This window comes from Pseudoalteromonas sp. SWXJZ10B (assembly GCF_015864475.1).
GTDB lineage: Bacteria > Pseudomonadota > Gammaproteobacteria > Enterobacterales > Alteromonadaceae > Pseudoalteromonas > Pseudoalteromonas arctica.
Map to the genome: position 1 here is coordinate 57,672 of NZ_JADYXD010000004.1, position 57,671 is coordinate 115,342.

Here is a 57,671-nt window from a genome sequence, read left to right on the forward strand (position 1 = left end):
AAGCGACGCCAATTGCACGTTTAAGTTTTGACGAAGCCGCTGAAATGGCGACCTTTGGCGCAAAAGTATTGCACCCAGCGACTATTTTACCAGCAAGCCGGAGCCACATTAACGTGTTTGTTGGTTCTAGCCGAGAGCCAGAGCGTGGTGGTACATGGATTGAGCGCGAAAAATCGCAGCAACCAGGTATACGCGCAGTAACGCAACGTAAAAACCAAATATTGCTTACGCTTAAAAGCCCCGAAATGCTCCTAGCAAGCGGCTTTTTAGCACGCGTATTTACACTATTAAGTGAATACAATATATCGGTAGATTTGGTAACCACATCAGAAATCAGCGTAGCTATAACCCTTGATAACGCGCAAAACGCATCGCGCCCAGAGCTTGATCAAGAATGCCTCGATAAGCTTGCAGAGTTTTGCCATGTGTCGGTAGAAAACAACCTAACATTGGTGGCACTTATTGGCTCTGAGATTCAATTACGCCAACACGAAATGAACTTAATGAGTGTACTAAAAGACTTTAACATTCGACTAATTTGTCACGGTGCTAGTAAGCACAACCTGTGCTTTTTAGTAGAGCAAACTGAGTCAGATAACGTAGTACAGTCTATTCATAGCCGTTTATTAGAAAACGATTTTGCTGCTTAAATAGCGGTTATTCAGGAAAGCGATTTATTAAAGTTACCTAATAAAGTCACTTAACAAAATCACTTAATAAAATCAGTTAATAAAAAGCATCGCCAGTCGATGCTTTTTTTATGCACCACACTTACATCAAAACAAACATTGCTGTCACTGCTATCAGCTACAGTAATGCTATTACTGCAAGCACTCAGCTTTGCACTATGTAATTCGTCAAACACATTGGGGCTAAGTAATTTTGCAATAGGGCGGCTGGTGGCTTTAGCAAGTGACTCTTTTAATGTCCAAATTCTAAAAAATGTATCTGCTTGGGCTTGGGTATTAGTAGGCTCAGTGATAAGTGTAATTTCATCATTATGATAAAAATGCTTAGCGAGCTTTTCAAACGGGCGCTTTAGGCTTACTTTTTCAATATCAAACCCAAACTCACTTTTATCAAAATTTAGCGCGACCCCAACCAAACCATGCGAATGCGAAATACAGGTGTTAATAATATTACCATTTAAATGTATTTGCAGCTTTGAGCTTGCCTCGTCAAATTCGGTACTCATTTTATTAAGGGCTACGTGCGCATGTTGCGGCTGCGTTACTTTAATAAGGTGTTTTAACAATAACCGCGTCGCTAAATACTCTTGCTTAGCTGGCGGGCTTTTGCGGCGGTTTATAATGGTTAACTCAAATGGGCTTAAGCAATCGGGTAAATTAAAGTCACTAAGATCAAGTGTTTTAGCATTAAATAATAAAATACTGTTACTCGCTAAAGACAAATTTGCCAATTGAGTTGAAGTAATACTCAAGGCGTTTTTAAAATAGTGTTCAGTCATAAAAGCCCTAAAGCAAAAGAAGTCGCTGATATTGTGAGCGGTTAACGCCACTAATAAAGGCTGGGTACAATTTTATTACTCAGCTGGCATGAAATATGGTTTAATTCACAACAATCAAAATAATAACAGATTTGTAGATGTATGGCACAAGTGCGTGATGGGTTTCAAAGCCGACTCGGTTTTGTTTTAGCCGCTGCTGGCGCAGCAGTGGGTTTGGGTAATATTTGGGGTTTTCCTACGCAAGCGGCCAACCATGGCGGCGGTGCTTTTTTACTGGTTTACTTTATTGTTATATTTTTACTTGCGCTTCCTGCGCTGTATACCGAACTTTATTTAGGTCACAAAGCACAAGCTAATCCTGTAAAAGCATTGGGCGATGCATGGCAAAACACTAACCGTAAAGTAGGTGCAGCAGCCGGTTACATAGGCCTTGCGGGCGCAGTTGTTATGCTAAGTTTTTATTCAATAGTGGCAGGGTGGATGCTCTCGTACGCTATTGAACCCATAACCACCTTTTTTGGTTTTACAGGCGCAAGCGAGTTTTTACATAGCGACTCAGTGCTGCGTAATTTTGTATTTACGCCGCTTATGCTTATTTTAACTGCCAGTATTATTTTAAAAGGGGTTAAATCGGGAATCGAAACCTGGTCGCGCCGTTTAATGCCACTGTTACTTGTGCTGCTTGTTGGTTTAATTGCCTACATTGCAACACTTGATGGCGCAAGCGAAGGCTTTGCCGCGTATTTAGTTCCTGATTTTAGCCAAATACTCGACCCTAATTTAATTATTGCCGCAATGGGGCAAGCGTTCTTTTCGCTCTCGTTAGGTGTAGGTTGTATGATGATTTACGGCTCGTATTTACAGCCCGATGCTAATTTACCTAAGCTCACCGCAGGTGTAGCCTTACTTGATACCAGCGTTGCGTTTTTAGCAGGGTTACTTATTATTCCTGCTATTTATGTGGCGCAGCACAACGGTGTCGAGGTATTTAGTGGTGGTAAACTGATTGGCGAAGGCCAACTTATTTTTGCTATTTTACCTGCACTATTTAGCACCATGGGCGAAATTGGCTTATTAGTTGGTTTATTGTTTTTTGTATTAATGTCTATCGCATCGGTTACGTCAACTATATCGACCACCGAAATTCCGGTAGCGTTTTTAGTCGAAAACCATAACGTTAGCCGCACCAAAGCAACATGGGCAGTGAGCGCCGTTGTACTTGTGTGTGCAAGCGCCATTATATTAAATTTTGATTGGTTATTTGGCTTAGTTATTATGCTATTTACCCAATACCAATTACCGCTTATGGGCTTGTTTTACTTTATTACTGTAGGCTGGATGTGGAAACGTGGTAACAAATTACATCAAGCAACAACCGGCTTACATTACTGGTTTGCTCAGTATATTCGTTTTGTTTGCCCAATATTAATGACCTTGGTATTTGCAAACGTTGCCTTTGGTTAATTATAACTAAGCTAAAAAAACAGCTTAAAAAAGCGAAGTGAGTTTAAAACGCACTTCGCTTTTTTGTGCGTGTTGTTTAGGTAAAGCCTAGGTCTTTATAAAACCTCATTAGTTAAAGATTTACCTTCATTTACTTCCAGCGCGTTAAGTAGGGTTGTGTTTGCTATTTCGGTAAGTGCTTCTTGGGTAAAAAAGCCCTGATGCCCCGTTACTAAAACATTTTTAAAGCTCACTAAGCGCGAAAATATATCGTCTTGGTTTATTTCGTCGCTATGATTTTTAAAAAATAGCTCCGACTCTTGCTCGTATACGTCGAGCCCCAAGTAGCCTAGTTTTTTAGTTTTAAGCGCGCTAATACACGCGTTACTATCAAGCAGTGCGCCTCGTGAGGTATTAATAAGCATAACGCCGGTTTTCATTTTGCTAAACGCCTCGTCATTTATTAAATGATGAGTTTGCTCGGTAAGTGGGCAATGCAAAGAAATCACATCGCTTTGGCTAAGCAAGGTGTTTATATCGGTAATAGTATAATTGCCAGGTTGTGCGTATGGGTCGCACACTAATACTTTAGCACCAAAGCCATTTAAAATGTTGCACAGCGCAAGGCCAATTTTACCGCAACCTACAATACCCACGGTTTTATTGTGTAAGTTGAAGCCTAATAAACCGTTTAAATCAAAGTTGTCTTCGCGTACGCGGTTATATGCTTTATGCGTTTTACGACTAAGCGTTAGCATAAGCGCTATACAGTGCTCAGCTACGGCTTCTGGGCTGTAAGCAGGGACGCGTAATACCTTTAATTTATGTGCTTTTGCTGCAGGTAAGTCAACGTTATTAAACCCTGCACAACGCAGCAAAATAGTGTTTATGCCTTGGCTTGCCAGTTGCTCAATAACAGCGGCGTTTACGGTGTCGTTAACAAATACGCATATGGCATCAAACCCATTTGCTAAAATAGCGGTTTGTTCGCTCAAGGCTTGTTCAAAATACGTTATTTTTATATCACGCTGATCGCGTGTACTTTGTTCAAAAAAAGGCAGTTCGTACTTTTGAGTACTAAAAAAAGCAATGTTCATGGTAATAGCCTCGACGCTTAAGGAGTATTATTTATTACTAATACAATAAACTACTTTATAAACCTGTGCTTTAGTAGTGCGCATTTTATTGATTTAAATTAAGCCTTAAGCGGAGCCTTACTTGAGGTAAACAAAGGTATTTTTGAAGATACCTTTTTACCATCTTTAGCTGCGCTTAACTTTACGGCTTGCAGTAAGTTACTTTCGATTACTTGTTTAAGTGTTTCGGGCTTAGTGCGCGGTGCATAACGTGCAACAAGTTGCCCTTGTGAGTTAATTAAAAACTTAGTGAAATTCCACTTAATTGCACGATTTTGCGAAATACCCCGCGTATGCGACTTTAAATAATTAAACAACGGATGTGTTTCTGGCCCATTTACCATTACCTTACCAAATACCTCAAACGAGGTATTAAATTGATCTTGGTAAAAGTCTTTAATGGCTAAATTATCAAGCGGCTCATTTTGGCCAAACTGGTTACAGGGAAACGCAAGTACAGTAAAACCATTGCTTTTGTATTGCTGATAGAGCTTTTCGAGCGCATTTAATTGCACCGAAAAATTACACTTACTCGCTGTATTAACAATAAGGACGGTTTTGCCCTGTAATTGGCTAAGAGAAAAATTTTCGCTGTTAAAAAGTGGTGCATTAAATTGATAAATACTGTCCATAGGTTACCTACTTACCTTTCCCGCTAAGGAAATTTTATAAAGACTTTCATTCGCTTTTTTATCGACCGGTTGACATAATCGAGGTCTAGTTTCTAAGTTATCAGTTAAATAGGTCATTTTTATGTCAATGAAAGTCGCATTTATAGGTTTAGGCGTAATGGGTTACCCAATGGCGGGGCATTTAGCAAAAGCAGGGCACAGCGTATGCGTTTATAACCGTACTCAAGCTAAAGCACAAACGTGGACTGCAGAACATTCAGGAAGCTTTGCACCAACCCCGCGCGAAGCTGCCAACAATGCCGACATCGTATTTATGTGTGTTGGTAACGATGACGATTTACGCTCAGTAGTCTATGGCGACGATGGCGTGTTAGCAGGCATGTTGCCACACACTATTTTGGTTGATCACACCACAACCTCTGCCGAAGTAGCCCGCGAAGTGGCTGCTAAAGCGGTTCTGCAAAATATCGACTTTATAGATGCGCCTGTATCGGGCGGACAAGCTGGCGCCGAAAACGGCGTATTAACGGTAATGGCGGGTGGTAGTGAAGCCGTATTTGCTAAAGTGCAGCCAGTTATGGCGGCGTTTAGTCGTTTTAGCCAACTGTTAGGTGGCGTTGGCTCGGGACAACTTTGTAAAATGGTTAATCAAATTTGTATTGCTGGCGCAGTGCAAGGGTTAGCCGAAGGCTTACATTTTGCCAAGCAAGCTGGGCTTGATGGCGAAAAAGTCATAGAGACCATTTCTAAAGGCGCAGCCGGTTCGTGGCAAATGGAAAACCGCTACAAAACAATGTGGGCAGGGGAATACGAGTTTGGTTTTGCCGTAGATTGGATGCGTAAAGATTTAGGCATTGCACTCGATGAAGCTAAAAACAACGGCGCTACTTTACCAATGACCGCAACGGTCGATCAATACTACGCCGATGTACAAGCACTCGGCGGCGGCAGATACGACACCTCAAGTTTACTAGCACGCATTGAAGCGCTGCATAAAAAGTAACGCTGTAGACGCGAAGCTTGCTTGCGTGACGGGCAAAGCCCGTAAAGTAATTTATTCACAAAGAGGTTTAGAGGCGCTGCGCTTTTAGAGGCAGTAATAAGTCTAAAGCGGTTGTTGTTTTTATGTCTTCTCATTTACTCCTCATTCGCTTCTCTTTGTGAATAGAGTTTTATTTAAGTAATTAAAAGCGGTGCTTTTCACGTGAGCAAGCTCTACGTTTACCCCAAAGTGTAGATTTATGATTGTTTTTGGAGACGCGAAGCTTGCTTGCGTGATGGGCAAAGTCCGTAAAGTGACTTATTCACAAAGAGGTTATGAGGCGCTGCACTTTTAGAAGCAGTAATAAGTCTAAAACGGTTGTTGTGTTTATGTTTACTCATTTACTCCTCTTGCTCTTCTCTTTGTGAATAGAGTTTTATTTAATCAATTAAAGCTGCGCTTTTCACGTGAGCAAGCTCAACGTCTACGCCAAAGTGTAGATATGAGTTTTACTTGTAGACGCGAAGCTTGCTTGCGTGACGGGCAAAGCCCGTAAAGTGATTTATTCACAAAGAGGTTATGAGGCGCTGCGCTTTTAGAAGAAGTAATAGATCTAAAAAATTATTGTTTTTACGTCTTCTCATTTACTCCTCATTCGCTTCTCTTTGTGAATAGTGCTTTATTTAAGCAATTTAAAGCTGTGCTTTTCACGTGAGCAAGCTCAACGTCTACGTCAAAGTGTAGATATCAGTTTTACTTTGTAGACGCGAAGCTTGCTTGCGTGACGGGCAAAGCCCGTAAAGTGACTTATTCACAAAGAGGTTATGAGGCGCTGCGCTTTTAGAAGAAGTAATAGATCTAAAAAATTATTGTTTTTACGTCTTCTCATTTACTCCTCATTCGCTTCTCTTTGTGAAATAGATTTTACTTTGCGTGTAGTGGTACAAATATTTATAAACAAAAAAACGCGACACTTTATTGCTAAAGTGTCGCGTTTTTAATACGTTATACACACAAACTTAAAGCAAATTACATGCTTTGTGCGTAGTTATATAGCGCCTTTAAAATTGTAAGATTTTTTTCGCTGTCGTCATGTTCATGCGCTAGGTTTTCAAGGGTAATCATAAAATCTTGCGCATTAATTGATGGTTGATCTTCCCCGTGCATTAACTTGTTTTGGCAATACTGGCGCCATTGATCAAGCTCTTGCTGGTTTAGCGTTTCTGGCCAGTTACGGGCGCGGTATCTAAACAACAACGTATTAAACTTTTTATCTTCAAAGTCTAACTTCAACCCTGCTAATTCATCTGGTTTTGCATCACGAATAATCGCAAACTTAGCTTTATCGGCATGGCTTGTAAACCCATCGTAAAGTAAGTAGTCAACGTTAGTGGTTGCGCTGTAATCGCCTTGCTCGTTAAACACTTCCGTTACTTTATCGCGAAGGTCGGTATTGGCTTTTAAAATAGCTAAGTTAGCTAAGCACTGCTCGCGGTCAATTCCCAAACGGGCGGCATTTTCAGGCAATAACGTTTTAGCTGGGGCTAAAATAGGGCACTTGTTTAAATGCACCAGCTTTAAGCCAACAGGTAAATCGTCCTCGGCTAAATCTACACGTTTGGTGTATAAGCGTTTGCGTAACTCTTCTACGTTTAAATCAATGAGTACTTGCGGGTTTTGAGTTAAATCAAAACAAATAACCGCATTTTTATTTACCGGATGAAAGCTCATTGGTGCAACCCAGCTTGTACAGCCTTGTGTTGCAGGTATACGCGACGTGGTATGCACCAGCGGCGTCATATTAAAAACATCAACCAATTCAGCAAGGGCTTTTTTATTACGCAGCCCAAAAAAGAAGTTATACAGCTTTGGCTGTTTTTCTTTTATTAGCTTAGCCAGTGCAATAGTGGCGGTTACATCGCTTAGCGCGTCATGCGCTGCAGCGTGTTCAATACCATTGGCTACCGTTAAATGCTCTAGCTTAAAGCTTGGGCTGCCGTCTTCTTTTAACGGCCATTCAATGCCTTCAGGGCGCAGCGCGTAACAAGCACGTACTAAATCAATAATATCCCATCGGCTATTATTGTTTTTATATTCGCGCTCGTACGGGTCGTAAAAGTTACGATAAAAGCTATAACGGCTTACTTCGTCATCAAACCGAATACTGTTATAACCAGCAACACAGGTGTTTGGCACACTAAATTCGGCATGAATTTTTGCTATAAACTCAGCTTCAACTAAGCCTTTTTTCATCGCCACTTGTGGCGTAATACCTGTAATTAAACACGCCTCAGGGTGAGGCAAGTAATCCGCTTGCGGCTTACAATATTCAATAAGCGGCTCGCCAATAATATTTAAATCAAGATCGGTACGAATACCTGCAAACTGGCTCGGCTTATCCTTTTGAGGGCTCGCCCCCCACGTCTCATAGTCGTGCCAATAGATTGTTGCTTGATTTTGCTCTTGATATGCCATACTGAAAACCCTGAGTAGTTAACTTAAAATCGCCTAAATGCGCGCCAAGTTACTAAAATAATGAATTATTTAGATTATGGCATATGGGCGAGGGAGTTTATAGGTTTGGGTGATAAATGATGTTTGTATAATTTGTTTTAAAGAGTGAAGTCAAGGCTTGATAATAATTTAGAAAGCCCTGAAGCTACTTCATAGGCGAACTACTTTAATAATATACAATAAAAAATGAGCACAACTGAAGGCAATGCCATTAGAACAGTTTTAAATAAGTTAGAATGAATGGATGCAGCGATAAGGCATCGTATTTAGAATACTTCAGTCTATTTTTTGTGATCAAGGTTAACTATTTATAATTAATTCATTAGGGAAGATGAATTAGCTCATCTTCAGAAAAATGCATTCGTTGGATATCTAGATAAACTTCATTTATCTCACGCCTAAACTTTTTAAAGTCCTTGTTAATATCTTCCATTTGATAGGTAGCAAGCATCAAAGAAAAATCTTTAACTTTACTCCTATTTACCCTAATGACACTCGCACAAACAAGCATTTTTTCTTTTGCGGTATCTAATTCTAAATAAAAAGCTTCATAATTTTTTTTATGTTTCGCTAGTTCATCTTGCTTTGCATCTAAGGTTAACTGAATACGGTTTAATCCCTCAGCATTAAGCTCGCGCATAAAAAATTTTATTTTTTCAAGTTCAGCCAAAATTTTCAGTTCAATCTTTGTAGGGTTTAAAGCGTTAACTTTCAATAGGAAGTATTGATAAAAAGACTTAGAGAATTCAGCATGGTTCTCTAAGTCTTTTTGATGAAGCCATTGATTTCTAGCCTTAAAAGCAATAATAAAAAGCCCTATTGTGCAAAAAGCTACTATCCAATCAGGGGCCGGTTGTTCCTTAATGCTGATATCAATATTAATTTGAGGAGACGCTGTACCAGCAATAAGACCAGCAATAAATATGAGGCTAATCACTCTAAAGTAAAACCAATTACTTCTTGCTAAAAAAAATTAGATGTATTCATAAATACTCCATTCTAGCTTATTTCTTGAGTGAACTAAGTAGCTTACCAATTTGATCCATGCCGTCAAAGGTGCTTGGTAGGTTTTCAGCATCACTGATAATCCCACTAAAAATAAGATTCTCAAATTTATCAAGGATATTCATATCATCGTTTGCTCTTATTTCTTTTGAATATTCAGCGTATTTTTGAATAAATTGGCAAAGTGTTTTTCTCAACTCAATTTGTAATATTTGCGCTTTTACTGATTTATAATTTTGTAATATTACTCTAAAAAAATATATAAAAATGATTTCTAAAGAAATAATCGGTAGCAGTTTAGCTAAATGAGTTAAGGGTTCTTTACTTTGTGTAATATTTTCAGGTAGCCAGTTAAAAATACTGCAAAGCAGTGGAATTGTAATTAGAACACCCATTCCTAATAACCCTGAAAATAGATTTTTAGCTTCAATACTTTTAGCTTTGGCTAAGTCATTAAAGCCCTTATAAAGACCTACAAAATTAAATGCATCGGCTTGCTGCTCTAAAATATTTTTTAAATCATTTACCTTAGTTTCTCTTTGCTCAAGTAATGAATGGTGCTTAATTAAGTCTTCTTTAACGGATTTTGACTGGTTTTCAAGATCTTGAAGAGTATTTTTTGCTTTATTATGTTCTTCTTGAAATGAGGAAAATAGATTAATTTCCTTAGAATGATAGAGATCTTTAGTTATCTCATAAGCACTCGAATATTTGATATTTCTAAGGTATTTCTTAAGACTTTTGCTAACTTCATTATGGTTGATATATGCATCAATATTATCGACTACTTTATTCAAGCGTTCTTCATTTATCGAAAGGTGTTGCGTATCTGATAGTGAGTTTTTGAAATCTCTTTCACTTAAAAACTTCATCGAATATTTAAAAATTAATTCCAACTTTTCTGAAAGGTCAGGGTCCTTATGGAAAGGAGGTTGTAGCTCTAGTATAGCTTCAACAAATTTCTCCCCAATTTCATTTATACTTAGAATACAATCATTATCCCACTTTTTGGGAGCAGCTTGAAAAATGGAAAGAGTGTCGTTTAAGTATAAATTCACAGAAGAATCTTGATTTTGGATCTCGTTCTTACATGTTATTGCATTTACAACAAAATTCTGCATTGAGAGATTGTTATCCCTTTGTTCAAAAAACATAATTATTCCTTTAATTTATTATTGTTATTAATCGTTCTAAAGTGACTTACCTGTAAATATTATTTTTCCAACCAACGTGCAATCACCATTTATTGGAATTAGTTGAACTGGCCAGTTGGGGTTGGCGGCTTTTAGGAACTTGTAACCGTTTTCGATAATGAACTGCTTAAATGGAGCTTGGTTGTCGTTCAGGCTTATTACTACGTGCAAACCGAGAAAGTACTTTGCTTCAAGATCTACAAAACCCACATCACGCTCATCAAACTTTGGTGCCATATTCACGCATTTTAAACTCTAAAGGCTCTAATTTCATTTGTACGTAATATTACTAGAAACTATACACAAAAGTATCTAACATTGGAGATTATTTTAATAACACTACCCATTTATAACAATGAAATCATTAATAAAAGTTATTATTTATTGCTCACTTTTTATCTCACATAGTGCCTTAGCTGTACTGGCTAAAGTTCAAGTAAATGGCTTTGACGTTGAATACGAGCTAGCTGGTAAAGGTAAACATACTATTTTACTTGAAGCGGGTGGTTCTGCTGGTTTAAGTGATTGGAATCCGGTTTTTGAATCACTTACCAAGTACGCTAAAGTTATACGGTATTCTCGTATTGGTAATGGCGGCTCTGCACAAATAAAGAAAAACTATAGCTCAGAAGAATATGCAGCGGAGGTTGCGTTATTACTCAAAACACTGAAAATAGATGAGCCTGTTGTATATATTGCGCATTCTTATGGTGCTTATATTGCACGTGTATTTGCTGCAACATACCCTAATCAAATTAAAGCGTTGATGTTGATTGAGCCTGCATCAGAGCACGATGTAGATATTATGCGCGCGATTGACTTGCCTCGCGCTGAAAAAGAAATTGCTGCAATAAAGCTTGATGACATGAAAAATGGAATGTCGAATCAGTATTTAGATTTTTGGGCAAAACGTCCACTGCCTGATTATCCACAAATTGCTGATATACCAGTGACTGTTATAGCCTCAGTTAAAAAATATAAAAGTCCATCGGTATTATTTTTTACCAACAAAGCGCGTGAAATGTGGGGCGACTTACATTCAAAGTGGGCTAATGCATTTCCTCAAGGTGAAATAGTAATAACAAATAAAAGCTATCACTACCCGCAAAATGATGAGCCAGAAATGGTTGTAGCCCAAGTAGTTAAGTTACTAGAACGCACTCAATAAGTTTAAGTTTCGTTGGTTGTTTTTATAAATATCAATTGTCGTAAATTAGTAATCTGGCATTAGACTAAAGTCTATAGGTTAGATTTATTCACTTATTAGGTTTGTTTTAATCGTTTGTCGGTTTTGTGTTAATTCTCTAAAGTTCAGTTGTCGGCAACAAGCACGGCTTAACCAACAGGACTACGACCATGAAACTTACTCTTATCAAAACTATCGCTCTTAGCTCACTACTTACATGTTCAGCTGCTGCAATGGCTGAGCAAAGTGATTACAAATTAATGGTTATTGAAACTGCAACAGCGCCACAGCCACTTGAGCAATCATTTAACAGCTGTGCACTGAATGTTAAGTCAAAAAATTACGCACAAGCTGAAGCAATTTGTACACAAGCAATCGCACTTTTAAAAGATGCAGATGGCCCTAAATTTAAAGTACGCCAACTTACGTCATTTGCTTTAAGCAACCGTGGTGTTGCACGTTTAAAAGCGAATAACGACACTGCTGGCCTAGCTGATTTATACGAAGCTAACCAAATGTCTACAAGTACAATGGTATCGCATAACTTAACTCGCGCTAAAGAAGAGCTTTCTTTATAAGTATTTTATAAATGCTTTTATAAAGTGCTTACCAAAAGCATGTTATAAAATAGCGAGAGTAAAAAAGCCCATGTTAGGTTAATTCCTAACATGGGCTTTTTGTTTTATTTAATGCGTGAGTTAATACTTTAAATACGTTAATAGAGTAGGGTGTGTATTTATAATTAATATTTTGGGTATGCTTGTTTAGGCTACACGAATATAATGCGAGATAACCGTATAAAAAATAATAACCCTTCTGCTTTGCTTATTTTGAGCAAGGCATCATTAAATAAATATTGAGATTTAAACCATGGCACCAGGAACCAGCCTAAGCGTACTTGAAATAAGTGCGATATTTTTATCAATTACCGCGTTACTCACCTATGTAAACCATCGCTTTATTGGCTTGCCAACAACCATTGGCGTTATGGTTATTTCGATGCTTTTATCTATCGGCGCTATATTTTTGGGCTTTTTAGGGTTTGATGATCTTATAGATTACGAAGTGAGCTTGCTCGATCAGTTAGATTTTACTGAAGTTTTGCTTGATGGCATGCTTTCAATGTTGCTGTTTGCTGGTGCGTTGCACGTAAATGTAGGTGACTTAAAGCGCTATAAATTGCCGATTGGTATTTTGGCTTGTGTGGGTACGCTGTTATCGACCGTTATTATTGCTGCCGCGCTTTATTTTGTAATGCCTTTACTTGGGTTTAACTTGTCGTTTATTTGGTGTTTATTATTTGGCTCGCTAATATCGCCGACCGATCCGATTGCGGTTATGGGTATTTTACAATCGGCGGGTGCACCAAAAAGTATTGAAACTGTTATAGCGGGTGAGTCGTTATTTAACGATGGTATTGGCGTGGTGATTTTTGTGCTTTTACTGGGTATTTTATCTAGTGGTGATATTCCTACCACGTATTATGTGGCGCATACACTTGCCGTTGAAGCGGGTGGCGGTATTGTTTTTGGTTTGGTGCTGGGCGGTATTTTATATTACTTACTTAAAAGCATTGATAGCTATCAAGAAGAAGTATTACTTACACTAGCCGGTGTTATTGGTGGTTACGCGCTTGCAAGCCATTGGCATTTGTCGGGTCCACTTGCAATGGTAATGATGGGCTTAATGGTGGGTAACCACGGCCGAAGCTGGGCTATGAGCGACAAAACACGCCATTACGTTGATTTATTTTGGGAGCTGATTGACGAAATTTTAAATGCCATTTTATTTGTACTCATAGGGCTTGAAGTCGTCATGATTGCATTTTCGAGTAATTTATTTATTGCTGGTGGCTTAACTATTTTTATAGCGTTAATGGCACGTTTAATTGTTGTGGGTATAACAACCACTACATTTAATAAGCAATTAGAGTTGCCATCTGGCGCATGGAAAGTTTTAACCTGGGGTGGCTTGCGTGGTGGTATTTCGGTTGCATTGGTATTGCAGTTACCTGATGGGAACGAGCGGGATATTTTATTGGCTCTTACTTATGCGGTTGTGGTGTTTTCTATTTTAATTCAGGGTTTGAGTATTGGTAAAGTAGCCAAAACTATCCGTTAAAAATAAATTGGTTAGATCAAACCTGTTAAATGTAATTTTTTAAAAAGCGTGTGAAATAGCTGTATTTCACACGCTTTTTATTTTTCTTATAAAACAAAAGGGCAATTAAAACGTAAAGCTGAGCTGCACACCGCTGTAAATATGTTCTTGTGCTTCCCAGTAGTCGCCATCTATTTGGCGTGCTCGAGTAAATACTTCTATTTTAAATGGCTTAAAGTGATAACCCGCACCTATACCTGCGTAACCGTCTATGTCGTTGTTCGATTTTTCTATTTGGTAGGTGTTATCGCCTCTATCGTTTTTAAAGGCGAGTTCGAACAGATCTAAGCCAAGCTCGGCGTATATAAAAAAGTCATTAAAATAACCAAGCTTCATGCCATTGTCCCACGTTATAAATTCTTCTTGCTCGCCTTGTTTATTATCGATTACTGCCGCGCCAATTGCGCTTGTAAAAACAACACCAAAGTTACTGTAATTTTGCTTAACCATCATTTCTACACCCGCAGATGTAATGCTGCTATCGCCATTAAATTCTGATTTTATAAACATACCGGTGTTAGGCATGTCATTACCGAGCAAAAGCCTTGCGTTAGCATTTTGGCTAAATGATAAAAGCGTGCTTAATAAAACAAAAAGAGGAAGTGTGTGTTTCAAAAAAGTTAACCTATTAATGATGAAAAGTTACCAGAGCCGTAATTATAAATACATAACTTAGTATTGCATGTAATTAAATGTATAAATTTGTTTGATTGTTATTCAGTTATGCCAAAGCAAGGTGCTTAAAATAAAACCGACTAAATAAAAGCATAAATAATTATATGTATTTTAAAATGCAAAGTAGCGATTTTAGGCACGTAAGATAGTGCGTAAGTTATTTAAATATATAGAAAAAGTTTAAGCGTATTAGACTAAGGTCTATAGGTTAATTTTCTTCACTTATTAGGTTTGTTTTAATCGTTTGTCGGGGTTGTGGTAATTCTCTAAAGTTCAGTTGTCGGCAACAAGCACGGCTTAACTAATCAGGAATATGACCATGAAACTTACACTTATCAAAACTATCGCTCTTAGCTCACTATTAACATGTTCAGCTGCTGCAATGGCTGATCAAAGTGATTACAAATTAATGGTTATTGAAACTGCAACAGCGCCACAGCCACTTGAGCAATCATTTAATAGCTGCGCACTGAATGTTAAGTCAAAAAATTATGCACAAGCGGAAGAAATTTGTACTAAAGCAATCGCACTTTTAAAAGACGCAGATGGCCCTAAATTTAAAGTACGCCAACTTACGTCATTCGCATTAAGCAACCGTGGTGTTGCACGTTTAAAAGCGCATAACGATACTGCTGCACTTGCTGATTTATACGAAGCATCAAAATTATCTAACAGCTCAATGGTATCGCACAACTTAACTCGCGCTAAAGAAGAGTTATCGTTATAAAAAACCTTTATAACGTGTTTTATAAAGTGCTTACTAAAGCATGATATAAAATAGCGAGAGTAAAAAAGCCGATGTTGGGTTAAACCCCAACATCGGCTTTTTCGTGTTTATTAACTTTGTATTGTGTTATACCAATCCGCAATAATACTTAATCATTTTGCGGGGCTAAACGTGTCGCTACCTGCGTTAAAAAATTCTCATTTAGAACAACCAAATAGCGATCTTTTTGCCTAGCTATCAACACGTTTTTCCATCCTCAAAATAGATCACTTAATTAAGCGAATTGGTATTATTAAAAATAAAAAAACTGTATTCTGCTATTTATTGTTTAGTGATTTGCATGGTTTTTAACTAATTGTAATTACTAAGTATTTTTATAGATGTTAGACTAAAGTCTATAGGTTAGATTTATTCACTTATTAGGTTTGTTTTTATCGTTTGTGGTAATTGAGCTAACACTCTAAAGTTTATTTGTCGGCAACAAGTACGACTAACAAATACCAATTTTATTAAAACATGATTATTTTAGCGAATTAAATAACTCACTAACGGCGTTAAAAAATTACTTATATAGAACGACTATATTTCATAATTTTTGCCTTGTTATTAAGCTATTTACTTGACGCTAAAAAAGATCACTAGTTTAAACAATTGCCATAACAGGAATATAATCATGAAATTTACACTTTTAAAAACCATCGCTCTTGGCTCATTATTAACTTGCTCAGCTGCTGCAATGGCTAATCAAGGTGATTATAAATTAATGGTTATTGAAGACTCTGTAACTGCAGCCCCAGCATTTGAAAAATCATTTAATAGCTGTGCTTTAACTGTTGAATCAAAAAACTACGAAGAAGCAGAAGCTATTTGTACACAAGCAATTGCTTTACTTAAGCAAAGCCATGGTCCGCGTTTAAAAGTACGTGAACTTACATCGTTTGCATTAAGTAACCGTGGTGTAGCACGTATTAAGGCTCAAAAAGACACTGCGGGTATTTCTGATTTATATGAAGCGGTTCAAATTTCTAAAAACTCACTTGTAACGCATAACTTAACTCGTGCTAAAAAAGAGTTATCTTTATAAGAATGCTTGCATAAAGCACTTATAATTTAGCGAGAGTATAAAAGCCCATATTAGGTAGCACCTAATATGGGCTTTTTTGTATGTTTGCATAACCGTAGTTACTTATAAATACACTCATTTTAATAAAACAGCTTTACTGAATAATAGTGCTCTTAAGAGTGATTTTTAGAGCCTTACGCTACTAATTTATATTGGTAAGTACTTGTTACCTAAAACATAGATCTATAAATATAGAAACATAGGTAAAAACATTATTTTTTGACGTGACTAAACTGTGCAGTAAAACGGGATTGTTTTGTTTAAGTTGTTGTTTTTAATTAATAATAAAGTCTAATGTCTTTGACTTTAATCTATTTTTATTTAAAATCGAAGTAATATATATTTTATAGCATTGACGACACGTGGATGCTAATCACTGTTTTGTGATAAATAGCTAGATATTATCTTGGTTTTAATTTTTAGTCCCACCTCCATATTACTAAAAATTAAACAAGGAATAGAGTAGTTATTAACTTGCGCAATAAAAATAAAAAGCGCAAATAAAGGGATTTAAAAATGCAATTCAAACTAAAAAAAATAGCTGCCTTGTTATTCGGGGTGGGTATTAGCCTTTCTGTATTTGCCGAAGATATAGAGCTATACGTAAACCATAATGTTGAAACCGACGAAAACCCTCGCGTGCTTATTGTGTTTGATACATCAGGAAGTATGAAGACTAAGCTGCCTAATGGGGGCCCTAAAAAAATCGATGCTGGTATAAGCGCGATGACCCAATTAGTAAGTGATAACAGCTCGATTGATTTTGGTTTAATGCGTTTTTATAGTTCATATGGTGGATATGTTTTATCTGATGTTGGGACTGATCACGATACTATCACGGATAAAATCGAAGAATTAAGTGCGGGTGGAAGCACGCCTTTAGCTGAGACTCTGTGGGAGGCTTATCGATACCTAAGAGGTTGGTATGTTGATTATGGTCGAAATAAAGGTGATAGGGATTATTCTGCCGAAACAGGGAATCGATATGACGGCTATGATTCTAAATACATCTCGCCCTTTAAAGCTGTTCAAGGTTCTGATGAGCGCTGTGACAACTCTATTAATGTGATTTTAATGACCGACGGTGATCCCTACAACGATAATCAGTCAGACTCAGATATAAAAGCATTATACAAATCTACTTTTGGCTCAAACCCAGCTAAAACAAGTGGCAGTTATTTAGCCGCTTTAGCTCAGATAATACATGGTACAAGAGATGTAGAGGTGGATTTGTACGACACCACGCCAGAGGTTGCTGATACCGGACGCGTTTTTACTATCGGTTTTGGTAGTGGCATGAGTACAAATGGTAAAAAGTTATTAGAAAAAACCGCTTTATTGGGAGGAGGCGAGTACTTACATGCAGATACATCGACTGAACTTTCTGAAGCACTTAATAATACAATATCGAAAATACGCGAAGTTAACGATAGTTTTTCATCTCCTACGGTAGCAAGTAACAATGTTGACCAAACACGTAGCCGAGAGTCAATTTACTTTGCGATGTTTTACCCTGAAACAGGCGCACGTTGGAGCGGAAATTTAAAAAAGCTTAAAGTGTCTGGTGCAAATATAGTCGATTCAACTGATAAAATAGCTCTTGATGAAAATGGGTTAATTGATGAGAAAGCTCGAACTTTTTGGCTGCCAACTAATAAGCCTGCAGATGGGAATTTAGTAGCTCAGGGTGGCGTAAATTTACTTTTATCAACTTTAGACCCTGATAGCCGTAAAATCTACATAGATAAAACGGGCAGTATTATTGATTTTACTTTTGATAAAGTACAAACCATTTTAGATTTAGCGACAAGTACAGTTACCGATCTTGCCCCTGATTTGATTCCTAATATCGGGTTAACTTTACAGGAGAGTGATATTAACTGGGCACGAGGGGTTGATGTTGATAATGAAGATGGTGATGACTCATCAGTAGATCAGCGAATCAATATTTTTGGCGATCCTTTGCATTCAAAACCGGTATCTATAGATTACGGCGATGGAAGTATTCATATACTTGTTGGTACCAATGCCGGCTTTTTACATATGTTCGAAGACAAAGGCGATACTGTTGAAGAAAGGTGGGCTTTTACACCTGCTGCCTTATTAAAAAACATTCCGGCTTTGCGGAGTAATCTCGCAAATACAAAAGTGTATGGCATGGATGGCCCTATAAGTGTGTTCTTTAATAATAAAAGTTTAAACACTGATGGTTTAAATGATGGTGTTGTTAAAGCAAGTGAGGGCGATGAAGTTTGGGCATTTACAGGCATGCGCCGAGGCGGTAAAAATTACTACGGCCTGGATATAAGTGACCCAAAAAAACCTAAAAAATTATGGAATAAGCCAATTGTTGGTGGCTCTGAAGAATTTAAATATTTAGCACAAACATGGTCTAAACCTCAAATTGCTTACATTAAAGCGTTTGGTGAGGATCCATTGCTGATATTTGGCGCAGGCTACGATACAAACAAAGATAATGCGATTAGAACAACAGATGAAACCGGGCTAGGTATTTACATTGTTAATGCTAAAACTGGCGAAAAGGTATGGGCGCTCACTCCAGATGAACATGGTTTTACCGGAGAGCACAGTATTGCAGCGGATGTAACTACGCTTGACTCAGATTACGATGGGTATATTGACCGAATTTATGCAACCGATACTGGCGGTAATATTTGGCGTGTAGATATTCCCACCGATGATGAAGATGAGATTACTCACTTTAAACTTGCTGAACTTGGCAGTACATTAGCGTCACAAGACAGACGTTTTTTTTATAAACCGTTAGTTGCTAGAACGCTGTTTAGTAAAGTTACTAAGACCAATTATGGTGGTGAAATGATTACGACCCGTTTAGATACCCCGTATGACGCAATAGTTATAGGTAGCGGAAATCGTTCAAACCCACTTGCTACTAATGAGCAAGATCAGCTGTATATGATCCGCGATGAAAACACCCTAACAAAAATATTTACTGAATTTCCAGCCCCAATAGTGCCAGATGATTTAATGAAAATGAATGAAGACCCATTTGGTAATGCACTTGATGACGTAGATAAATTTGTTAATCTTGAAGTTAAGTTAGCCGAATTTAAAGGGTGGCGATACGAATTAGGGACGGGCGAAAAGTCCCTTGCTGCAGCAACGGTCGTTGGTGGGGTTGCTTACTTTACTTCCTTTACGCCTGCATCTTCATCATCAACACAAAACCAATGTTCGTTAACGGGTGGCGGTGGTTCGCTTTATGCCTTTCATTTGCATTATGGAACGAAGGTTTATGACGATGTGAAATTTGCAACAAGTAATGATGTACCAGATACACCGAAACTATTTTTTGGGGAAGGCCCGTCGTGTGCAGATAATGATGCGGATGGTAAGTGCGATTGGGATGATGCAACGGATGTAACGCAAGTTAGTCAGTTTTATTTAATAGGCCCTGGGGTTAAAGGTTCTGATAAGCCGATAAAAGCTATTGAAATACTTGGGCCAAATTTAAATGTTGAAGGTGGAAAAGTTAAGCTAGTAAATGGCGCTGAACCAACTGGTTTTGGCTTTAAAACCCAACAAACATATATTTATAAACGCGAAGAAAACGATAGTCAGGCACATTAAAAACACAATGCAATAAACATAAGCCACCTTAATTAGGTGGCTTTTTAATTTTAAGAGCGAATCAAAAATGCTGATGGTTTGCTTATATAATTGTTTTATAGTTATCGAAGCGCTCTAAACCAACCCATGTATGATACACATTCGTTTACAAAATACTGCCTATCACTCAAGCCCTTTATTTTAGGTACCTGTAGTCCATATTAGTCAACAATAGCTGGTCTTAGTTATATTTAATTAACAAATGTAAGAGCAAAATTTAACATGACGTGTCACCATATAGGTACAGGGCATGTTAACTTGTTGCCATCCCCCCATAAATATTCAATAAATTTCTGTTGTTTAAATTTACTTGTTATTTATTAAAGTAACCAATTCAATTTATAACAATATGATTTTTAATAATAATTAAAGTGCAAAAAAGGAAATCTTTGTATGTCTTTTAAAAAAAGTCAGTTAGCTATTTCATTAGCGTTTACGCTAGGCCTTGTTGGATGTGGCGGCGGTGGCGATGATAAAGTGGTCGTTGTAGAGCCAGTTGTAGCTAAGCCTGACCCTATAAAAGTAGACCCCGTAGAAGTTAACACTATCTCTCTTACTGGAAAGGTTATTGATGGCTATGTATCTGGTGCAATAGTATGGCTAGATATTGATGGCGATGGTACTTTTGATGAGCAAACAGAACCTTCTGTAGTCTCTGAAGAATCGGGTAATTATAGTTTTAATTTTACAGAAGAGCAGGCGCTGTGTGTGCCGTATTCAACTATGTATGTTGATGTACCTGTTGGCGCAATTGACGAGGACTTAGGAGAGGTAACACAAGCGTATCAAATGTCATTTCCGCCCTCAATTGAGGCTTTGACTGATGAAGATATTCGAAATATATCCCCTTTAACAACCGTTATTTGGGAGCAGTTAAGCCTTCAATTACAAAAAAGTGGTAACAATAATTTAAGCTGTGATGCACTTAAAGAAAATACTGAGCTACTTGCAAACCTTCAAAGCGAAATAACAAATGTTATGCAAAACTTGGTTGCGCATTATAATTTGTCGACAGAGCAAATTTACTCAGATTTTATTGCCACTAGTGACAGTGATGCTTACGACAGAGCACAAGCAATTGTTAAGGGACTAAAAGCGGCCTATAAATTCAAGCAAGAGCTAGATGCTCAGTATCCTGATGCAGAAGAAGTAAGAGCAGTGATTTACCAAGACACAACAAAAGATGATGAGTATGAGTTTGAAAATGCATGGTACAGAGACAAGGTTATTTTTGCGGGCGCTGAGCTTATTTATGAGCAAGTAAAGCTTCAAAATACAGACGAACTCGACAAAATTGACGTTATTTTGTCTCGATTGGATTCAACAGATACGCCTTGGGGCGAAGAGTCGTTAAATGGAAAATTAACAGTTAGAGACGATGTTTACATTAACGCCGATCGTACTTACCGATGCTCTAGCATTGAGAGCGTTAGTTTTGAGCAAAGCAATGTGCTTTATGGCGTTGATAATACAAGCCCATCGGTTAACTTTCCAACAGCTGATGAATGCGTTAGTGATAATTTAGATACACCGTTCGAGCGAGGTTTTAGCATTAGCTATACTGAGTCGGGATCGTATTACCAAACTGACTTTGCCTTTAGAGAGGAAAATGCCGACTTTCAAACATTATCTGATTGGGTAAATGTTAAAGACAAAGCTGCTGATCTAGAAACTCAAGATTTAGTTACTGTACTCGCTGCTATGCCTTATAAGTTTGATGACGAAACATCTATTGATGCTAGCTTTTGGCGTAAATACAAAACCACAGACAACGTACGTATTACAAAGACAATTGAAGGGCAATGGTTTAGAGATACCCGCCGAGAAGATGGAACAATGCTGCATGAGTGCGGTGAAAATGGTGTTGATTGGGCTCCATGCGAATAATGTAAAAAGCACTTTAATAAATATTTAGCTTAGTGCCAGTCAGTTAATAACTGACTGGCATTTTTTTGTTTAAAAAAGCTTACTTTTACGTACGGTTATAACTATATACTTGATGAACTCTATTTTTAATCTGTTTTTTACTCGGGTTTACTGTAAAATTACTGGGTTAACATTTGTTAAGCAATGCTTACAATTGTTATTGCTCATTAAGTATTTAAACTAATTTAAGTAGAGCTTATGATTTTTTATATTATAGGGTTAAGTTTACTTGTTATTATTTTATGCGTTGCACTTTATGTAATTTACAGCAACGTACATAAAAGTCGGGTAAGAAAATCCAAAGAATACAACGTACTATTTGATAAAGACACAATAGTGGATGATTTAATCACTCAACTAACAGAAAAAAATCAAACACAAGAAAACCAAGATAAAACAGCTAAAGGTAAAGAAGAAATCCTTGCAACATTTGTTGAGTTACATCGCTCTGGTAGCTTTTGTGCACATTTGAGTGAACAGGAAATTATTTACTTTGTTAAAAAGAAATTAAACATGGAGAGTAATAAAAATGGATAGCGAAAAAGCAGTCCCAGCAGTAAAAAGTGACTCATTTATGAGTCGATTTGGTCGTCGTAATGTAATTGTTGTTTCATCAATTGTTGTTGTATTAGCCGTAATTGCAACCCTTACATCGCAAGTTGTTTCGTGGAATGAAGCAGATGAGCGTTTAGTACATCAATCGGCTTTTACAGGTAACTTGACAGTAATAAATCAAGCCGGCCCTTATTTAAAAGCGTTTGGTACTACATCGGCTTATAAAAAAGTAATTTCGATTAACTTTACGGGCGATGCCGGTGCAACAGCAAGCGCAATTGTACCGCTAATACCAATTCGATTTTTAGATACGACAACAGGTGGCGCACGAGGTGTTTCTCGTTTTAGATTGCCAGGCAATGTACCAGCAGCTGAATCGGGTGCTTTACGTGGTTTACTTAAAATACACGAAGAGTTTGGTTCACAAGAAACATTAATATCTAATTTATTAATGCGTGCAACCACTGAAAATGTAAAAGCGTCGGCGCGTATGATGTCGGTAGAGCAACATTACTCTGGTGGTAATGGTCAATTAAGCCAAGATTTTGCTGATCAATTAACAAACGGTATTTTTGTTACTGAACAAATTATTAGTACGGGTGAGCGCGATAAATCTGACGATTTAGGTAATTTAAGTAAACAGCAGCGTGTCACTATTAATATTAAAATGGACGATGAAGGTAATACACTGCGTAATGCACCTATTTTAGGCGCTTACGGTATTACAGTAGTTGATGCCAGCATTATTGATATTGACTATGAAAGCAAAGTAAATGCTCGCCTTGAAGCGCAAAAGCAAGCTGCTGCTGATGAAGCACTAGCGCGTCAAAACCTTAAAAAAGCTGAGCAACAAGCACGTACTGAAGTGGCTTTAGGTGAACAAGCAATTGCTAAGCAACGTGCTGAATCTGAAAAGCTAAAAATAAAAGAGCAAATTGATGCTGAGCGAATTAAGGCAAATGCTATTATTTCTGCGCAGCAACGAGTGGCTGTAAAAGCGGAGCTTGCAAAAGAACAAGAAGAGATTTTAAAGCAACAACGCTTAGAAGCATTAGGTATGGACGTTTTAGCTGAGGCTCGTTTAAGAGCTAAGTCTGCTGCACTTGATCCTAAGTATGTATTTGATGAAACGCTAAAAGCAGAAGTTAAAATTCAAACTGCTTTATTTACAAGCTTAGGTAATAGCCGTTTAGTGCCTGAAATTGTAATAGGCGCAGGCCAAGGCGAGCAAAGTAATGGCTCTGAATTTATGCGTTTATTAGCCGCTGACGCTGCATTGAGTCTTAAAAAGCGTTTAGAAAAAGATAAAAAATAAACGTTAGTTAAGTATTGTACAAATAATAAAAACGTTGGCTGACTTACATCGGCCAGCGTTTTTTATTGCGTAAATTTTGTTATTGTACTGTTTAGGTAAGCCTTGAGGCTTATTAAACATGTATTTAGGTAATAAAAGGTAAATAGTGAGCAGTTATGGATTCGAACAGTAATCAGTTTATTTTAGATTTAGGACAAGAGCATATTACCATTCAGCGACGATATGAAGCACTGGGAGCGTTTAACGATTTTTTGATTGCAGTGTGGTTTTTAATTGGCAGTTTTTTCTTTTTAAATGATGCATTAGTGCAAAGTGGCACATGGTTGTTTATAGCGGGCAGTGCTCAATTACTTATAAAACCTGTTTTGAAGTTGATCAGCTTAGTACATGTTAGTCGGGTATTTCATTCAAATAAAACACCATAAATAAAACCATAAATAAAACCATAAATACGACTCATGATGAGTTCAGTTATTATGGCTAATAATTTACCAGTATAAGTTATTTAAATATCAAGGATAGAAAAGTGAAAGTACTAAAGTGGATTGCAATTGGAGTAGCCGTTTTATTAGTTATAGGCTTACTAATTCCCGAAAAAATAAGGATCCCGGTACAAGGTGCCACAAATAAAGATTGGAACCATAATACGTTTTGGTACGAGCCTTGGGGTAGGTCGGGTGTGCACAAAGGAATTGATATTTTTGGCAAAAAAAATACTCCCGTAGTTGCCTCAACAAACGGTGTGGTTATATTTGCAGGTGAGCTAACTCGAGGCGGTAAGGTGGTTGCAGTACTTGGACCTAAATGGCGCGTGCATTATTTTGCACATTTAAATGACTACTCAGTAAGCACAGGTGATGTAGTAAGCATAAACAGTCAAATTGGCTTGCTGGGCGATACCGGAAACGCCGCAGGAAAACAGCCTCATGTGCATTATTCTATTTTATCCTTAGTGCCCATGCCTTGGTTTTATACAACGCAAAGCCAAGGCTGGAAAAAGATGTTTTTTTTAAGTCCACACGATAAATTAAAAACTAATTAGCCTGCAACTGGGGTTTTACCCGCGCGAATATTTTTAATGCTTTTAATAAACATATAAATACAGGTAGTGATTAAACAGCCTGCTAAATAAAACACAATACCGTTTGGTGCATCAGATAAATTTGCGGCGAGCATAGGACCAAATACCGAACCAATACTATAACTGAGCAGCATAACCTCAGTTGCCGATACTATTTTAGCCATTGGCAGTGAGTCGCACGCAAGTGTTATAGCAATCGGGTAAAGTGCAAAGCTGCACGCGCCTAGTATTAAGTAGCTCACTATTAATCCTGCTAAAGTATTTGCTTGTAATATACCCACAGCACCGGCTGCGCCTACTAAACAAAACATACCCATCAATAAGCTTTTTTCAAGCCGAGTAGATAAGTAACTCACAAGCGGCTGCACGACCATGCCGCCTAAAATAATAACCGCCATAAGTGTGCCTGTGTACTGAGCTTGATCAGCTTGCGCTGCAATATAAACCGGCATTAAGCCGTAAATAGGGCCCAGTAATAAGCCTGAAGCTAAGCATCCGAGCATTGCAGGGTGGCTTAGTGTTTTTATTTCTTTTAGTGGTAGTTTTTCAAGGTGCTGTTTTTCGGGCTGACCTTTGGTTATTAATAAAGGGGCTAAAATAGCTAAAAATAATAGCGAGGCTACAAATAAATAAGGCGTTGAACCTTCGGTGCCAAGCGGCCCTATAGCAAGCTGACCAACGGCGCTGCCCCCATAAAGTGAGGTCATGTATAAGCCCAAACGTTTAGCACGCGACTTTGCTGTATTGGTCATTAATAACCAAGACTCAACAACGACAAACACACCGGCAACAGCAATGCCCGCTACAAACCGAGCAATTAACCAGTTAATGGTATTTGGCAGTGCAAGTTGTGCAAGCACACTTACTATTAATAAACTTAAAAATAATATAAATGCGAAGCGATGACCAATTTTTACCACAATGCGCTCTATTGTGGTGGCGCCAATAAGTAAGCCAAAGTAAAAAATGCTCGCAAGCCAAGGCGCTAGATTTTCATCAAGTTTAAATGCGGGTAACGATAGCGGAATAAGGCTCATTAAAAAGCCCGAGGCAATAGCAAAAAATGACAGCCCTATAACAGGCGCTAAAGGGTTGTTTGGGGTGCTTGTGGCGGCTAGTTCGGCCATTTGTGTTTATCGACTCTTGAAGGTAAATAACCACTGTTTTAAAGTTTGAGAGGTTACTTTAATAATAAAATTTGCGCGAATTTAGAGCCAAATTAAAAATAAGTAAAGTGATATTTTATTAAACAATATAAATAAACTTTAAAACGATCTTTTTGGTAAATTATCGGATCTATTATGCTTTTTATTGTAGTGTTTTTATGTAGATATTGTTTTATATTTGTGAGCATTTATTTGGGCGTGTTGCTCTTTGTGGATTGAAATTTGTTCAATCTAGGGGCGATTTAATCGCGGCGCGAGGTTTGTAACCTAGCGGGCTAAGTAAAAACCGAGCAACAAAGAGTTAATCGTCCCTAGAAAGAACCCAAGGGGCAGCGCATGTTTGGCATTTATGCTGCGTTATCGCCTATTTATGGGGAACAACTACACTACATAGGCTCTGCCTTGCTTAAATACCAAACAGTCTGCTGCAAAATTAATCACGAAAGGTCAACACGCCCTAGTTAAACCCTATATAGAATAGGGTTTAACAGATTTTTAATGCAAGCTGACAGGCACATATCGCATGCTGCACGTAACTTTTTAAAGTTAATTAATATCCGGTGTTGAGTCTCTTAAAATAAGCTTTGGCTGAAACACGTGCTTTACTGTTATGCCGCTTTTTTTATAAATATCTTTAAGTACTAAGTTAGCCGCAGCTCGACCCATTTCGGGAACTGGGTTATCTATTGTAGTCAGTGTTGGGTAGAGGTAATTGGTAAAAATTACGTTATCGAACCCAATAATGGCTAAATCTTTTGGTAGGTTAAAACCGTGTTCGCGGGCGTATTTCATGGCACCCGATGCCATTTCGTCATTGGCACATACAAGGGCGGTTATTTGCGCTTTATTTTGAATAAAATGCCTTAAGCCGTCACTGCCGCCGGTTTCTTTAAAGTCGCCTACATAATATAAGTTTTCGTCAAAGGTTAGGTTGTATTCTGCTAATGCCTGTTTGTGACCTTTTAAACGGTTTGATGCATCTTCTTTAAACTGCGGGCCTGCTATGTACGCAATGTTTTTATGACCTTTGTTGATCATGGCTTTGGTGGCTAAGTAGCCGCCCATTACGTTGTCGAGGCTAATGCAGTTTTCTTCAATTTCTTTAACGTAGCGGCTCATTAAGTAAATAGGAGTTTTACCTTTACTCAGCTCAATTAGGTAATCATTTGATACTGCCTCTACGTGGGCAATAATAGCGTCGCAATTACGGCCTATTAAAAATTCAAAGCCGCTTTTTTCTTTTTTCTCATCACTGTGCCCAGGTGTAATAATAACGTGTTTACCCGCAATACGAAGGTGTTCTTCAATGGCTGACATCATTTGACCAAAAAACGGACCATCCAACTCAGAAACTAAAATACCGACGCTGTTTGTAGTACTCGAGGCCAAAGAGCGAGCAATAGAACTTGGCTGATAGCCTAGCTCTTTCATTGCTTCTAATACCTTTTTTTTAGTTTTTTTGCTTACGTAGTCGTTGTCGTTAAGTACCCTTGAAACAGTTGATAAAGACACACCTGCCATTTCTGATACTTGATAAATTGTCGCCATTGATGTCCTAGCTTATATGTGTTTTTACTCGCGCTTTATAAAAATATAAAGCGCGAAGAATCATTAAAAGTTAATTTACACATTACTGCGTCTAATTGCTAAGTCTTCTGTTATTTTTTGCGTCATCGCTGAAGTAAGCGGATAAATAAGCATCAATGCGGCGCCTAAAAAAGCAAATGCGGCAGGTATCCAGCTCATAAGTAACTGCATACCAGGTAGGGCTTGCGTAATTGTTAGCTCATCCATGCCGTTATAGCCGTAGCCTGCAAGTACCACTAATACTAATGCACCTGCAAAACCACCACCGGTTTTTTGCACAAATGTACCCGCAGAATAAATAAGGCCTGTAGCGCGGCGTTTGTTTTTCCACTCTGAATAATCGGCTGAATCACCAAGCATACTAAAAAATAATGTTGGCATCATCGCGGCAAAAAATTCAGCAGCGCAACCAAAGGTAAATACAGCAACCAGATTATCGCTAGGCACCCAGTAAAATGCAGTAGTGAGTATGCCGCTTAGCATTAATGATGCAATAAATAGGTTTCGTTTACCCATAATTTCGGCCAGTTTACCTGTGGCAAGTGCGCCTAATATAGATACAACCAACAAGGCGATAAAATATTGCCCAGCCATGAGTTCATTGGCTACGTGGTACTTAAAGTAGTACGCAATTACACCGTATTTTATGCCATTAAACATCATGGTTAAAAAACCAATGCCAAGTAACACCAACCAAGGTTTGTTGGTCAGAAGGTCAACCATGTCACGCTGTGATCCCGTTAAGCTTTGCTTATCTTTATTGAGTAATTTTTTAATAACGAATGTCATTGCAGCCATAACAAGGGCAAAAAATACGCCGCTGTATAAATCGCGGTAATAAAAAAACAAGGTGGTAGCAAGCAAAGGTAGGATTATAAATGGCAGGCTTTTGGTTAAATCAAACAACTCTGATTTTAAATTGCCTTCATTTGAGGCGTGCGGTGTTACACGCTCTTTGGTAGTCGCAAACGTTATAATCATTAAAATAATAAGTAAGCTGGCAAATAAGTACATAGTAAGCTGATAGCCTTTGGCATCGTCGCCGCCACCAAAAAAAGCTACTAGCTCAGGTAAAAAACCCATAACCAATAAGCCACCAGTAAATGCACCTGCAAACCTAAAACCAGAGAGCTTTGTGCGCTCTGTATCGTCTGGTGTCATTACGCCCATAAGTGCCGAGTAGGGCACGTTACTTACGGTGTAGGCAAGCGTTAAACCTATGTAGGTTACGTAGGCATAAATAAGTTTATTGGTGGTGCTAAAGTCGGGTGTAGTAAAACACAACACCATAAACAAGCCCAAAAATGGTGCCGAGTAGAGTATCCACGGGCGAAATTTACCAAAGCGCGACTGCGTTCTGTCGGCAATCATACCCATAATAATGTCGGTTACGCCATCAGATAGCCTTACCACCAAAAACAACATGGCAGCGGCGGCTGCCGATATGCCAAATGTATCGGTGTAAAACACCGCTAAATAAGCAAGCGCACCGCGCCATACTAAATTAGCGCCGGCATCGCCCATGGCGTAACCGACTTTTTCGTATAAAGGGAGTTTGTTCACAGTGTGTGTTCTTATTGTTATAAGCCGATAAATTATCGGCTAGTTATTAGGTTACTGTACGCTTTACCGCTGGCTTTAACAGTTCGTTTTTGTGTGTTGTAGTCTACGTGTACTATTCCAAAACGTTTTAAGTATCCTTCAGCCCATTCAAAGTTATCCATTAGGCTCCACGCAAAGTAACCATCTACTTTTACGCCTTGCTCAGCTGCGTTATGTAGGGCATTTAAATGCTCGTGGTAATATTCAATACGGTCGTTATCTCTCACTTCGCCGTCTTTAAATTCGTCAGCCATGGCTGCACCGTTTTCGGTAATATAAATAGGCGGTAGGGTGTATTTTTCGTTTAACGATACAAGTAATTCTGTAAGCGCTTTAGGATAAATTTCCCAGCCTATATCGGTCATTGGCGCTTTATGTGGCAGCTCATGGTAAAAGTCGGTTTCGCTTGCTTGATAATGCATGCGGGTATAAAAGTTAACCCCTAAATAATCCAGCGGTTGAGCAATTATTTCCATGTCGCCATCTAAAATATCTGGGCGGTGAGCTTTTGGTAATTGCTTAATAATATCAGGGTATTTACCTTGCATTACAGGCTGCATGTACCATTGGTTAATATAGTCATCAGCAAATGCAGTGGCTTTTAAATCATCTTCACTTTGGGTAACGGAGTAACAAGGCGTAAAGTTAAGTACAATACCGTTTAGCGTATTTGGGCTATTTTTAGCAAGTACTTGCATAGCTAAACCGTGACCTAGTAATAAGTGGTGCGCGGCTTTACGACCAAATTCGCGGCCTACTATGCCAGGCGCATGTACGCCAATTTCGTAACCTAAGTAAGAGCTACAAAACGGTTCGTTTAAGGTGGCGTAAGAGTGCACACGTTCCCCAAATGCTTTGGTAATTAAATCTGCGTAATGGGCAAATTCGTAAGCGGTGTTACGGTTTAGCCAGCCACCTTCGTCTTCAATGTGTTGTGGTAAATCCCAGTGGTACAGCGTTACAAAAGCTTTAATGTTACGGCGTTTTAATTCATCTAAAATGTCGGTATAAAACTTAACGCCTGTCGGATTTAAGTGACCGCTTTTAGTCATTACGCGCGGCCACGAAATTGAGAGTCTGTAAGCGTCTACACCTAATGACTCAATTAAGTTTATATCGTCTTTCCAGCGAGTGTAGTGCTCGCAGGCTACATTGCCATTTGAATTATCGACTATTTTGCCTTCTTTACTGCAAAAGGTATCCCAAATACATGGCAAGCGATCAGCTGCGCCGCCTTCAATTTGAAATGAGGCCGTAGCTACACCATAAGTAAAATTTTTGGCTAAAAGTGGTGAGCCACTAGGTAAAGATAATTGTTTCATTAAGAGAAAACCTCTGCTTCTTTGTAGTAAATTTTGCTTTTATTTATAGTTTATAAATTGCATTGATGGAAGCGCTTCCATATTTAATTTGATTAATCACTAAGGATGGTATTTAATAACTTTAAGGAAGCGCTTCCATATTTAGATTAGTGGCTATTGTTAAGCAGGTCAATAGTTAAATTTAAATAACAAATAGGCGTTTCACAAAAACACACTGACACAACACAGGGCTATAAAAATGAAAAAAAGCTTAAACACTAACAGGTTACGCATGCTCCCCATTTTAATAGGGGGGTTATGCGTTTTAAGTGCGTGTAATAAACAAGAGGTTAACGCTAATAATAGCCAAGGCGCCGTAGCCAAAAAGGCTGAGCATGAGCAAGGTGATTTATCACTTTGGCCAACGCTTAAAAGTAAGGTAGTGAAAACGCCTGAAATTGAAAATACAATTGCACAGTATTTAAAAACAATGACGCTTGAGCAAAAAGTAGCGCAGATGATCCAACCTGAGATTCGCGATATAACCGCTGCAGACATGCGCAAATATGGTTTTGGTTCGTATTTAAATGGCGGTGGCTCGTTCCCGAATGCTAATAAGCATGCAACGCCTGCAGATTGGATAACGCTTGCTGAAAGCATGTATCAGGCATCAGTTGATGACTCAATTGATGGCAGTAAAATTCCGACCATGTGGGGCACCGATGCAGTACATGGCCATAATAATGTGATTGGGGCGACGTTATTCCCTCACAATATTGGTTTAGGTGCTGCTAATAACCCCGCATTAATTGAGCGAATTGCAGCAGCTACTGCAATAGAAGTAATGGCAACAGGGATCGATTGGGTATTTGCACCGACTGTTGCGGTTGTGCGCGATGACCGATGGGGCCGAACGTACGAAGGCTACTCAGAAGACCCTGCAATTGTACGTGAATATTCAGCCGCAATTGTAAACGGACTACAAGGCAGAGCCGATGAAGACTTTTTAAGTGACAAACGCGTAATTAGTACTGTTAAGCACTTTTTAGGCGATGGCGGCACGGTAGATGGTGACGATCAGGGTGACAACATTGATAGCGAAGAGACGTTATATAACATTCATGCGCAAGGTTATATTGGCGGCCTAACAGCGGGTAGCCAGTCGGTTATGGCATCGTTTAATAGCTGGAATGGTAAAAAAAATCACGGCAATAAATACCTACTTACTGATGTGTTAAAAACAAAAATGGGTTTTGATGGCTTTGTTGTAGGAGATTGGAACGGACACGGACAAGTTGCAGGCTGTACAAATGAAAGTTGCCCGCAGGCTGTTAATGCGGGGCTTGATATTTTTATGGTACCAACGGATGCTTGGAAGCCACTTTATGAAAATACAATTAAACAAGTAAAAGCGGGCACAATAACAATGGCGCGAATAGATGACGCCGTGGCACGTATTTTACGCGTTAAATTACGTGCGGGTTTATTTGATAAACCAAGCCCCGCAAATCGAAAATATTCAGGTAAATTAGAACTAATAGGTGCGCCAGCACATCGCGATATTGCCCGCCAAGCGGTACAAGAGTCGCTAGTACTGCTTAAAAACAACAACCATTTATTACCGCTTAACCCATCAAGCAACATCCTGATTGCAGGCGATGCGGCTGATAACATTGGCAAGCAATCGGGTGGTTGGAGTATTACGTGGCAGGGAACTAATAATCAAAATGCAGATTTTCCTGGAGCAACGTCTATTTATGCGGGGTTAAAAACGCAAATAGAGGCTGCTGGCGGTAACGCTATTTTAAGCCCAAGTGGCACGTTTGATACCAAACCCGATGTAGCCATTGTTGTATTTGGCGAAGAACCATACGCAGAGGGACATGGCGATAAAGACAACCTTGAGTTTGAACGTAACAATAAACGTTCTCTTAAAATATTAAAAACATTAAAGCAGCAAGGTATTGCGGTGGTATCGGTGTTTATATCGGGCAGACCAATGTGGGTTAACAGCGAGCTAAACGCGTCAGATGCATTTGTAGCAGCATGGCTTCCTGGCACTGAAGGACAAGGCATTGCAGATGTTTTATTAGCGGATGCAAGTGGGCAGGTACAATACGACTTTAAAGGTAAGTTGTCTTTCTCGTGGCCTAAATCGCCACTACAAACCGCAGTAAATAAGGGCGATGCTGATTACTCACCATTATTACCCTATGGCTTTGGCTTAACGTATAAAGATGAAAGTACGCTTGCCAATAATCTAAATGAAGACTCAGGTGTTGATATTAGTAACCTTGCGCCGCTATCTATATTTAATGGCAGCTTTAAAACACCGTGGCGTTTGTTTTTAAATTCAACCAGCGAGCAGCACCAAGTAGCAAGTAACAGTGTAAAACTTGGCGGCATTACTTATCGCACTGAAGACAAAGCGATTCAAGAAGATGCGATGCAATTTAATTTTGATGGCACTGCAGCCAGCTACATCGAAATTAATAGTAATTTTACCGAAGACAAAGTGGCCTACATTGAAGCAAATTCGGCCCTTAGCTTTAGCTATAAAGTAAACCAAATACCTAGCTCACAGACATACCTTGCAATGAAATGCGAACAAGGTTGTGGTGGCGAGCTTGATATTACCAATGAGCTTAAAAATGCTGATTTAAATACATGGCAAACCATGAGTATAGATTTAACGTGTTTTGCTAAAAAGGGCGTTGATTTTGCCAGAGTAACCAGCCCTTTTATTATTAAAACGGCAGGAGAGCTTAACGTTTCAGTTGCAGATATTAGCTTTGAGCCACAAAGCGCTAAAACAGCAAAAATAAAGTGTGAGTAGTAGAGTGCTTATAAGTTGAGTTTATTGTGTGTTGTCTCAAAGCCCTAAGGGCGTGTTGATCTTTGTGGATTGAAATTTGTTCAATCTAGGGGCCATTTAATCGCGGCGCGAGGTTTGTAACCTAGTGGGCTAAGTAAAAACCGAGCAAAGCTTCCGCGTCCTGCTCACGCCCCTTACCTACATCCATGTAAGCAACAAAGAGTAAATTGCCCCTAGGCAGAACCCTACGGGCAGCGCATGTTTGGCATTTATGCTACGTTATCGCCTATTTATGGGGAATAACCACACTACATAGGCTCTGCCTTGCCTAAAAACCAAATATGCTGCTGCAAATTTAACCACCAAAGAACAATACGCCCTAGTAAGGGCTTTTTTTATGCTGGGCAATACTGCTTTAAAAACTCATGGTGAGGCGGTAATTGGCTTACGCGTTGCTCTATTTGTTGCTTAATACCGTGTAAAAAACGGGTGAGTTCTTCATCGCTCATCATGCTGGCTATTAAGTGATGTTGATTAGGCTCAATACCTTGGCCAAGCATAACTTGCACCCACGAGTCGACTCTAAAAATGTCGCCATCGTCTAAAAATACACGACCGGTTTGCTTAAACAAATCAATTTTATGTTGAAGGGTTTTTGGCACCTCCATCGCACTACAGTGTTGCCAAAACTCGCTGTCATCGCGATTAGTTACTTTGTAGTGCAGCACAATAAAGTCGCGAATATTTTCAATTTCGCTTTTAAGTTGTTTGTTGTATTCGTCAATGGCGTGATTAGTAATGCCATTAAACGGAAATAAACGCATAAAGCGAATAATACCCGACATAATTAAGTGAATGCTGGTGGACTCAAGTGGTTCAACAAATCCGCTGGCAAGGCCAAGCGCTAGGCAGTTTTTGTTCCAGCCTTTTAAGCGACGCCCTGTTTTAAATTTAATAATACGCGGCTCTGTAAGTGGCTCGCCCTCAATGTTATTTAATAGTAGCGCTTTGGCTTGTTCGTCATCCATATATTGGCTGCAATAAACTAATCCGTTGCCGACACGGTTTTGCAGCGGTATACGCCATTGCCAGCCGCTTTTGTGGGCAATAGAGCGGGTAAGTGGCAATACGGTCTCGCTGGTTGATTTTGTTTGCACGGCAATGGCGCTGTTACACGGTAGTAAATGCGACCAGTCTTCGTAGCCAGTATGCAATGCTTGCTCTATTAATAAGCCTCTAAAGCCGGTGCAATCAATAAAAAAGTCGCCGTTAATGTGCTCGCCATTATTTAAAGTAAGCGATTCTATATGGCCCGTTTTAGTGTTTTTTACTACTTTTTGTATTTTACCTTCAATGCGTTTTACACCTAATGGCTCTGAAAATTCACGTAAAAACTGCGCGTAACGTGTGGCATCCATATGGTAGGCATAGTTAATGGGATTTTGCTGATTAAACGCAAATTTACCGCCTTTAGCCGCTTGCAGTTCGTAGCAGTAATCGCCAAATGGATTGTTTATTCCTAAAGTTTTACCTTGCAGCCAAAAGTGGTGAAATTCACCCGCCCAGCATTCTTTGCCCGTTGCGCCAAATGAGTGAATATAATGGGTGTTTTCATCGCCCCAGTTTTCAAAGCTAATACCGAGTTTAAAGCTTGCTTGAGTGGCTTTCATAAATGCTTGCTCGTTTATACCCAGCAATTTATGAAATGTACGAATTGGCGGAATTGTTGCCTCGCCAACGCCCACGGTGCCAATATCGTCAGATTCAACAAGGGTTATGTTTATATTGTTGCCAATTAGTTTGGCAAGTGCCGCTGCGGCCATCCAACCAGCGGTGCCGCCTCCAGCAATTACTACGTTTTTAACAGCGTTTGTTTTAGTCATTATGTGGCTGCCCATTATTTGATAAAAGGTGATTTAAAAGCGTGCGATTACTTGGCAGTCCATTTAAGCACTGCGCTATTTTTTCGCGATTTTGCTGATAATAGTAATCCCCAGCACGTGGGTCGTTAAATGTATTTTGTGCAGATACTGTTTGTGTATTAAAGCCCATGCCATATAAAACGTATTGATAACTGCTTGATGAAAACACTTCTTCGTTTTCAATAAAATCAAAGCGGTTAGGGGGCTGAAATTGCCAAAGTTTAAGTAAGTTTTGCAGGCGCTCGGGCGCGGTATTTAAATTACTAATATCTTGCCAATAAGGAGTGTCGTCGCGCTCGCTTAGCACATAATGAAGTTTTAAAAACTCAATAACGCGCTGCCAACGAGTGCTAAAACGCTCATTAAAACGCGTTTCAAGCTGGCTCATGTGGGTGCGGTTTTGCGGGAGTTGCTCGCTTATCATGCTAATTGAAAGCTCAACCATGGCAAGTGCTGACGCTTCAAGAGGCTCTAAAAAGCCAGCTGACATACCTACGGCAACACAGTTTTTAATCCAAAATTTTTGCCTGTAACCAGGGCTGAATTTTAATACGCGGTAGTTAAGTTGCTCAGCTTGTTGCTCACTGGTACTTTTAGCTATGTAGCTTTTTAGAGTATTTGTTGCGCTTTCATCGCTTTGATATTTACTACTAAATACATAACCTGTACCACGGCGCGTTGGCAGGGCTATATCCCAAATCCAACCGTTACTTTGCGCTGTAGATAACGTAGCAGAGGCAACTGGCTGATCGGCGTGTGCATTAGGTATTTGCGCCGCAACAGCGCTGTTATTAAATAAAATATGATCTTGCGCTATAAACTCACTATTAAAATGCTCACCAATTAAACGAGCGCGAGAGCCTGAGCAATCTATAAATAAATCACCCGTTATATCGCCATTATTATTTGTTTTTAATGAGGCAATATAGCCATGCTCGTCGTTAATAACCTCGGTTACATCGTCGATAATATGCGAAACATTTAGGTTTTTAACGCAGTGATTTTTTAAAAACTCAGCAAATTTACCCGCATCTAAATGATAGCCATAGTTGGTAACTGCTGCATATTCAGGTGTTTGTAATTGCTTTGGTGCTAGTGCTGCTTGGCATACAAAGCTTTGCATATTAACAACGTCGGCAAATTTTTGGTTAGGTGCAATACGTTGCCAACTGGCGTGTAAATTAGTGTGCTCGTAGCCTTGTGGATTCATAAAAGGGTGGTAGTAGTTTTCTCCCTCGCTGAGGTTTCGCCAATTTATAAATTTAGAACCTTGCTTAAATGACGCGTCGCACTGGGTTATAAAATCACTTTCTTTAATGCCAATGCGCTGTAGGGTGTTGCGCATTGACGGCCACGTGCCTTCGCCCACACCCAATATAGGCACGTTTGCCGACTCAACTAACGTTACATTCAGGTGCGGGTGTTCGGCGGCTAATAAGCCTGCGCTTAGCCAGCCGGCAGTACCTCCACCTAAAACGACTATTTTTGTTATTGGTTTGATCATGAGTTAACACCCTAAAGTTGATAACATTTAAACTAGCATTAATATTGTTTTAAATACAAAAAAGCCGCTAGTAAAAACTAACGGCTTTACTTTGTATTACCTTTAGAAGTTGTAACGCATACCAATATTGTAACGTGCGCCTAGCTGTTGTAGGTTCCACAATTGAACTGACGTACGGCCATGTTCGCGGCTGTTTTGTTCAGTAATATTAAGGCCTTCAACAAAAAACGAGAGTTGCTCGCTGTAGTTGTACGCAACATTAAAGTCGATTTGATAATATTCTTCAGTAAAGCCTGGCTCATTTACGTATCGAGCTGCGCTATTTAAAAACTTATCACGCCAGTTGTAAGCAATACGTGCTTGAAAATCATCGTTTTCGTACATTGCTATAAAGTTAGCTGTATCGCTTAAACCCACTAGTGCAAATTGTGTTGTAGTAGGGTCAGCGTTTACATCAAAGTCTATGTCGCCATTAACTGTGGTGTAGTTTGCTTGAACACCAAAACCGCTTTCACCAAAAAAGTGCTGAAAGGCAACTTCAAAACCATCAATGGTGGCATTTTTATTGTTGGTAGGTACTTGCGCTGTAAATTCTAGTAATGGGTCATCGCTGTTAGCAATTACATCGTAGGCGGCTTCAAACTCTTCGTAGGTCATAGAGTCAAAATCAACGTTGTTTTCTGTTGCGGCAACCATTTGAAATAAGTTTGAATCGGTTACTGCAAGTCCGCGAGATTCTAGCTCAGCAATGGCAGCTTGAGCGCGAGGGCCCGCTGTTGCATCGCGTAATCCGTAGTAGTTTTGCGTCATGGGTGTTAAACCAATAAAGTTTTCGATGTCTTTAGTGTAATAACCTACCGACACATAACTTGTTTCTGCAAAGTACCACTCAGCCGATACATCAATATTATCTGATTCAAGCGGCACTAAACCCGGGTTACCCGTTGACGCTGTAGCCGGTGATGAACCCGCTAAAAGAGTAGGGGCGCCTGGTACACCAACCGTCGCTGCTGAACTTAAGTTGTCGTAAGTTGGGCGAGCAATTGTTGTGCTATAAGAAAAACGCGCTTTTACGTTTTCGATTACTTCTATGTCAAAGTCAAAGCTTGGTAAAAAGTGATCGTAGCTAGATTTAAGCGTGAAATCTTCTTTAGCTGAGCCAAAACGAACGTTAAAGTCGTTATTACCTTCCCATGCTACTGCGTTAGGTAAGTCGATATTAGCCGTTGAGGTAATGTCGGTAGACTCTTGGCGTGCGCCAATAACAATGTTGTATGGCATATCGCCAATGTAGCCGTTGTAAGTAAATTGCACAAACGCTGCGGTTATATCTTCTTCAATGGTGCGGTTAGTTGCAAATGCGCCATCGGCTGCAAAGTTAAAGCCGTACTCTTCACCTGCCCAGTAACCAATTTGCGATGCGCTGCCGGTATAACCTTGGTTGAACGAGCCCGATGTATCGTAGTCGTCAAACTCAGCTAAAAAGTTTGTTGGGTTTAGGTAGCCATCAGGTAGTTCGCCTGGGTTTTCTATACCCCAGTTACCCATTGTATTACGTGTAAGTGATTGCAGTGAATGGCTTTCCATAGAGCGAGACTCTATACCAAAGTCAATTGCGCCGTTTTCAATTTCGTATTTACCATGGATTCTAAATTCTGTGATTTCAGACTCTTGGCGAGCAAAGTTAGAATCTAAAATAGACGTACCCACATCAGAGGCATCTAACGTGTTATTACAATTTAAGTTGTCTCGGCGGCAATCATCAAAATCGATACTCATTGATGGCAGTTCGCGGCTAAAATCAACTTCTTGTGCGTTAACTACGTTTGCGCCCAAGCCTGCGTTTACCCAGCTGCCGTAAGGTGCATCTGGTTTGCTAGTGGCTTTTGAATTGTGTGCATCAAACATAAAGCTCAATTCTGAGTTGAAATAGTACTTAACGTTTAAACCAATAGAGTCGTTTTGGTTAACTTGGTTTAGCTCTTGAAACGCTAAACCTAAATCGCGTGTTTGCTGATCGCGACGTTCTTCTCGGTAGTAAATAGGGGTTTTTACTGTGTTATCGTCAAATGTTAGCGCGCTTTTGTAGTTATCCATCCATATTGATTGCTCAGCACGGGCTTCGAATAAATCTTGCTTAGAATATGTGTAATCAAGCGTGGCTGTTAAATCGTCAATAGGGCTGTACTGCAGCGTTAATTGTGCGTTTGTACGAGTACGTTCTCTGTCGGCAATGGTGTAGCGCAAATCTGATGGCATTGAATAAAGCTGGCCAACAGCGGGTGCATTAGTTAAAACAATATCGTCTGCTGCTTGTGGGATTGTGCCGTCAAAAGCAGATGTATTCCATTGATTTACAAACGCACCTGTTGATGAGCTATCGCGCTGTTGCATGCTTGCAGTTAACGAGGCACCAAATTTAGCTTCACTGTCGGTCCAGCTAATTAAGCCCGAAAGCTCAGGTGTTATGTCATCACCAACGCGGTTTGTTGAGTCGTGTAATGCTTTTACGCCAATGCTTGAAACAAAGCCTGGATTGTCGAGCGGGCGAGCGGTATTTATATTAATTGTTGCGCCAATACCACCAGATGCAATACTTGCTTTACCTGTTTTATATACTTCAACCGACTTAACGCTATCAGACGCTAAGTTTGCAAAGTCAAAAGCACGAGAGCTTGGTGTACCACCGCCTGAAGGCAATGAAGCTGCCGGCATAGTTCGACCGTTTAGGGTTACCATATTGTAGTCGGGACCAAAACCACGAACCGTTACTTTAGAGCCTTCACCATTTGAACGATCAATCGACACACCCGTAATACGCTGTAGCGACTCGGCTAAGTTGGTATCGGGGAATTTACCAATATCTTCAGCTGATATAGCATCTACAACACCTGCGGCGTCGCGTTTTAATCGAGTTGACTCTTTAATACTGCTTTTAAAACCAGTAACTTGAATTACTTCAACATCTGTATTTGCTTCTTGTGCATATACAGGTAAAGAGATTGATGCGCCTAAAATCAGAGATAGGCTGGTCGCTATCTTTGTTTTTCTTACAATATGGTTGGACATTCGGTTTCCCTCGCACTTTTATCATTATTATTAACAGCTGTATGGGGCTGTTATTGTGTAATTATAAACATTGTCAAATGTATGGAAGCGCTTCCAGAAAAATTCATTTAACTGAGCTTTGTGGAAGCGCTTCCAGAAATGCTAGTTTAAATTTTAAATAGGGTCAACTATTGTTTTAATAAAATGAGACTAAATTGTTTTTAAAATGTATGTTTTTTAGATTTAATTTTATTTAAATTATAAATTACAGGTGGTTATAAAAAACCGTTTTAAATAGTTGTGTAACAATATTTTATTATAAGAAAACCGGTTATTGATTCATTTAGTTATTTAAACACTTTAATAAGGTGTTTAAATCAGCTTTTAGTAAGGGCTAAAATTAATAAGTAGGCCGTTGGTCACTCAACTAGGACAAAACTTAAATTACTTATTACACTCAGCCATAGACTCAACTTAAAACACTATTTATAGGTATTAATAATTATGAGCAATGTAAAACAAGGGTTAGCTGCAACCGCTTTAATTATGGCGTCGTTTAGTAGTATTGGCGCGCAGCAATGTAGTGATGTAAGTTTGCAAATTTTAGGCTCGGGCGGCCCTGAGCTTAACGATGGTCGCGCATCAACAAGTTACCTTATTTGGCACGAAAATAAAGCCAGAGTGTTAGTTGACGTAGGCTCTGGTGCCAGTATTGGGTTTGATAAAGCAGGTGCAAAATTTAGTGATGTTGATGCCATTTTATTAAGCCATTTACACACTGATCATGCTGGCGATTTACCTAGTTTTATAAAAGGCAGTTACTTTACATCACGCGATAAAACACTTGCGATATTTGGCCCCCAGGGCAACCGTGTAATGGCTTCTACTAATGAATATGCACAAGCGTTACTAGGTAAGCAGGGCGCATTTAGATACTTAAGTGATTACGTAGAAGGTAATGAAAACTACAAATTAGATATTCGTTCTGTTGCACCAAAAAAACAAAATGAATTTAAACAATCACTACAAAGTGATTTGGCTGTTAATGCAATGACAGTTAACCATGGACCTATTCCTGCTTTAGCGTGGAAAGTGAGTATAGCAGGATGCGAACTTGTGTTTGCAGGCGACATGACCGACAAGTTCGGCACATTTACTGACTTTGCTAAAAATGCCGATGTAGTGGTTATGCACAACGCAATTGATGAAAACGCATCAGACGGGGCTAAAAATTTACACATTACCCCAAGTCAAATCACTAAGGTACTAATTGAGGCTGCACCTAAAACGGCGGTTCTATCTCATTTTATGAATCGGTCATTAAAAAATCAGCAATTGTTTAAAAAATCGTTAATTAAATCACTAAAAAGTAACGTAGTTTTTGCAGAAGATGGTTTAAAAATAAACTTATAAAGTATTGCGCATAAGAGTGTTGCGGGTCGCTAGTTTTATCGCTATTTTAAAGGCTCTCTCATAGATGGATTTTATTATGCGCATTAAATTTTTAGCGAGCTTTTATTCTTTCTTCTTGTTTGCACTGTTTGGTTGTGACGACCAAAGCATGGCAATGCAAGATAGCCCTCAGCTAAATAGTAATGCAAGTAACTTACCCTCTGATCTCAAAGTAAACACACCTCCAGCAGCTCAAACAAACGAACCCGCTTTAGTGGTCGGTATGCTTGCAACACATTGTAAAAGTAATGAAGCAGCCTACATTAACGCAAAAATGCATAAAGTTGTGCGTAACCCAGATGAAAGTACAGCCTACAAGTTAGAACCTACCGATAAAGTGCTTTCTATTTGTGTTGCAAAAGATGACTCATCGCTTAGTTATCGATTTGGTAGAGTTAATGACATAGGGCTTGAAAAAGAAGCAACACCGGATGCTCCATTTGGTAGTTACTACAGGCAAGTAGGGCGTATTGGCGAGAGTATTTTATTTTTTAGTAACGGCGAATATCATTATTATATTATTAACTCAGGCGGTATGGGCAGCGGTGTAACCGTTAATGTTTATAAAAACGATACATTAATAACTGAGCTGTTTTCGGGTAATGATCCTTACGATGATTTTGTTATAGCAACCGATTTAAATTTCCCTAAAAAATTGGTTATCGAAAAACAGCCATTTAATAAGCAAATGCAGTAAATAATGACTCCACAGCAGCAAAACGTTATAGAGCAAGGGCATTGGTTTAAAAACCGTAGCGCTTATTTAAAAAGCTTTTTATTAACGCAGGGCAAAACGCTCTCGCTAAAAGCTCAGCAATCATTATTTTTGCGAGGTGATAAGCACGATGGAATTTATGCAGTGCTTAGCGGCGTAGTGCGTATTAGTGGCGTAAGTAACGAAGGCAAAGAAGCCGTATTGAGCTTTATTGATTCATCATTGTGGTTTGGCGAAGTTACCTTGTTTGATGGTGGCCTGCGTACTCATGACGTATATGCACAAACTGATGTTGTGCTTTTTTACGTTCCCCAACGCGAGCTTGAACAGCTATTAAACGAACAGCCACAATATTGGCAAGAGTTTGGTTTATTGTTGGCACAAAAGTTACGCCTAATGTTTACCTCAATGGAAGATCACGCATTACTAAGCGCTGAGCAAAAAGTATGCAATCGACTTTTAATGCTCAGCGAGCATACAGAGCACTTAACACCACTTGTTTTATCTCAGCAGCAACTTGCTGATATGACCTACCTAACGCGCCAAACTATTAATCAAATACTGCAACAGCTTGTTAGCCTACAAGCCATTAGTTTGGGGTATCAACGCATAACTGTTTTAGATAAACAAAAGCTACAAGCGCGTGCTACACAAGCTTAAATAGAGACCGCTTTATTTAGTTGGAACCAAAATTGCTACAGATAATGTAACGCAACAATGGATTTGAGCTAATGACTACAATAACCTTTAAAAATCAATATAGTAATTATAACTCTCCTACAGTAAATAAAGCGGCAGGTCCAAGCGAAGTTGCGGCAACTAATACCCTCCCTAACGTAAAAACAAGTGATACTAAAGGCATTACCTCAGCCCCTAAAGAACTAACGTTTTTAGAAAGTGCTCAAGAAGCGCTGGTTTATCAGCGCTTAGGTGTAAACAAAAACAAAATAGACGAGCTGAAAGCGACAATAGAAGAGCTCATTAAAGAACAGCAAAGTGAGGGCGCAGACCCTAGCGCAATTGCTGATAAAATAGAGGAACTTCAAAAAATGCTTGAGCAAGAGTATCAAAAAGGGCGCGAGCGAACGGATATGAAAGGTGAGCATGAGCCGGGTAAAATAATTTCTGCATTTGTTTAATTTACAAAATGTCGGATACCTGACATTGTTGCTGTGCTTACTTTTGCTAAAGTAAGTTTTATATATAAAAAGAAAGGCAAAACAATGAAAACACTTCAACAGCAACTTGGTAAATATGGTTTATATCATCGTTCTAAGCGCAATGTACTAACGCACTTTTTTGGTATTCCGCTCATTGTATTTGCAGCGTTGTGTTTACTTGCGCGTATTCAAATACCCCTTGGTAGCTTTGTAATTGATGGCGCACAACTTTTTGTATTAGCGTCGGTTGTTTATTATTTTATGCTGAGCTTTTCGCTTGGCTTTATTATGGCCGTGATATTCACTTTACTCCTTGTTGGTGCTCAGCCTATTGCGGCAATGGCATTTTGGCCTTGGTTGAGTATTGGCGTAGGTGTGTTTGTATTTGGCTGGGTACTGCAGTTTATTGGGCACTATTACGAAGGTAAAAAACCAGCGTTTGTAGATGACCTCATTGGCTTAATTATTGGCCCTTTGTACGTAACTGTTGAGCTACTATTTTTAATGGGCTTTTACAAAAAATTAGAAGATGAAGTAAACGCAATAGCAGGCCCTACAAAGGCGTAAAATACTTTACTAAGTACCTTTATAAACCTAATAAATAACAATAAAAGGGCAGATAACGCATGCAATATAATAATAAAACCGTGTGGATCACCGGCGCATCATCAGGTATTGGTAAAGAGCTTGCTATACAATTTGCCGAGCTTGGAGCGCGCGTTATTTTATCGGCGCGCAATGTAGATAAACTAAACGATTTAAAAGCAACGCTTAAAGGCGAAGGGCACTTAGTTGTGCCGCTGGACTTAGCCGAGCCAGAGCATGTACTGAGTACAGTAACAGCAAAAATGAACGAGCTTCCTGCAATTGATATTTTAATTAATAACGGCGGCGTATCGCAGCGCAGTTTATTTTTAGAAAACGACTTTAACGTGTATCGCCAATTAATGGAGGTTAATTACTTTGGCTTAATTGCACTTACTAAAGCTGTATTGCCTACTATGGTGGCAAGGCGCAGTGGCTCAATTGTGTCTATTAGTAGTGTGGCGGGTAAAGTAGGTTCAAAATTTAGAACGGGTTATTCGGGTTCTAAATATGCGGTTGTTGGTTTTATGGATTGCCTACGTGCAGAAGTAGCACAACATAACATTCATTGCTTAACAATTTGCCCAGGCTCTATTAAAACAGCCATTGCGCATAACTCACTAAACGAGCAAGGCATAGCGCAAAATAAACCAGAAGAGTCGATAGAAAATGGCATGGATGTAAGCGTAGCTGCTAAAAAAATGATTAACGCCATTAGTAATAAAAAAGACGAAGTGATTATTGGCAAAGGTTTAAGTGGTTGGGCGCCTACAATTAAGCGCTTTTTTCCTACTTTGTTTAATCGCATTACCGCAAAAACAAACTATAGGTAGCGTCGTTTATTTCAAAGGCGTAAAATGCCGTAAATTTGATCAATTTAGACAAGGATTCTAAATGAAGTATTTATGGGTGAGCCTGTTTTTTATTGTATTAATTTGGTCTGGTATCAACCCAAAAGATCAATTTACATGGCTGCTTGAAGTTATTCCCGCAATTATTGGTTTAGTGCTGCTAGCAAGCACTTATAGCCACTTTAAACTTACCCCTATTTTATACACCTTTATTTTAGCGCATTGTATTGTGCTGATGATTGGCGGGCATTACACCTACGCCGAGGTCCCATTGTTCGATAACCTATTTGGTAGCGAGCGTAATAACTACGACAAAGTAGGGCACTTTTTTCAAGGGTTTGTACCTGCACTACTAGCACGCGAAATTTTACTGCGCAAAAAAGTAGTAAATGGTCGAGGCTGGTTAATCACCTTTGTTATTTCGGTATGTTTGGCATTTAGCGCCTTTTACGAATTAATAGAGTGGTGGGTTGCAGTGTTAAGCGGCGAAAACGCAGAAGCATTTTTAGGCACGCAAGGTTACGTGTGGGATACCCAATCAGATATGGGACTGGCGTTATTTGGGGCTATTTGCTCACTGTTAGTACTTTCAAAAGTACACGACAAACAGCTAAAAAACGTTAAAGATTATCTATAGGCTATAGGAACGTTCTATAGAAATGTTTATAAAAACATTGGTAAAAAAGACTATTAACTTATGACCGCAAACACTAGTGATTACTCAATTAGCACAGACAAAAGCAAACTTAACTTTAACGTTATTTATAACTTTATTGCTAATAGCTATTGGGCCAAAGGCATTCCTAAAAGCGTGATGCAATCAGCTATTGATAACTCAATGTGCTTTGGTGTTTACAGCGCTCATAACGAACAAGTTGGCTTTGCCCGAGTAGTGACAGATAAAGCAACCTTTGCCTATTTAGCCGATGTATTTATTACCCCGCACTTGCAAGGTAATGGGCTGAGTAAGTTACTCATTAAAACGATAGTAGAGCACCCTGAACTACAAGGGCTCAGGCGCTTTTTATTAGCGACTTCTGATGCACATGGTCTTTATGCACAATACGGGTTTAAACCAATAGATAACCCCGCAATGCTAATGCAAATAAATCCTGAGAATGTGTATGGTAAAAATAATAGTGAGGTCTATTAAGAGAGGGAAGAGCATGTACCGTCTGAAGTGCTAGCTAGCTAGCAAGCCACGCGAACATTTGATAAATATAATTAAATGTCCAAGCAAGTATCCCAGCCCCAGTTTTTAATACATTACTCAAACCAAAAATAGCTTCTACGACAGTAATTACAGTTAACCCAAGGATTAAATTGTTAGTTCTAGTTTGGAGTAGTTGTTGCTGGCTTTGGCAATAATAGTCATGCCACCATTCATTTTCTTTGTATTTTTCATCAACATCATGATCTCGATGATGCTGATAGGTCATTATTGTTTCTTTTTCACTGTCGGGAATCAATGAGCAACTTGTCTCTATAGAGCCCTCGTGCCATAAAGTATACCTATCAAAGTAAAACTCGTATTCTTCTTCTGGGTTAAGTGGCTTAATTTTAGGGTGGTTCTGCGCATCTTGGCCTAGCCGTGTTGGTTGATGCATCATTCTAAATTTAGAAATACTAGCGCCAGAAAATGCTGTACTTCCTATATTTTTAACTCTTAATCCATATTTAAAAGGTTCATTTTGAATCAAAAAAGGGTATTTACCTCTGAACCATTTTTGGTTGAGTGGTTTATGAATAAACTGAAGCCGAAGGTTAACTTCAACTTTTTCAATTTCTTTTTTTGTTGATTCCAAAATTTACTTCCTTGAATTAGTAATAGTCACAATGTAACAATATACATTGCTAGCTAACGAGCCTGTAGATTAACTCGTTTTTTATTTGTTTTTATTGATAAATAAACCATAGCTGAGTTCCTATTTTGGTTCAATCGATTACTGTATTTTTACACAGAATATTAAAAAGTGTTTAGTGTGGGTTTTATTCTTGTTTTGGAAGGAGTTACGGGTGTTTCAGTGGCTTTATTTTGGCTAAATTTAAGATGGATGTAACTATAATTCTATATTTTTTGAAACATTGAGCTGCCGCTAAAAACGCCAGCGATAACGCAGGTAACTGCTTATAAGTACACTTGTTGTGTAAGCATATTAAAAAAGGTGGTTTAGGGATGGTGGAAGCTGTAAAGCGAGGTCACTAATTATTTACTAAACGCATCTTCCTATTTTTAAAACAGGACAGACACGTTTAATACGAATTTACTTGGCTTTTTTAGCCTCAAGAACTTCTATTTCACTCCAGATATTTTCGGCTTCTGCGCTTAACATGGCGTAACTTTTAATATCGCCTTTACGCTGTGCTTGCATACCTTGCTCTAACTTTGCGTCGTACTCTTTGCGTAATTTTTTTGTTGGATCTGATTTAAATATCGAAAACATGGTGACTCTCTTAAATTAATAGCAGTTATAGTACTAATATACGCTACAAAGGGATAACTGGTTCTTTTAGTGGCAAGGCGTTTACCTTATTAAATAAGACAAACGCTGTATTCATTATACTTTGATGTTTAAGGGGGTTACGTTTGCGGTTCTAGGCGTTTAATACCTTGTCCATCAATACCTAAATAAATAAAACCATCACTGCCTTGGGCTAAGCTGCGTACTCTGCCTATTCCATCGAGTATTTTATGTTGCTTAACAACCTTACCTTTTGAGAGCTCCAGTGCGCTAATGAATGCAAATTTCATTGATGCTAGTAATAGCTTACCTTTAAGCTTTGGGTATTTATCACTCGTTACATACAACATATCGGAAGGGGCAATTGAAGGGGTCCAATGTAATACGGGCGATTGCATGCCGTCTTTCTCTTTAAGGTCTGTAAACTTGGTACCGCTGTAGTTAACGCCATAGCTTACTAAAGGCCATCCGTAGTTAGCGCCTTTTTTTATAATATTAAGTTCATCGCCGCCGCGTGGCCCGTGTTCGTGAGACCATAAAATATTGTTTTGATTATCAAACCACATGCCTTGTGGATTACGGTGCCCATAAGACCATGCCGCATGTTTTGCATCTTTTTGTTTAACAAACGGATTGTCGCTTGGGGTACGGCCATCATCGTGTAAGCGATAAATTTTACCGCCGTCCCGCGTGAGATCTTGCGGGTTTATGTCGCGCGCGCCGCGATCGCCAATTGAAAAATAAACATAACCTTCATCATCAAACACAATACGGCTGCCGTAGTGCTGGCCTTTGGTACTATTATGCTCGCCTTTGTATAGCAATTGCTGATCAGACAACTGCGTGTGATCGTCACTTAGCTTGGCGCGCATTAAGGCGGTGTTACTTCCGCTTCCTTTGCCTTCACTACTTGAGTAACTAAAGTACAGCCATTGGTTTTGCTTACTATCGGTGTGTAGTGCTAAATCAAGCAATCCACCTTGGCCATTAGCTTCAATGTTGGGCAGCCCTGAAACCTTAGCTAACGTAGTTGTATTTTTAGGTAATAAAAATAACGTTCCACTGCGCTCAGATATTAGCAAGTCACCATTAGCTAAAGGCTCAATAGCCCAAGGTATAACCACACCTTCTGCCGCTGTTACTGCGTTAACGCTAAGCGATAAAGTATCGAGCTGTTTATAGTTTTTTACGAAATCGCTTTTTGCATGCGCGGGTGCGTTAATAGCAAATACAGCAACGGCTAAGCCTGCACTTATTAGTTTAGGGAGTGTGTTATGTGACATTAAATTTATCATTATGGCTTCCAAAATTAATCCAATCTTACATAACCTTAACATGGCATAAATAAATTTGTTAAGTGTTGAGTTGAATGAAAAACACACACTTATATTTTATACGATGATCTTTTAACAGGAAATTGTTTTAGTAATTAGCGCTAATAAAAAATTGAATAATTACTCTATTGGGGTTGAAAACTAAAAATTTCAGCGTACACTTGTGCGCTGAAGTTTGAGCGTACACGTGTAAGTTCAAACGTTAAGTATTTTACGATCCAAGAGATTAATAGTGATGATAATTAAAGTATTAAACCAATTTTCAAAATGGTTTTTACACCATCAAAGTTTTGCAGGCTACATAGAGCCAATAATGCAGGTGTTTAAACCTGCGTGGCGTGCAGGGCAGTTTAGAGCGCAAGTAGTTAATACGGCTGTGCTTGATGGCGGTTTTTTAAGTGTGCAACTTAAGCCAAGCAAACATTGGCAGGCGCATACGTCAGGGCAGCATATAAGTTTAACGCTTGAAATTAATGGGCGATTATTAACACGCGTTTTTACCGTGGCCTCAAGCGCTCAGCAATTTAAAAATACAGGTTTGGTGCGCTTACTAATCAAAACAAATGCGCAAGGGCGCTTTACAGGCTTACTTAGTAGCGCATTAAAAGCGGGGTTGTGGTGCAATATTTCTGCGCCAAGCGGCGACTTTGTATTTAAAAACACACACACGCCAGCCACTTTTTTTGCCGGCGGCTCAGGTATAACACCTATGCTAGCTATGCTTGATGATTACTTAAGCCAAACTACGCAAAAAGTGTCGTTGGTGTATTACGCAAAAGCCACTGAGCATCAATGTGTTGATGAGCTAAGTGAGTTTGCGGCGCGTTTTGAGCATTTTTCGTTTTTATTATTAACGCGCGAGCAAGCAAGCGATATAACCAGCAATATTAAGCCGTGGGAAAACCCAGACATTTACTGCTGCGGCCCTGCGCAATTTATGCAAACGGTGAGCGATTTTGCTAAAACGCATAAGCTAAATTACTACCAAGAAGCCTTTGGTTTGGCGCTGCCTAGCTTAAACGACGACAGCCAATTTAATGTAAAAATTAACGCCAGTGCCCATGTTGTATCGGGCAACGATGTTTTACTACCTCAGTTTGAAGCAAAACAATTGCCGGTTAAACGCGGTTGCGGCATTGGTATTTGTCATCAATGCCAATGTATTAAAAAGTCAGGCGTGGTACGTAATTTAAAAACAGGTGAATTGAGTGACAACGGCGAGCAGTTAATACAACTTTGCGTAAGCCAACCTGTTAGTGATTTGGAGTTACAATTATGAAAAACATTGACTATGACATGCTCGCAAGCGAGTTAGATGCCATTAAAATGGACACCCTTGGCAAAGTAGGCCAACAAGATGCCGACTATATTCGCTCTGTTGTGCGCAAACAGCGAGTGTGTGAATGGAGCGGGCGAATTTTGCTAATGCTCGGTTTTATTCAGCCACTATTGTGGGTTGCAGGCGTGCTGCTATTAGCGCTTGCTAAAATTTTAGACAATATGGAAATTGGCCACAATGTAATGCATGGTCAATACGATTGGATGAACGACAAGCAACTCAACTCACAACATTATGAGTGGGACATAGCGTGCGATGGGCAAAGTTGGCATCGCGTTCATAACTTTGAACACCATACGTATACTAATATTATTGGTAAAGACAGAGACTTTGGTTATGGCTTGTTGCGTTTAAGCGATGATTTTAAGTGGCGTTTTAAAAATGTATGGCAGTTTTTTACGTATATTAATTTAAGTGTGTTATTTCAGTGGGGCGTGTCGTATCACGAGTTGGCTGCAGAGCGTGTTTTTATTGGTAAAAAGAAAGAAAACCGCGAAGGGCTTGTATCGCACTCTACATTAAAGCAGCGCTTTTTTAGTAAAGGCGCTCGCCAGTTAATTAAAGATTATGCGATATTTCCGTTACTTGCAGGGCCTTTATTTTTATGGGTATTGGCCGGTAATTTAGTAGCCAACTTAATCCGTAATTTATGGACATCGACCATAATATTTTGTGGTCACTTTACTGAAGAAACGCAAACTTTTAAACAAGAAGACTGCGTAAACGAAACCCAAGGGCAGTGGTATTACCGCCAAGTACTGGGTTCGTCTAATATTAAAGGGCCGCATTGGTTTCATGTTTTAACAGGGCATTTGAGCTGTCAAATAGAGCATCATTTATTTCCTGATATGCCGTCTTCGCGCTATCAAGAAGTAGCGCCTCAAGTACAAGCTGTTTTGAAAAAACACGGTATTGATTATCATACAGGTGGTTTTTTTAGACAGTATACGTCGGTGTTAAAACGTATTATTAAATATTCGTTTAAATAAACATGTTTTAATTAACGAATGAAAAAATCGGTCTGTGTAACTACACTGACCGATTTTTTTGTTTATTGCACTCAATACGGTTGATTAGTAAACAGCACTTGCAAAAATTTCTCATAGTTAATTAAAAAAGCCTTACTTTAGCTATGGTTAAATAGCGTGTGATTGTCATACAATGGAGGAAAATAGACCACACAAGAGAGATTAAAATGGCCGCATTTGGTACCGTGTTTATGCCGCAGATGATTCAAGCTCGTTTTTCTGATAATAAATGGAGCGAGAGCTCAATTGTCCCTTCCGATAAACTTGAACTTCATGCTGGTGCGCACGTTCTTCATTATTCAAGTACATGTTTTGAAGGCTTAAAAGCCTTTCGCCATGAAGATGGTTCTGTTTATCTTTTTAGAATGGATGCAAATATTGCACGCATGCAACAAAGCTCAGCGCTATTAAGCTTACCGAGTTTTGACAGTGATATGCTAAAAACGATGATTATCGATATTATGCGCGAATACGCAGATGAAACGCCATTACCGCCGGGCTCCATGTATATTCGCCCAACGCACATTGGTACTGAGGCGGCAATTGGTAAAGCAGCTGCGCCATCAATGAGCTCGCTTTTATACACGTTACTATCGCCAGTAGGTGATTACTTTGCCGGTGGTGCAACTGCACTGCGTGTATTGCTTGAAGAAGATGGTATGCGCTGCGCTCCGCACATGGGTATGGTAAAAAGTGGTGGTAACTACGCCAGTGCACTAGCACCTATTAGTGCTGCACGTATAAAGTACCAAGCAGATCAAATTTTATTTTGCCCAGGTGGCGACGTACAAGAAACCGGTGCTGCTAACTTTATACTTATTGATGGCAACGAAATTATTACTAAAGCGCTCGATAGCACGTTTTTACATGGTGTAACGCGTAATAGTATTTTAACCATAGCCAAAGATTTAGGTATGACGGTAAGCGAGCGTAACTTTAGCGTTACTGAGCTACTAGAGCGTGCTGCTAAACCAGGTACTGAAGCGGCGCTTTCGGGCACTGCAGCTGTACTAACTGCTGTGGGTACATTTATTCATAACGATAAAGAATACAAAGTAGGTACTGGCGAGCCAGGCCCAACGACTGCGCGCCTTCGCCAAGCATTGAACGATATTCAATGGGGTAAAAGTGAAGACAAGCACGGCTGGTTAACTAAAATCTAATTATAGATTTAATAGCAACTCGCATTAAAAAGCCACCTAATCGGTGGCTTTTGTGTGTTTGGTTACTTTAAGCTGTGCTTATTAGAACTTCATTTCTATTTTACCGTACACGTAGCGTCCGTTAAATCCATACGGCGAGAAGCTAGAGTAAGCAAATAAACGTGAGAAGGTGGTTACATCGTCAACATTTTCACGGGTTGCATCTGGGTAAACATCAAAAATGTTATTAGCCCCTAAGCTCAGCGATACGGTTTCGCTAAGCGAGTAGGCTACATCTAAGTCGGTGATCCATTTTGGTTTTAGCACTTCATTTAGTTCAGCCGTTGATGATGGATCTTGAGTTTCACCGTAACGCGTAGTTCTAAGCGTGGTACGTATATCGTCGTTAGTCCATGTTGCGCTTAAGTTGTACTTATTACGTGGTGTGCTTACTTCAAAACGACGCAACTCAGTGCCTGAAAACAAGTTGTCTTGATCGAACCCTGCGCCTTGTAGCTCAGCTGGTGGGTCAATTATATCGGTAACTTCATTTTTACCGTAGTTATAACCTAAGTTAAAGGCAACATCGCCGTAACCATCGGTTGCTACATTATAAGAAGCTACAACATCAACACCACGGGTTTTACTGTCAATTGCGTTTAAGAAGAAACGACCTTGGTTAGCGCCTGTACCTTCAAGAAGTTGCTCAATAGCAGCGCCCGATAAGTTGTTTGATAGCACAATGCGGTCATCAATTAATATTTGGTAGTAATCAACCGATAAGCTGAAATTAAAGTCGGTAGACCATGTAAAACCAACGCCGTAGTTTGTTGCTTCTTCAGCATCAAGACCTGGTGAGCCCAGTGCTTTTGCTACATCGCTGCTTGGTGCGAACGTACCAGTTTCGGTTGGTTCGCCATCAACAAATACAGTGGCTACTGAGGTAAAGTATTGCTGCTGCAAAGAAGGTGCTCTAAAACCAGTAGATACTGAGGCGCGTAGTGCTAGGTCTTCAGTTAATGAATAACGAGTTGCAATTTTACCGTTAAGTGTATCGCCAAAGTCCGAGTAATCTTCATAACGGGCGGCAACCGCTAAATTCCAATCGTCGGTTAGGTAGGTTTCAAGGTCTATATACAAGCTCACGTTGTGGCGGCTATTGTCGCCCTCAGATTCGGGTGTAAACCCCGGGAATACTTGTGCGCCCGCTGCGCCAAATGGGCCATCAATTGGGTCGGTTACTGCGCCTCCTGGGCCAAATGTACCTTGTGCATATGATGCTTCTTCGCCTGCATCTATTTGGTATCCTTCGCGGCGATACTCAGCACCTACAGCTACGTTTACAGAGCTTTCTAAAAAGCTGACGTCTACCTCGCGGCTAAAATCAACGTTTAAAGTAAGTTGATCGTAGGTAAGTGTTCCTGCATCAAAGCTTGTTTGGCTAGTAGGGCCATATGAGGTATTTAAGCTATTTATAACACCAAACTCAAATGCATCTTGACCATATACGGCCGATACATCGTAATTCCATTCACTTACAAAACCTTTAGCGCCAAGTGCCAGTGAAAAGTCATCTATATCTGAGGTAATAACAGGTAAAAAGCCATCAGGGTATACTTCTTCTATATTACGGCTATCGCTTGCACGGCGATAAAACCCGCCGCCTTCGCCTTCACGTTTGCTGTAAGAGCCAAACGAATATAAGTCGACTTCGTTTGTTAACTGGTAACCTGCGTTATAAAACATTGAAAAATCTTCAACATCGCCATTACCAAAGTTATGGTTATATCGATTTACGGTAAGTTCACGTGGGTCAAGCGCGCCATCTACTGATCCGTCATCTATGCGTGCGTAGTTTTCACGTTGGTCGTAGTCTGAGCGGTTAGTTGAATGGCGGTCGCGGTATTCTGTTGAGATGTTTAAAAAGCCATTATCGCCAAGCTCAAAACCCATATTACCTTGCAGCGTTAATGTTTGACCATCGGTTAAAGAGCGATCGCCCCCTTCGGTAAATGCTAAATTACCATCACTGCCTTCAGATACTGATTTTAGCTGTGGTACACCGTCCATTTCGGTTACGTTAGCACCATATATAGCCGCAACTGAACCACCGCTGCTGGCACTTTTAAGTACAATATTAATAACACCAGCTATAGCGTCAGAGCCATATTGCGCTGCTGCACCATCGCGTAATACTTCAATACGGGCAATAGCATTTGCAGGTATCGCATTTAAGTCAACCGATGATGAACCACGACCCGTTGAGCCATTTAAGTTAAGTAATGCGTTGCTGTGGCGGCGCTTACCATTAACAAGCACTAAGGTGTGATCGGGTGCTAAGCCACGAAGCTGAGCGGGACGTACATGGTCGCTGCCATCAGTAAGTGATGCTTGTGGGAAGTTAAAGCTGGGTAATAAACTGCTAAGCAGGGCATTCGTTTCAGTAAAGCCTGAGTTTTTAAGTGCATCTGCACCAATTATATCGATGGGTACTGCGCTGTCTTCTACTGTACGGCCTAATCGGCGAGAGCCAATTACGCTTATTTGTTCGATGTTTTCTTCTGCTTTAGTGTCTTGCTCTGCAGCATTTACGCAGAGCGAACCAAGTAGTGCAGCAGACGCGCTCATTGCGAGTAATATTTGTGGTACCGATTGCTGTAATTTAAATAACGGTTTTCTATTCATGCTGTATTTCCCCATACCCATTGAATTATTTTAGTTTTGTACAAAAAAATTAAATTTTTTGTTACCTAGAACATATACTTAATTAACAAAGTCAGTCAATTGAATAACATTCAATTAATTTAGGTGTTTTTATAATTACATTTGATTGTTTTTTATAATGACCATTGTTTTAGTTATATAGCGAAGGTGACTGCTAAGTAATTGATGGGTAATGAATTATATTCAAAAGTTAAATTTAACGTTTAATTAACTGGTAAGATGAGATTGATGGTTTTAACTAATTACGAGTATGAAGGCGTTTCTATTGGGCTGTGACTAGGTGGGTATTAAGTTACAAGTATTACTAAAAAAGAAAAAGATAAAGCCACTCATCAAATGTTAATTAAATTAACATTTGATGGGCGTTTTATATTTTATGTCCTATTTATTAGAACCTATACTTTAAAACATGAAACAATTTTGTTTTTATAAGTAATTAGTATAAAAAAGAGTGCTAAAAATAGTGTTAAAATTTAATTTTTCCAACAAGCATATCTTTAAACATTACCCAATCTCCCCACAAACTGTAAAAAGGGTGTTTAAAAGTAGCTGGGCGGTTTTTTTCAAAAAAGAAATGCCCGACCCACGCAAACCCATATCCAATAACAGGTAATAGCCACAATAGACTGTATTGTTGTTTTATTAATGCCATTGCGATTACAGCAAGAACAAGGGTGCTTCCTATAAAATGTAAGCGGCGGCAAATCACATTGCGATGTTCTTTTAAATAATAAGGGTAGAAGGCTTTAAAGCTTTTAAACGTGGGGTTTGTACTTTGCATAGTGTGCTCTTTTATTGTTTTTTATTTTAATGAGGGTTGTGCTATTAAAGCGTAAGTTTACATTTGTTTACAGCGATAAATGGCGCTTAACGCATCTAAATAGACAAAAGGGCTAAAAGTTAATAACTTAGGCGCACTATTAATAAATAAGAATGGAACTCAGGATGTTTAAACACACTCTAGCATGTGCTGTAATTGTAGCGCTTAGCGGCTGTTCAGAGCCAACTAATACGGTAACTCAAGAAGAAGTAAAAGCACCAATGAAGCAAGTTAATGCAGTTATATACCCAGAAACAAAAAAAGGCGATATCGTAGATACCTACTTTGAAGAAGCGGTTAGCGACCCATATCGTTGGCTTGAAGATGATATGAGCGACGAAACTGCCGATTGGGTTAAAACGCAAAACAATTTAACGTTTTCTTATTTAGAACAAATTCCTTATCGCGATAAGTTAAAGCAGCGCCTTGAAAAACTAATGAACTACGAAAAAATAGGCGCTCCTTTTACTGAAGGCGATTACACCTATTTTTATAAAAACGATGGCCTGCAAAATCAATATGTTTTGTACCGCAGTAAAGATGGTGGCGACGTTGAAGTATTTTTAGATCCAAACAAGTTTAGTGAAGATGGTACGACGTCTATGTCGGGTTTATCGTTTTCAAAAGATGGGTCATTACTCGCGTATCAAATATCTGAAGGCGGCAGCGATTGGCGCAAAATTATAGTTATTGATGCACATACTAAAGAACCTGTTGAAGAAGCGCTTGTTGACGTTAAATTTAGCGGCATAGAGTGGCTAGGTAACGAAGGTTTTTATTATTCAAGTTACGACAAACCTAAAGGCAGTGAGCTTTCGGCTAAAACAGATCAGCATAAAGCGTATTACCATAAACTAGGTACAGCTCAGTCTGCTGATAGTGTTGTATTTGGTGAAACTGATGCGCAAAAACATCGCTACGTTGGCGCTGATGTAACACATGATGGCCATTACTTACTTATTTCGGCAAGTACGTCTACCTCAGGCAATAAGCTGTTTATAAAAGACTTAACAAAGCAAAACAGTGAGTTTGTAACGGTTGTTGGAAATACCGATTCAGATACATCAGTGATTGATAACGAAGGCAGCAAGCTGTTTTTAGTTACTAACCTTAATGCGCCAAACAAAAAAGTAGTGACGGTTGATGCAAGTAACCCAAGCCCAGAAAATTGGGTTGATTTAATTCCTGAAACCAAAAACGTACTAAACCTTACAAAAGGCGGCGATACCTTTTTTGCCAACTACATGGTTGATGCGATTTCGCAGGTAAAACAATACAACAAAAAAGGCGAGCTAATTCGCGAAATTACATTACCAGGCGTGGGTACTGCACGTGGTTTTGGCGGTAAAAAAGATCAAACAACGCTTTATTATTCGTTCACTAACTACAAAACACCAGGTACTACTTATACGTTTGATGTAGCTACGGGTGAATCGGGTGTTTATCGTAAGTCGGCTATTGATTTTAATAGCGATGATTACACGTCTGAGCAGGTGTTTTACACATCAAAAGACGGTACTAAAATACCGATGGTAATTACTTATAAAACAGGCATTAAGCTTGATGGTTCAAACCCTACAATTTTATACGGTTACGGTGGTTTTAATATTAGTTTAACGCCAAGCTTTAGCCCCGTTAATGCTGTATGGCTTGAGCAAGGTGGTGTGTATGCCGTTGCTAATATTCGCGGTGGTGGTGAGTACGGTAAAGACTGGCACAATGCCGGCACTAAATTGCAAAAGCAAAATGTGTTTGACGACTTTATTGCGGCTGCTGAGTATTTAAAAGATAAAAAGTACACGTCTAAAAAGCGCTTAGCACTTCGCGGTGGATCTAATGGTGGCTTGTTAGTTGGTGCAGTGATGACGCAGCGCCCAGACTTATTTCAGGTGGCTCTACCTGCTGTAGGCGTACTTGATATGCTACGCTACCATACATTCACTGCGGGCGCTGGTTGGGCATACGACTACGGTACCAGTGAGCAAAGCAAAGAAATGTTTGAATACATTAAAGGTTATTCACCACTTCATAATGTAAAAGCAGGTGTTGAGTATCCAGCTACTATGATCACAACTGGCGATCATGATGACCGCGTTGTCCCTTCACATTCGTTTAAGTTTGCAGCTGAGCTTCAAGCAAAGCAAACGGGTAATAATCCAACGCTTATTCGCATAGAAACAAATGCAGGGCATGGCGCAGGTACTCCAACGAGTAAAACAATTGAGCAGTACGCCGATATATTTGGTTTTACGCTATATAACATGGGCGTAAAGTCGTTATAAAAGCGCTTTAACTAAATAGCTAACTTTAATAGCTGAGCAAAAAGGCCGAGTAAATTTAAT

Annotated in this window: 47 protein-coding genes (1 of these 47 only partly in view); 27 read left to right on the forward strand and 20 right to left on the reverse strand. The window is 39.3% G+C overall.

Annotated features, from left to right (window positions below):
• A protein-coding gene (gene lysC / locus I6F54_RS05310) for a lysine-sensitive aspartokinase 3 (protein WP_165728260.1) crosses the window boundary here: on the forward strand, positions 1–650 show its 3' portion. 754 nt of this gene lie to the left of the window's left edge; only the last 650 of its 1,404 coding nucleotides appear in the window; its start codon lies off the left edge, out of view; the stop codon is at positions 648–650.
• A gap of 59 nt (positions 651–709) precedes the next feature.
• Here lysC and I6F54_RS05315 read toward each other — a convergent pair whose 3' ends face one another.
• Positions 710–1,468 carry a 4'-phosphopantetheinyl transferase family protein gene (locus tag I6F54_RS05315; RefSeq protein ID WP_165728261.1) on the reverse strand — a complete coding sequence of 253 codons (759 nt, stop codon included), beginning with the start codon at positions 1,466–1,468 and terminating at the stop codon, positions 710–712.
• Positions 1,469–1,609: 141 nt separating this feature from the next.
• Here I6F54_RS05315 and I6F54_RS05320 point away from each other — a divergent pair, with 141 nt between their 5' ends.
• Positions 1,610–2,932 (forward strand): sodium-dependent transporter, encoded by a 1,323-nt coding sequence (locus tag I6F54_RS05320; protein WP_165728262.1) that lies wholly within the window; start codon positions 1,610–1,612, stop codon positions 2,930–2,932.
• A 95-nt stretch (positions 2,933–3,027) separates the two neighbouring features.
• Here I6F54_RS05320 and I6F54_RS05325 read toward each other — a convergent pair whose 3' ends face one another.
• Both I6F54_RS05325 and I6F54_RS05330 read right to left on the reverse strand, forming a co-directional pair.
• The gene (locus tag I6F54_RS05325) at positions 3,028–4,008 is read right to left on the reverse strand and encodes a 2-hydroxyacid dehydrogenase (protein WP_165728263.1); all 981 of its coding nucleotides are present in this window, start codon (positions 4,006–4,008) and stop codon (positions 3,028–3,030) included.
• Positions 4,009–4,106: 98 nt separating this feature from the next.
• The gene (locus tag I6F54_RS05330) at positions 4,107–4,679 is read right to left on the reverse strand and encodes a glutathione peroxidase (RefSeq protein WP_165728264.1); all 573 of its coding nucleotides are present in this window, start codon (positions 4,677–4,679) and stop codon (positions 4,107–4,109) included.
• Positions 4,680–4,800: 121 nt separating this feature from the next.
• On the opposite strand from I6F54_RS05330, the gene I6F54_RS05335 reads away from it, so the two are divergent.
• Entirely contained in the window at positions 4,801–5,682 is an 882-nt protein-coding gene (locus I6F54_RS05335) for an NAD(P)-dependent oxidoreductase (RefSeq protein ID WP_165728265.1), read from the forward strand.
• Positions 5,683–6,690: 1,008 nt separating this feature from the next.
• Here the strand turns inward: I6F54_RS05335 and sbcB are convergent.
• From sbcB to I6F54_RS05355, 4 genes are all read right to left on the reverse strand, one after another.
• Positions 6,691–8,136: an exodeoxyribonuclease I gene (gene sbcB, locus I6F54_RS05340; RefSeq protein ID WP_002963201.1), complete on the reverse strand. Its 1,446-nt coding sequence runs from the start codon at positions 8,134–8,136 to the stop codon at positions 6,691–6,693.
• Between the two features lie 361 nt (positions 8,137–8,497).
• Positions 8,498–9,112, reverse strand: a complete 615-nt coding sequence (locus I6F54_RS05345) for a hypothetical protein (protein WP_197140115.1) — start codon at positions 9,110–9,112, stop codon at positions 8,498–8,500.
• Between the two features lie 67 nt (positions 9,113–9,179).
• Positions 9,180–10,334, reverse strand: a complete 1,155-nt coding sequence (locus I6F54_RS05350) for a hypothetical protein (protein ID WP_197140117.1) — start codon at positions 10,332–10,334, stop codon at positions 9,180–9,182.
• A 36-nt stretch (positions 10,335–10,370) separates the two neighbouring features.
• On the reverse strand, positions 10,371–10,610 hold the full coding sequence (locus tag I6F54_RS05355) for a S24 family peptidase (RefSeq protein WP_197140119.1): 240 nt from the start codon (positions 10,608–10,610) through the stop codon (positions 10,371–10,373).
• A gap of 118 nt (positions 10,611–10,728) precedes the next feature.
• On the opposite strand from I6F54_RS05355, the gene I6F54_RS05360 reads away from it, so the two are divergent.
• The 3 genes from I6F54_RS05360 (at position 10,729) to I6F54_RS05370 (ending at position 13,680) form a co-directional block, all read left to right on the forward strand.
• Positions 10,729–11,541 (forward strand): alpha/beta fold hydrolase, encoded by an 813-nt coding sequence (locus I6F54_RS05360; protein ID WP_197140121.1) that lies wholly within the window; start codon positions 10,729–10,731, stop codon positions 11,539–11,541.
• Between the two features lie 188 nt (positions 11,542–11,729).
• Complete coding sequence (locus tag I6F54_RS05365; protein WP_197118816.1) at positions 11,730–12,137, forward strand: hypothetical protein; 408 nt, start codon at positions 11,730–11,732, stop codon at positions 12,135–12,137.
• Between the two features lie 292 nt (positions 12,138–12,429).
• Complete coding sequence (locus I6F54_RS05370; RefSeq protein ID WP_197140123.1) at positions 12,430–13,680, forward strand: cation:proton antiporter; 1,251 nt, start codon at positions 12,430–12,432, stop codon at positions 13,678–13,680.
• A gap of 105 nt (positions 13,681–13,785) precedes the next feature.
• On the opposite strand, the gene I6F54_RS05375 is transcribed toward I6F54_RS05370, so the two are convergent.
• Positions 13,786–14,334 carry a hypothetical protein gene (locus I6F54_RS05375; RefSeq protein WP_165723094.1) on the reverse strand — a complete coding sequence of 183 codons (549 nt, stop codon included), beginning with the start codon at positions 14,332–14,334 and terminating at the stop codon, positions 13,786–13,788.
• Between the two features lie 379 nt (positions 14,335–14,713).
• Between I6F54_RS05375 and I6F54_RS05380 the strand changes: the two genes are divergently transcribed.
• The 8 genes from I6F54_RS05380 (at position 14,714) to I6F54_RS05415 (ending at position 24,733) form a co-directional block, all read left to right on the forward strand.
• A complete protein-coding gene (locus I6F54_RS05380; protein ID WP_024590869.1) occupies positions 14,714–15,121 on the forward strand; it encodes a hypothetical protein in 408 nt (135 codons plus the stop codon).
• Between the two features lie 673 nt (positions 15,122–15,794).
• Positions 15,795–16,205: a hypothetical protein gene (locus I6F54_RS05385; protein ID WP_010553497.1), complete on the forward strand. Its 411-nt coding sequence runs from the start codon at positions 15,795–15,797 to the stop codon at positions 16,203–16,205.
• A gap of 555 nt (positions 16,206–16,760) precedes the next feature.
• Complete coding sequence (locus tag I6F54_RS05390; protein ID WP_197140125.1) at positions 16,761–19,856, forward strand: pilus assembly protein; 3,096 nt, start codon at positions 16,761–16,763, stop codon at positions 19,854–19,856.
• 432 nt (positions 19,857–20,288) lie between these two features.
• A complete protein-coding gene (locus I6F54_RS05395) occupies positions 20,289–21,782 on the forward strand; it encodes a hypothetical protein (protein ID WP_197140127.1) in 1,494 nt (497 codons plus the stop codon).
• 237 nt (positions 21,783–22,019) lie between these two features.
• Positions 22,020–22,358 (forward strand): hypothetical protein, encoded by a 339-nt coding sequence (locus tag I6F54_RS05400; RefSeq protein ID WP_008137861.1) that lies wholly within the window; start codon positions 22,020–22,022, stop codon positions 22,356–22,358.
• Positions 22,351–23,691 carry an SPFH domain-containing protein gene (locus tag I6F54_RS05405; protein WP_010553499.1) on the forward strand — a complete coding sequence of 447 codons (1,341 nt, stop codon included), beginning with the start codon at positions 22,351–22,353 and terminating at the stop codon, positions 23,689–23,691. The genes I6F54_RS05400 and I6F54_RS05405 overlap by 8 nt, the downstream gene beginning before the upstream one ends.
• Before the next feature lie 155 nt (positions 23,692–23,846).
• Positions 23,847–24,116, forward strand: a complete 270-nt coding sequence (locus tag I6F54_RS05410; protein WP_007583304.1) for a YrhK family protein — start codon at positions 23,847–23,849, stop codon at positions 24,114–24,116.
• A gap of 101 nt (positions 24,117–24,217) precedes the next feature.
• The gene (locus tag I6F54_RS05415) at positions 24,218–24,733 is read left to right on the forward strand and encodes a M23 family metallopeptidase (protein ID WP_197140130.1); all 516 of its coding nucleotides are present in this window, start codon (positions 24,218–24,220) and stop codon (positions 24,731–24,733) included.
• On the opposite strand, the gene I6F54_RS05420 is transcribed toward I6F54_RS05415, so the two are convergent.
• From I6F54_RS05420 to I6F54_RS05435, 4 genes are all read right to left on the reverse strand, one after another.
• Entirely contained in the window at positions 24,730–25,899 is a 1,170-nt protein-coding gene (locus I6F54_RS05420; RefSeq protein WP_197140132.1) for an MFS transporter, read from the reverse strand. The genes I6F54_RS05415 and I6F54_RS05420 overlap by 4 nt on opposite strands.
• 585 nt (positions 25,900–26,484) lie before the next feature.
• Positions 26,485–27,486, reverse strand: a complete 1,002-nt coding sequence (locus tag I6F54_RS05425; protein ID WP_197140134.1) for a LacI family DNA-binding transcriptional regulator — start codon at positions 27,484–27,486, stop codon at positions 26,485–26,487.
• 75 nt (positions 27,487–27,561) lie between these two features.
• Complete coding sequence (locus I6F54_RS05430; protein ID WP_165741114.1) at positions 27,562–29,088, reverse strand: MFS transporter; 1,527 nt, start codon at positions 29,086–29,088, stop codon at positions 27,562–27,564.
• Positions 29,089–29,120: 32 nt separating this feature from the next.
• A complete protein-coding gene (locus tag I6F54_RS05435; protein ID WP_165741113.1) occupies positions 29,121–30,449 on the reverse strand; it encodes a GH1 family beta-glucosidase in 1,329 nt (442 codons plus the stop codon).
• Positions 30,450–30,687: 238 nt separating this feature from the next.
• On the opposite strand from I6F54_RS05435, the gene I6F54_RS05440 reads away from it, so the two are divergent.
• Entirely contained in the window at positions 30,688–33,264 is a 2,577-nt protein-coding gene (locus I6F54_RS05440) for a glycoside hydrolase family 3 protein (protein ID WP_197140136.1), read from the forward strand.
• A 374-nt stretch (positions 33,265–33,638) separates the two neighbouring features.
• Here the strand turns inward: I6F54_RS05440 and I6F54_RS05445 are convergent, their stop codons facing one another.
• The 3 genes from I6F54_RS05445 to I6F54_RS05455 form a co-directional block, all read right to left on the reverse strand.
• A complete protein-coding gene (locus I6F54_RS05445) occupies positions 33,639–35,126 on the reverse strand; it encodes a tryptophan halogenase family protein (protein ID WP_197140138.1) in 1,488 nt (495 codons plus the stop codon).
• Positions 35,119–36,669 (reverse strand): tryptophan halogenase family protein, encoded by a 1,551-nt coding sequence (locus I6F54_RS05450; RefSeq protein ID WP_197140140.1) that lies wholly within the window; start codon positions 36,667–36,669, stop codon positions 35,119–35,121. The genes I6F54_RS05445 and I6F54_RS05450 overlap by 8 nt, the downstream gene beginning before the upstream one ends.
• A gap of 102 nt (positions 36,670–36,771) precedes the next feature.
• The gene (locus I6F54_RS05455) at positions 36,772–39,738 is read right to left on the reverse strand and encodes a TonB-dependent receptor (protein ID WP_197140142.1); all 2,967 of its coding nucleotides are present in this window, start codon (positions 39,736–39,738) and stop codon (positions 36,772–36,774) included.
• Positions 39,739–40,221: 483 nt separating this feature from the next.
• On the opposite strand from I6F54_RS05455, the gene I6F54_RS05460 reads away from it, so the two are divergent.
• The 8 genes from I6F54_RS05460 (at position 40,222) to I6F54_RS05495 (ending at position 45,633) form a co-directional block, all read left to right on the forward strand.
• A complete protein-coding gene (locus I6F54_RS05460; protein WP_197140144.1) occupies positions 40,222–41,130 on the forward strand; it encodes an MBL fold metallo-hydrolase in 909 nt (302 codons plus the stop codon).
• A gap of 64 nt (positions 41,131–41,194) precedes the next feature.
• Complete coding sequence (locus tag I6F54_RS05465) at positions 41,195–41,866, forward strand: hypothetical protein (RefSeq protein ID WP_007583329.1); 672 nt, start codon at positions 41,195–41,197, stop codon at positions 41,864–41,866.
• Positions 41,867–41,869: 3 nt separating this feature from the next.
• Positions 41,870–42,544 carry a Crp/Fnr family transcriptional regulator gene (locus I6F54_RS05470; protein ID WP_010553509.1) on the forward strand — a complete coding sequence of 225 codons (675 nt, stop codon included), beginning with the start codon at positions 41,870–41,872 and terminating at the stop codon, positions 42,542–42,544.
• Positions 42,545–42,615: 71 nt separating this feature from the next.
• On the forward strand, positions 42,616–43,023 hold the full coding sequence (locus I6F54_RS05475; RefSeq protein WP_197140146.1) for a hypothetical protein: 408 nt from the start codon (positions 42,616–42,618) through the stop codon (positions 43,021–43,023).
• Positions 43,024–43,107: 84 nt separating this feature from the next.
• Positions 43,108–43,611 (forward strand): Mpo1 family 2-hydroxy fatty acid dioxygenase, encoded by a 504-nt coding sequence (locus I6F54_RS05480; RefSeq protein ID WP_197140148.1) that lies wholly within the window; start codon positions 43,108–43,110, stop codon positions 43,609–43,611.
• Positions 43,612–43,670: 59 nt separating this feature from the next.
• On the forward strand, positions 43,671–44,462 hold the full coding sequence (locus tag I6F54_RS05485) for an SDR family oxidoreductase (RefSeq protein WP_197140150.1): 792 nt from the start codon (positions 43,671–43,673) through the stop codon (positions 44,460–44,462).
• 61 nt (positions 44,463–44,523) lie between these two features.
• Positions 44,524–45,117, forward strand: a complete 594-nt coding sequence (locus I6F54_RS05490; protein WP_197140152.1) for a DUF2238 domain-containing protein — start codon at positions 44,524–44,526, stop codon at positions 45,115–45,117.
• 60 nt (positions 45,118–45,177) lie between these two features.
• Positions 45,178–45,633, forward strand: coding sequence for a GNAT family N-acetyltransferase (locus I6F54_RS05495; protein WP_197140154.1), 456 nt, complete (start codon positions 45,178–45,180; stop codon positions 45,631–45,633).
• 34 nt (positions 45,634–45,667) lie between these two features.
• On the opposite strand, the gene I6F54_RS05500 is transcribed toward I6F54_RS05495, so the two are convergent.
• From I6F54_RS05500 to I6F54_RS05510, 3 genes are all read right to left on the reverse strand, one after another.
• Positions 45,668–46,285, reverse strand: a complete 618-nt coding sequence (locus I6F54_RS05500; protein ID WP_197140156.1) for a hypothetical protein — start codon at positions 46,283–46,285, stop codon at positions 45,668–45,670.
• A gap of 459 nt (positions 46,286–46,744) precedes the next feature.
• Positions 46,745–46,924: a DUF6435 family protein gene (locus I6F54_RS05505; protein WP_197140158.1), complete on the reverse strand. Its 180-nt coding sequence runs from the start codon at positions 46,922–46,924 to the stop codon at positions 46,745–46,747.
• A 137-nt stretch (positions 46,925–47,061) separates the two neighbouring features.
• The gene (locus tag I6F54_RS05510; protein ID WP_197140160.1) at positions 47,062–48,237 is read right to left on the reverse strand and encodes a PQQ-dependent sugar dehydrogenase; all 1,176 of its coding nucleotides are present in this window, start codon (positions 48,235–48,237) and stop codon (positions 47,062–47,064) included.
• A 274-nt stretch (positions 48,238–48,511) separates the two neighbouring features.
• Between I6F54_RS05510 and I6F54_RS05515 the strand changes: the two genes are divergently transcribed.
• From I6F54_RS05515 to I6F54_RS05525, 3 genes are all read left to right on the forward strand, one after another.
• Positions 48,512–49,555, forward strand: coding sequence for a flavin reductase family protein (locus tag I6F54_RS05515; protein WP_197140342.1), 1,044 nt, complete (start codon positions 48,512–48,514; stop codon positions 49,553–49,555).
• Positions 49,552–50,604, forward strand: a complete 1,053-nt coding sequence (locus I6F54_RS05520) for a fatty acid desaturase family protein (RefSeq protein ID WP_197140162.1) — start codon at positions 49,552–49,554, stop codon at positions 50,602–50,604. Before I6F54_RS05515 ends, I6F54_RS05520 begins: the two co-directional genes overlap by 4 nt.
• A 200-nt stretch (positions 50,605–50,804) precedes the next feature.
• On the forward strand, positions 50,805–51,806 hold the full coding sequence (locus I6F54_RS05525; RefSeq protein ID WP_272941825.1) for a branched-chain amino acid aminotransferase: 1,002 nt from the start codon (positions 50,805–50,807) through the stop codon (positions 51,804–51,806).
• An 81-nt stretch (positions 51,807–51,887) separates the two neighbouring features.
• Here I6F54_RS05525 and I6F54_RS05530 read toward each other — a convergent pair whose 3' ends face one another.
• Entirely contained in the window at positions 51,888–54,470 is a 2,583-nt protein-coding gene (locus I6F54_RS05530; protein WP_197140164.1) for a TonB-dependent receptor plug domain-containing protein, read from the reverse strand.
• A gap of 505 nt (positions 54,471–54,975) precedes the next feature.
• The gene (locus I6F54_RS05535; protein ID WP_165741976.1) at positions 54,976–55,290 is read right to left on the reverse strand and encodes a DUF962 domain-containing protein; all 315 of its coding nucleotides are present in this window, start codon (positions 55,288–55,290) and stop codon (positions 54,976–54,978) included.
• 164 nt (positions 55,291–55,454) lie between these two features.
• Here I6F54_RS05535 and I6F54_RS05540 point away from each other — a divergent pair, with 164 nt between their 5' ends.
• The gene (locus I6F54_RS05540; RefSeq protein ID WP_197140166.1) at positions 55,455–57,611 is read left to right on the forward strand and encodes a prolyl oligopeptidase family serine peptidase; all 2,157 of its coding nucleotides are present in this window, start codon (positions 55,455–55,457) and stop codon (positions 57,609–57,611) included.
• Positions 57,612–57,671 lie beyond the last annotated feature (60 nt).

What these genes read in the sequence shown, in the direction of transcription:
- I6F54_RS05315 (WP_165728261.1), bottom strand. Translation starts at nt 1,468, where the DNA reads ATGACTGAACACTATTTTAAAAACGCCTTGAGTATTACTTCAACTCAA.
- I6F54_RS05320 (WP_165728262.1), top strand. Translation starts at nt 1,610, where the DNA reads ATGGCACAAGTGCGTGATGGGTTTCAAAGCCGACTCGGTTTTGTTTTA.
- I6F54_RS05325 (WP_165728263.1), bottom strand. Translation starts at nt 4,008, where the DNA reads ATGAACATTGCTTTTTTTAGTACTCAAAAGTACGAACTGCCTTTTTTT.
- I6F54_RS05330 (WP_165728264.1), bottom strand. Translation starts at nt 4,679, where the DNA reads ATGGACAGTATTTATCAATTTAATGCACCACTTTTTAACAGCGAAAAT.
- I6F54_RS05335 (WP_165728265.1), top strand. Translation starts at nt 4,801, where the DNA reads ATGTCAATGAAAGTCGCATTTATAGGTTTAGGCGTAATGGGTTACCCA.
- sbcB (WP_002963201.1), bottom strand. Translation starts at nt 8,136, where the DNA reads ATGGCATATCAAGAGCAAAATCAAGCAACAATCTATTGGCACGACTAT.
- I6F54_RS05350 (WP_197140117.1), bottom strand. Translation starts at nt 10,334, where the DNA reads ATGTTTTTTGAACAAAGGGATAACAATCTCTCAATGCAGAATTTTGTT.
- I6F54_RS05355 (WP_197140119.1), bottom strand. Translation starts at nt 10,610, where the DNA reads ATGGCACCAAAGTTTGATGAGCGTGATGTGGGTTTTGTAGATCTTGAA.
- I6F54_RS05360 (WP_197140121.1), top strand. Translation starts at nt 10,729, where the DNA reads ATGAAATCATTAATAAAAGTTATTATTTATTGCTCACTTTTTATCTCA.
- I6F54_RS05365 (WP_197118816.1), top strand. Translation starts at nt 11,730, where the DNA reads ATGAAACTTACTCTTATCAAAACTATCGCTCTTAGCTCACTACTTACA.
- I6F54_RS05370 (WP_197140123.1), top strand. Translation starts at nt 12,430, where the DNA reads ATGGCACCAGGAACCAGCCTAAGCGTACTTGAAATAAGTGCGATATTT.
- I6F54_RS05380 (WP_024590869.1), top strand. Translation starts at nt 14,714, where the DNA reads ATGAAACTTACACTTATCAAAACTATCGCTCTTAGCTCACTATTAACA.
- I6F54_RS05385 (WP_010553497.1), top strand. Translation starts at nt 15,795, where the DNA reads ATGAAATTTACACTTTTAAAAACCATCGCTCTTGGCTCATTATTAACT.
- I6F54_RS05390 (WP_197140125.1), top strand. Translation starts at nt 16,761, where the DNA reads ATGCAATTCAAACTAAAAAAAATAGCTGCCTTGTTATTCGGGGTGGGT.
- I6F54_RS05395 (WP_197140127.1), top strand. Translation starts at nt 20,289, where the DNA reads ATGTCTTTTAAAAAAAGTCAGTTAGCTATTTCATTAGCGTTTACGCTA.
- I6F54_RS05400 (WP_008137861.1), top strand. Translation starts at nt 22,020, where the DNA reads ATGATTTTTTATATTATAGGGTTAAGTTTACTTGTTATTATTTTATGC.
- I6F54_RS05405 (WP_010553499.1), top strand. Translation starts at nt 22,351, where the DNA reads ATGGATAGCGAAAAAGCAGTCCCAGCAGTAAAAAGTGACTCATTTATG.
- I6F54_RS05410 (WP_007583304.1), top strand. Translation starts at nt 23,847, where the DNA reads ATGGATTCGAACAGTAATCAGTTTATTTTAGATTTAGGACAAGAGCAT.
- I6F54_RS05420 (WP_197140132.1), bottom strand. Translation starts at nt 25,899, where the DNA reads ATGGCCGAACTAGCCGCCACAAGCACCCCAAACAACCCTTTAGCGCCT.
- I6F54_RS05425 (WP_197140134.1), bottom strand. Translation starts at nt 27,486, where the DNA reads ATGGCGACAATTTATCAAGTATCAGAAATGGCAGGTGTGTCTTTATCA.
- I6F54_RS05435 (WP_165741113.1), bottom strand. Translation starts at nt 30,449, where the DNA reads ATGAAACAATTATCTTTACCTAGTGGCTCACCACTTTTAGCCAAAAAT.
- I6F54_RS05440 (WP_197140136.1), top strand. Translation starts at nt 30,688, where the DNA reads ATGAAAAAAAGCTTAAACACTAACAGGTTACGCATGCTCCCCATTTTA.
- I6F54_RS05445 (WP_197140138.1), bottom strand. Translation starts at nt 35,126, where the DNA reads ATGACTAAAACAAACGCTGTTAAAAACGTAGTAATTGCTGGAGGCGGC.
- I6F54_RS05450 (WP_197140140.1), bottom strand. Translation starts at nt 36,669, where the DNA reads ATGATCAAACCAATAACAAAAATAGTCGTTTTAGGTGGAGGTACTGCC.
- I6F54_RS05455 (WP_197140142.1), bottom strand. Translation starts at nt 39,738, where the DNA reads ATGTCCAACCATATTGTAAGAAAAACAAAGATAGCGACCAGCCTATCT.
- I6F54_RS05460 (WP_197140144.1), top strand. Translation starts at nt 40,222, where the DNA reads ATGAGCAATGTAAAACAAGGGTTAGCTGCAACCGCTTTAATTATGGCG.
- I6F54_RS05465 (WP_007583329.1), top strand. Translation starts at nt 41,195, where the DNA reads ATGGATTTTATTATGCGCATTAAATTTTTAGCGAGCTTTTATTCTTTC.
- I6F54_RS05470 (WP_010553509.1), top strand. Translation starts at nt 41,870, where the DNA reads ATGACTCCACAGCAGCAAAACGTTATAGAGCAAGGGCATTGGTTTAAA.
- I6F54_RS05475 (WP_197140146.1), top strand. Translation starts at nt 42,616, where the DNA reads ATGACTACAATAACCTTTAAAAATCAATATAGTAATTATAACTCTCCT.
- I6F54_RS05480 (WP_197140148.1), top strand. Translation starts at nt 43,108, where the DNA reads ATGAAAACACTTCAACAGCAACTTGGTAAATATGGTTTATATCATCGT.
- I6F54_RS05485 (WP_197140150.1), top strand. Translation starts at nt 43,671, where the DNA reads ATGCAATATAATAATAAAACCGTGTGGATCACCGGCGCATCATCAGGT.
- I6F54_RS05490 (WP_197140152.1), top strand. Translation starts at nt 44,524, where the DNA reads ATGAAGTATTTATGGGTGAGCCTGTTTTTTATTGTATTAATTTGGTCT.
- I6F54_RS05495 (WP_197140154.1), top strand. Translation starts at nt 45,178, where the DNA reads ATGACCGCAAACACTAGTGATTACTCAATTAGCACAGACAAAAGCAAA.
- I6F54_RS05505 (WP_197140158.1), bottom strand. Translation starts at nt 46,924, where the DNA reads ATGTTTTCGATATTTAAATCAGATCCAACAAAAAAATTACGCAAAGAG.
- I6F54_RS05510 (WP_197140160.1), bottom strand. Translation starts at nt 48,237, where the DNA reads ATGATAAATTTAATGTCACATAACACACTCCCTAAACTAATAAGTGCA.
- I6F54_RS05515 (WP_197140342.1), top strand. Translation starts at nt 48,512, where the DNA reads ATGATAATTAAAGTATTAAACCAATTTTCAAAATGGTTTTTACACCAT.
- I6F54_RS05520 (WP_197140162.1), top strand. Translation starts at nt 49,552, where the DNA reads ATGAAAAACATTGACTATGACATGCTCGCAAGCGAGTTAGATGCCATT.
- I6F54_RS05530 (WP_197140164.1), bottom strand. Translation starts at nt 54,470, where the DNA reads ATGAATAGAAAACCGTTATTTAAATTACAGCAATCGGTACCACAAATA.
- I6F54_RS05535 (WP_165741976.1), bottom strand. Translation starts at nt 55,290, where the DNA reads ATGCAAAGTACAAACCCCACGTTTAAAAGCTTTAAAGCCTTCTACCCT.
- I6F54_RS05540 (WP_197140166.1), top strand. Translation starts at nt 55,455, where the DNA reads ATGTTTAAACACACTCTAGCATGTGCTGTAATTGTAGCGCTTAGCGGC.